Raw genomic sequence first — 54,111 nt, 5'->3', positions numbered from 1 at the left:
TGCGTTTGGAAGCGCCGATGTGACGGCGCATCAGGAGTTCCGCCAGTTCGCCGTCACGGTCGGCGATGGCATCGAGAATCCGGTGGTGTTCGGCGAAGGCCTGGCGCGGCCGGTTGGGCGTGGCCGAGAACTGGATGCGGTACATGCGCACCAACTGGTACAGCTCGCCGCAGAGCATCTGCACCAGGGTACGGTTGCCGCTGCCCTGGATGATCCGGTAGTGGAAGTCGAAGTCGCCTTCCTGCTGGTAGTAGCCAACGCCTGCCTGGAACGCGGCGTCACGCTCGTGGGTATCGAGCACCCGGCGCAGTTCGTCGATCTCGGCTACGCTCATGCGTTCGGCAGCCAGGCGGCAAGCCATGCCTTCCAGGGACTCGCGGATCTCGTACAGCTCGATCAGTTCGGCATGGCTCAACGACACCACCCGTGCCCCGACGTGAGGCACCCGCACCAGCAGGCGCTGGCCTTCCAGGCGGTGGATGGCCTCGCGCAGCGGGCCGCGGCTGATGCCGTAGGTCCGCGCCAGCTCCGGCTCGGAGATTTTGCTGCCCGGAGCGATCTCGCCCTTGACGATGGCCGCCTGGATACGCCGGAAGACGTTTTCCGACAGGGTTTCCGAGTCGTCCTGGCTGACGCCGGGTGCTTGGGCTGTGTCCAGCATGATTGTCGACACCTTGAAAATCCAATGCGCTGAAATTAGCCAAATCAGCCTGAACAGTCAAAGACAAAATCAACATTGTCGACAATCGTCTAAGAACGAACTTCAACACCGCGTTTGGTGTCTGAGTCCGGCCGCTGGCGTCCACTTGCCAGCGTGATAGAATGCCGCCCGCCTCTTTGGGGTATGGATAGTGTGTCTGTCATCTGTTTGTGGCAGACCAGCGAGGAGCTTGCGCAGAACTGCCAGTGGCCTTGACCCGAACACCCACAGCATTGCGCCAGGATCTATGAGACTTTCGCCCCTTCTATTGTTGCTCAGCCTCTGCTTGCTGCCGGCCCTGGGCCAGGCCGCAGGCAAGACCGTCTACGGCCTGAACGAATACGCCAGGCTCACCGACATCGACCTGGAAGTCGCCGCCAAACTCGACACCGGCGCCAAGACCGCCTCCCTCAGTGCCCGTGACATCAAGCGCTTCAAGCGCAACGGCGAGTCCTGGGTGCGCTTCTACCTGGCCATCGACGCCGCCCATTCGCACCCGATCGAACGCCCGCTGGCCCGCGTCAGCAAGATCAAACGCCGCGCCGGTGACTACAATCCGGACGAAGGCAAGGCCTACACCGCCCGCCCGGTCATCAGCCTGAACATTTGCATGGGCACCGCCCTGCGCAGCATCGAAGTGAACCTGACCGACCGCAGCGCCTTCCAGTACCCGCTGCTGATCGGCTCCGAAGCGCTCAAACACTTCGATGCACTGGTCGATCCAAGCCTAAAATACGCTGCCGGCAAACCCGCCTGCGCCACTGACGCTCATACCGCAGAGTAATTCCGATGCGCTCTCTTACCCTTCATCTGAAAGTCCTGATCACCGTGCTGGTGCTACTGGGCGTCCTGATCACGGCCTATCAGATCTTCTTCCTGGGCATCCCGGTGACCGAGGACGAAACCGACGACCTGTGGAACATCGACGCCAAGGTCGAGTTCGTTGCCAGCCCGAAGGACCCGGTCAAGGTCCAGATGTACGTGCCACCGCTGAGCCATGACTACGTCAGCCTCAACGAGAGCTTCATCTCCAACAACTACGGCGTGAGCGTCAACCGCGTCGACGGCAACCGCAAGGTGACCTGGTCGGCCCGTCGCGCCAGCGGCAACCAGACGCTCTACTACCGCCTGGTGCTGACCAAGCGCTACAGCAGTGAAAAGCCCAAGATCAAGGGCCCGACCTTCCGCGACAGCCTGCCGGTCGAAGGCCCCGAGAAGATCGCCGCCGAAGCGTTGATGGCACCGATCCGCCAGCATTCGGCCGACGTCGAGACCTTCGTCAGCGAAACCATCAAGCGTGTCAACAATCTCAACGACGACAACGTCAAGCTGCTGCTGGCCGGCGACACGTCGGTGCAGAAGAAGGCCAAGATCATCGACCTGCTGCTGTCCATCGCCCATGTGCCGCTGGAACGGGTGCAGACCATCCGCCTGGTGGCCGACCAGCCGCAGACTCCGGAACTGTGGCTGCGCAGCTTCAACGGCAACGAGTGGCTGTACTTCAACCCGGACACCGGCGAGCAGGGCCTGCCGAGCGACCGCCTGCTGTGGTGGACCGGTGACGACAACCTGATCACCGTCGACGGCGGCAAGAAGGTAAACGTCAGCTTCAGCATGAACAACAGCGAGATGAACGCCATCCGCCTGGCCAAGCTGACCGACGAGAACACCGACGCCGACTTCCTCGAATACTCGCTCTACGGCCTGCCGCTGCAGACCCAGCAGACCTTCATGATCATGGTCATGATCCCGATCGGCGTGCTGGTGATCCTGATCCTGCGCAACCTGGTCGGCCTGCAGACCCTCGGCACCTTCACCCCGGTGCTGATCGCCCTGGCCTTCCGCGAAACGCAACTGGGCTTCGGCATCATGCTGTTCACGGTGATCACCGCCCTGGGCCTGTCGCTGCGCTCCTACCTCGAACACCTCAAGCTGCAGATGCTGCCGCGCCTGTCGGTGGTGCTGACCTTCGTCGTGGTGCTGATCGCCGCCATCAGCCTGTTCAGCCACAAGCTGGGCCTGGAACGCGGCCTGTCGGTGGCGCTGTTCCCGATGGTGATCCTGACCATGACCATCGAACGCCTGTCCATCACCTGGGAAGAGCGCGGCGGCGGCCACGCCATGAAAGTCGCCATCGGCACGCTGTTCGCCGCGTCCGTGGCGCACCTGCTGATGACCGTGCCGGAACTGGTGTACTTCGTTTTCACCTTCCCGGCGGTACTGCTGATCCTGGTGGGCTTCATGCTGGCGATGGGTCGCTACCGCGGCTACCGCCTGACGGAGCTGGTTCGCTTCAAGGCTTTCGTGAAGGCTGACGCCTGATGTTCGGACTCTGGAAAACCTGGAAGGCCCTGGAAGCCCGGGGCATCATGGGTATCAACCGGCGCAATGCGGACTACGTCCTCAAGTACAACAAGCGCCACCTGTACCCGATCGTCGACGACAAGATCATCACCAAGGAGCGGGCGCTGCAGGCCGGCATCCACGTGCCGGAAATGTACGGGATCATCTCCACCGAAAAGGAGATCGAAAAACTCGACGAGATCATCGGCGGGCGCAGCGACTTCGTCATCAAGCCGGCGCAAGGCGCCGGCGGTGACGGCATCCTGGTGATCGCCGATCGCTTCGAGAACCGCTACCGCACCGTCTCGGGCAAGATCATCAGCCACGAGGAAATCGAGCACCAGATTTCCAGCATCCTCACGGGCCTGTACTCCCTCGGCGGGCACCGCGACCGTGCGCTGATCGAGTACCGGGTGACCCCGGACCAGATCTTCAAGAGCATCAGCTACGAAGGCGTGCCGGACATCCGCATCATCGTGCTCATGGGCTACCCGGTGATGGCCATGCTGCGCCTGCCGACCCGGCAGTCCGGCGGCAAGGCCAACCTGCACCAGGGCGCCATCGGCGTCGGTGTGGACCTCGCCACCGGCGTGACCCTGCGCGGCACCTGGCTGAACAACATCATCAGCAAGCACCCGGACACCACCAACGCGGTGGATGGCGTGCAACTGCCGAACTGGGACGGCTTCATGAAGCTGGCTGCCGGCTGCTACGAGTTGTGCGGCCTGGGCTACATCGGTGTCGACATGGTGCTGGACCAGGACAAGGGGCCGCTGATCCTCGAGCTCAACGCCCGTCCTGGCCTGAATATCCAGATCGCCAACGACTGCGGCCTGACCCAGCGCACCCATGCCATCGAAGCACACCTGGAAGAGCTTGCGAAAAACGGCGTCCAGGAAACGGCGGAAGAGCGTGTGCGCTTCGCGCAGAACCTGTTTGGCCACGTGCCCGCCAAGTGACGATACCCCGCCCCGGTGCTCAGGTACCGGGGCGGTTGTTTTCATCTCACTGATCCTCTAGGAGCATTTCCTGCAGAGGAATACAATGCTTCCCCCGCCTCGAAAGCCTTTCACGCGCATGCCAACCTGCACACTGCATTCCCTGCCCTATCAGGCTGACCCCGCCCGTTATTTCGAACGTGTACGCCACGCCCCTGGCGCGGTGCTGCTCGACAGCGCCCGCCCCGTCGCCGAACGCGGCCGCTTCGACGTGCTCAGCGCCTGGCCGCTGCGCACGCTGAGGGTGGAAGCAGGAGAAACCGGCGAGGACTACCTGCAACGGCTGCGCGACAGCCTCGCCGACCTCGGTCCGGCGCAATTGCCAAACGGCGTGGAACTGCCTTTTGCCGGCGGCGTGATCGGCTACCTGAGCTACGACTTCGGTCGTCGCCTGGAGCAGCTGCCGGAGCAGGCCCGGGACGACCTCGGCCTGCCGGACGCCACCCTTGGCCTGTACGCCTGGGCCCTGATCAGCGATCACCAGCTGCGCACCAGCCAGTTGCTGTTCCACCCCGCGCTGGCGGCAGACGAGCAACAACGGCTGATTGAGCTGTTCAGCCGGGCGCCGCAGCAAACACACAGCGCCCGCTTCCACCTGGATGCGCCGATGCGCGGCGATATCAGCGCCGATCAGTACCGCCAGGCCTTCGAACGGGTCCAGCACTACATCCAGGCTGGCGACTGCTACCAGATCAACCTGACCCAGCGCTTCCGTGCGCCGTGCCAGGGCGATCCGTGGTCTGCCTATCAAGCGCTGCGCGCCGCCTGCCCGACACCCTTCTCCGGCTTCCAGGCACTGGAAGACGGCAGCACCCTGCTCAGCTTCTCGCCCGAGCGCTTCATCCGTGTCAGTGGTGACCAGGTGGAAACCCGCCCGATCAAGGGCACTCGCCCACGCAGTGCCGATCCGGCGCAGGACCGGGCCAACGGCGAGGAATTGCTGGCCAGCACCAAGGACCGCGCCGAGAACCTGATGATCGTCGACCTGTTGCGCAACGACCTCGGTCGCACCTGCGAAATCGGCTCAGTGCGGGTGCCGGAACTGTTCAACCTGGAGAGCTACCCCAACGTCCACCACATGGTCAGCGCCGTCACCGGCCGACTGGCGGCCGGCAAGGATGCGCTGGACCTGATCGCCGGCAGCTTCCCCGGCGGCTCCATCACCGGCGCGCCGAAAATCCGCGCGATGCAGATCATCGACGAGCTGGAACCCAGCCGTCGGGCGCTGTACTGCGGGTCGTTGCTGTATGTGGACGTACGGGGCGAGATGGACAGCTCCATCGCCATCCGCAGCCTGCTGGTGAAGGATGGCCAGGTGTGCTGCTGGGGCGGTGGCGCGGTGGTGGCGGATTCGGACTGGGAAGCGGAGTACCAGGAGTCGATTACCAAGGTACGGGTGTTGCTGGAAACACTTCAGGGCCTGTGAGCACCTCATCGCTGGCAAGCCAGCGATGAGGCCCTCACAGCCCCTGTGAAACTTACAGGCTCAACGCCCGGTTCGACGCCTTGATGAACTCTTTCTTCAGCGCTTCGAAATCATGCACCGCCGGGAACTGCGGGAATTCGCGGATCACGTTTTCCGGAGCATGGAACAGGATGCCGGCATCGGCCTCGCCGAGCATGGTGGTGTCGTTGTACGAGTCGCCCGCAGCGATCACCCGGTAGTACAGGCTCTTGAAGGCGAGCACCGACTGGCGCTTGGGATCCTTCTGGCGCAACTGGTAGCTCACCACCCGGTCGTTTTCGTCGGTGATCAGGCGGTGGCACAGCAGGGTCGGAAAGCCCAGCTGGCGCATCAGCGGCTGGGAGAACTCGTAGAAGGTGTCGGACAGGATCACCACCTGGAAGCGCTCGCGCAGCCAGTTGACGAAATCGATGGCGCCGTCCAGCGGCTTGAGGGTGGCGATCACTTCCTGGATATCCGCGAGCTTCAGGCCGTGCTCGTCGAGAATCCGCAGGCGCTGCTTCATCAGTACGTCATAGTCCGGAATGTCGCGGGTGGTGGCCCGCAGCGATTCGATTCCGGTTTTTTCCGCGAAGGCGATCCAGATTTCCGGGACCAGTACACCTTCCAGGTCGAGACAGGCAATTTCCACAACACACTCCTCGAACAACGCCAAAAAATGGAGCTGCACTCTAGCAACGCTGGCACGGCATTGCGACCCGTCCAGTCCGGCATTTTTTGGTAACATCTGCCTCACTACGAGCGCCAAGCGCCATTCAATGACCGGAAGCCGCCTGATGAGCCAACCCTTCGACGTCGCCGCCCTCGCCGCGACCTACGCCAACAAGTCTCCACGGGACATCCTCAAGCTCGCCTTCGAGCACTTCGGTGACGACTTGTGGATTTCCTTCAGCGGCGCCGAAGACGTCGTGCTGGTGGACATGGCCTGGAGGCTGAACAAGAACGTCAAGGTGTTCAGCCTCGATACCGGCCGCCTGCACCCTGAGACTTACCGTTTCATCGACCGCGTGCGTGAAGAGTACAAGCTGCCGATCGAGATCCTCTCGCCGGATCGCGACAAACTCGACCCGTTCGTCAAGGAAAAGGGCCTGTTCAGCTTCTATAAGGACGGCCACGGCGAATGCTGCGGCGTGCGCAAGATCGAACCGCTGCGGCGCAAGCTGGCCACGGTGAATGCCTGGGCCACTGGCCAGCGTCGCGACCAAAGCCCCGGCACCCGTAGCCAGGTGGCCGTACTGGAAATCGACGGCGCCTTCTCCACTCCGGAGCGCCCGCTGTACAAATTCAACCCGCTGGCCCAGATGACCAGCGAGGAAGTCTGGGGCTACATCCGCATGATGGAAATCCCCTACAACAGCCTGCACGAGCGTGGCTTTATCAGCATCGGCTGCGAGCCTTGCACCCGCCCGGTACTGCCAAACCAGCACGAGCGCGAAGGCCGCTGGTGGTGGGAAGAAGCCACCCACAAGGAATGCGGGCTGCACGCGGGCAACATCATCTCCAAAGCCTGACTTTTTCTCAGCTGCAAGTTTCAAGCTGCAAGCTTCAAGTGACAAGCTGCAAGTAGAAGCGGTCCGTATCAGGGCCGCTTTTTCCTTCCGGCGTTCCCCAGTCCAAAAAAGAAAGCGGCCCGCATGCGGACCGCTTTTCTCTTGCAGCTTACAGCTTGAAGCTTGTAGCTGCCCTCAATGCACAGGCAGCTCGACACCTTCGAACAGCTCTTCCAGTTCCTGCTTGTTGTGGCACTGGATCGCCTTGGCCATCACTTCGCGGGTCAGGTGCGGGGCGAACTTCTCGATGAAGTCGCACATGAAGCCACGCAGGAAGGTGCCGCGACGGAAACCGATCTTGGTGATGCTCGATTCGAACAGCTCGCTGGCGTCCAGAACCACCAGGTCGCTGTCCAGCTTCGGATCCACTGCCATCTTCGCGACGATGCCGACACCAAGCCCCAGACGCACGTAAGTCTTGATGACGTCGGCGTCGGCAGCGGTGAATACTACTTTCGGGGTCAGGCCGCGGTGGCTGAAGGCTTCGTCCAGCTTGGAACGGCCAGTGAAACCGAACACGTAGGTGACGATCGGGTACTCGGCCAGCACTTCCAGGGTCAGCTTGGGCAGCTTGGTCAGCGGGTGACCTTGCGGCACCACCACGCAGCGGTTCCAGCGATAGCACGGCATCATCACCAGGTCACCGAACAGCTCCAGCGCCTCGGTGGCGATGGCGAAATCGACGGTGCCGTCGGCAGCCATCTCGGCGATCTGCATCGGTGACCCCTGATGCATGTGCAGGGCCACTTCCGGGTACTGCTTGATGAACGAACTGATTACCGGCGGCAGCGCATAACGCGCCTGGGTGTGAGTGGTCGCGATCGACAGGGTGCCCTTCTTCTCGTTGGAGAATTCCTGGGCGATCTGTTTGATGCTTTCGACCTTGCGCAGGATTTCGCCTGCGGTATTGATGATGCGTTCACCTGCAGGTGTGACGCGGGTCAGGTGCTTGCCGCTACGGGCAAAGACTTCCACGCCCAGCTCGTCTTCCAACAGGCGAATCTGCTTGCTGATCCCCGGTTGGGAGGTGTACAGGCTCTGCGCTGTCGCGGAAACGTTGAGGTCGTGGTGCGCCACTTCCCAGATGTAGCGCAATTGTTGAAGCTTCATAGGTATCCCTCAGATGCTGGGCGTCACCGGCAACAGCGACGAGTTATAACTATATTAGTGGTCAGGAGAATAAATCTAGAACAATTTCACCAGTTTTCTTACAAGCCAAAAGGAAACTTCCTCAAGACTTCCTGCGCCCGAGGTGCTGTGCGAGGGGCACCATGTACACCGGGACCGGTGAGAGCTGAAGAATACGCACGGCCGTGCGGCCAATAGGGATCTCCACGCCGGCGCCGCTGCTGTGGCTGCCGACGATAAGCAGGTCGACGTTCAGGCGCTGGGCCTGGTCCAGAATCACTTCGGCCGGATCGCCCTGGCGCACGCGTACCGTGCGAATCACTGCCAGATCTTCCTGGTCCCCCAATTCATCACGAAAGTTTTCCAGTACCCGCTGCTCGATATTGGACAGGACGGTGCTGACGCCCTGGCTGTGCAACTGGTCCAGCGTCTGCTCGTCGAGATAGCTTTGCAGCAACGACTCGGCGAATTGCCCCATCGGCTCCACGGCATGGATCACGTAGAGCTCAGCGTTGAAGGTCCGCGCCAGGGCGAGCGCGTGTTGCATGACATAGGGCGCGTACACACCGAGGTCCGTGGCATACAGCATCGAACGGATCATTTAGCTTCCTCCACTGCCGAAACGGCAGAGCAAGCTTCAGCTTAGCAGCGCCCCGTTGATGCGCAGCCCCCGTCCAGCGGGGCTCAGCCGGGTGTCCGCTCGTTGCTGATGCCATGCGGAACATGGCCGGTGGCCACCACCCGACTGGCACGATCGCAGTGGCCCGCCTGGTCATCGAAGAACACGTCTGCGGCAAAGGCTTCGAGAAACGCCGACTTGTCCAGCCCGCCGAGGAACAGCGACTCGTCGAGGCGGATATCCCATTCGCGCAGGGTGCGAATCACCCGCTCGTGGGCCGGAGCCGAGCGCGCCGTGACCAATGCCGTGCGGATCGGGCAGGCACCGCTGGGAAACTCCTGTTGCACCTGATTCAGCGCCGCCAGGAACGGCTTGAAGGGACCGCCCCGCAGCGGCTCACGCGCGGCCTGGCGCTCGCTGGCCTGGAACGCCGCCAGCCCGCCGGCCTGGTAGACCCGCTCGGACTCGTCGGAGAACAGCACCGCGTCGCCGTCGAAGGCGATGCGCAGCTCCTCGGTCGACTCGCGCCGCGCACCGCCGGAAAGGATGGTTGCAGCAGCGAAGCCGGCCTCCAGGGCACTGCGCACATCGTCGGCGTCGGTGGAGAGAAACAGATGGCAGCCGAACGCGGCCAGGTAAGGATAGGGACTGCGTCCACCGGCAAACGCCGCACGGGAAATGCCCAGGCCGTAGTGCTCGATGGAATTGAAAACACGCAGGCCGGTGTCGGCGCTGTTGCGCGAGACCAGCACCACCTCCACACGCTGCTGGCCAAGGGCGGCGTTGAGACCCAGAAGCTTTTCCACCAGCAGAAACGCATCGCCTGGCGCGAGATGTTCGTCTTCGTGCTCGATCTGGTACTGACGATAGGCTTCGACCCCTTCGGCGAGGAACAACCGATGACTTTCACTGAGGTCGAACAGGGCGCGGGAGGAAATCGCCACGACCAGTTTGTCGCCAAGGCCTTTGCTCATGGGTGATCCACTCCTGATGACGGGCAGTCTGACCGCCCCATTATGCATTTCATCCGCCGTCCGGCCACTCGCCAGCCACTTTAGTCGTAAAAACCCGCGCGCAAAGGCCCGAAGGGTGCAGGAATAAGGCTGATGCCCATTGTCGAGGCAAGGGTTTACGCGCTAAGGTTCCGCTCCCCGCTGAGCTCAATCATGCTGCTCCGCCGCACGGGGATCGCTGGCGGCCGGCATCCGTGACCTGACGAGTAACACGATGGCTGATTTACCGATCGACGACCTAAACGTTGCCTCCAACGAGACACTGATCACGCCCGATCAGCTCAAGAAGGAGATTCCACTCAGCGCCACCGCGCTTCAGACCGTGACCGCGGGCCGTGAAGTGGTGCGCAATATCCTCGACGGCAAGGATCATCGCCTGTTCGTCGTGGTCGGCCCCTGCTCCATCCACGATGTCAAAGCCGCCCACGAGTATGCCGAGCGCCTCAAAGTGCTCGCTGCGGAAGTCTCCGACACCCTCTATCTGGTCATGCGTGTCTACTTCGAGAAGCCACGTACCACCGTCGGCTGGAAAGGCCTGATCAACGACCCGTACCTGGACGACTCCTTCAAGATCCAGGACGGCCTGCACATCGGTCGCCAACTGTTGCTCGACCTCGCGGAAATGGGCCTGCCCACCGCCACCGAAGCCCTCGACCCGATTTCCCCGCAGTACCTGCAGGACCTGATCAGCTGGTCGGCCATCGGCGCCCGCACCACCGAATCCCAGACTCACCGCGAAATGGCCTCCGGCCTGTCCTCTGCGGTCGGTTTCAAGAACGGCACCGACGGCGGCCTGACGGTTGCCATCAACGCCCTGCAATCGGTATCCAGCCCGCACCGCTTCCTCGGCATCAACCAGGAAGGCGGCGTGTCCATCGTCACCACCAAGGGCAACGCCTACGGTCACGTGGTGCTGCGCGGCGGCAACGGCAAGCCGAACTATGACTCGGTCAGCGTCGCCCTGTGCGAACAGGCGCTGAACAAGGCCAAGATCAAGCCGAACATCATGGTCGACTGCAGCCACGCCAACTCCAACAAAGACCCGGCCCTGCAGCCGCTGGTCATGGAGAACGTCGCCAACCAGATCCTCGAAGGCAACCAGTCGATCATCGGCCTGATGGTCGAAAGCCACCTGAACTGGGGCTGCCAGGCGATTCCGAAGAACCTGGACGAGTTGCAGTATGGCGTCTCCATCACCGACGCCTGCATCGACTGGGAAGCGACCGCCAACACCCTGCGCAGCATGCGCAACAAGCTCAAGGACGTGCTGCCCAACCGCCGCGCCTGAGCCTGCTGGAAACGAAAACGCCGGGCAATGCCCGGCGTTTTCATGTCTGGTCGATATGAAGCGACAATCGATGGCGCTTCATGCCCTGGACAGTCAGACCTTGGAAGAATGTTTCTGATGGCGCTCCATGTAGCGTTCGACATAGGAGCACGAAGGAATGACCGTGTAGCCACGCTCTTCAGCGTACGCCAGCGCTTTTTCGGTCAAGGCCGCAGCGATGCCTCGGCCGCGCAGGGCGTTGGGCACGAAAGTGCGATAGATATCCAGAGTCTGCTTACCCAGGTCCATGTACGTCAGGTAAGCACGATGACCGTCCACATTGGTCTCGAACTGATGACCAGCCTGGTCATGGTGGATGGACAACGCCTCGCTCATCACTACTCCTCGCGGGTCTTGTAATAAAGACCCTACCTTAACCGATGTTTGTCCGGCGAAGGAACCTCTACGCCACCCCGTGCCCCGTTGGACAGCGAGAAAAGCCTGATCGTTCTCGGGTAACTGAGCACGTACAAATAGTAGGCGTCCATCCCATGGATGCTCAAGACGCCGGTCGGAAAATTTGCACACTCCAGGCCCTTGGACGGCGGTGCGGGCGCGTGCCAGGAACTGTAGCCGGATGATTTAGTGCTTATGACGCTGGCAGACAATTAAAGTCACCATTAGTTCAAGAAAAAACACTTTCACAAGAACACGTTACAGTCCCAACACGCAGCAAATGCACGGTTTGCGCGGGCAGAGCCCGTCAAGATGCGAAGCGCCGCAATTTTTTTCCAATTCTTGCGCTCAGTCAGTTTACTTACTACAAGTAATGGGTACTATGTACGCCGGCCAGTTTCTCTTTGTTGAGAGATGGCTATTTAATAGAAAGTCCTTGAAGGGGAACACGATGAACAACGTTCTGAAATTCTCTGCTCTGGCTCTGGCCGCAGTTCTGGCTACCGGTTGCAGCAGCGTATCCAAAGAAACCGAAGCTCGTCTGACTGCTACCGAAGACGCAGCAGCTCGCGCTCAAGCTCGTGCAGACGAAGCTTACCGCAAAGCTGACGACGCTCTGGCTGCCGCTCAGAAAGCTCAGCAAACTGCTGACGAAGCTAACGAGCGCGCTCTGCGTATGCTGGAAAAAGCCAGCCGCAAGTAACAATCCTTCGGGGTTGTTATTTGAAAGCCGACCCACTTGTGGGTCGGCTTTTTTGTTGCCCCTAGTTCAGCGGCAAGGCATAAGCTGCAAGCTGCAAGCTGCAAGCTGCAAGCTGCAAGAAAAAGCGATACGCGCAAACCTCACCCTCTTCTATCGCCCCGGATCTCAATTCAAAGCAAAAAAAGCAGCCCTGCACGGACTGCTTCTTCTTGTAGCTTGTAGCTTGTAGCTTGTAGCTTGCAGCTTGCAGCTTGCAGCTTGCAGCTTGCAGCTTACTGCTGCTGGTAAGGCGCGCTGGAAACCATCGAGCTATCGCCAGCGGCAGCGTCCGGCACGGCGATTTCCACCGGCATGCCATCTTCCGCGGCAACCACGTCGCGCACCATGTCCCAGTTCATGCGCACATTGTTGGCCAGGTCCTCGCGCTTGAGCAGCGCGTTGATCACGGCCGTGTGCTTGTCGACCACCGATGGGTCGCCCTTGTCGTCCAGCGGAGTGTGTGCCTCGAGGTAGACCTTGCCACCACTGATACCGAACTTGTAAGGCTCGTTGATGATCCGCACCGGCGTACCGACGGGGGCCATCTTCGCCAGTTCCAGCACGTTGTTGTTGAACATGCGGAAGCAGCCGTGGCTGGTGCGCATGCCGATACCAAACTTCTTGTTGGAACCGTGGATCAGGTAGCCCGGAACGCCCAGGGTGAACTTGAACGGCCCCAGCGGGTTGTCCGGGCCGGCAGGCACCACGTTGGGCAACGGGTCGCCATCGGCAGCGTGTTCGGCCTTGATCGACGCTGGCGGGGTCCAGGTCGGATTCGGCGTCTTGGCCGTCACCTTGGTCTGGGCGATCGGCGAGCCCCAGCCTTCACGACCGATACCCAGCGGATAGGTGTGGACCACGTTCTCCCCTTTCGGGAAGTAGTACATGCGGTACTCGGCCAGGTTGATGACGATGCCTTCGCGCGGGCCCGGCGGCAGGATGAAACGGGTCGGCAGGATGATCTCGGTACCGGCACCCGGCAGCCACGGATCGACGCCCGGGTTGGCGGCGACCATCTCCAGGTAGCCCAGGTCGCCGGCGGTACCGATATCGGCGAAGGTGTCCTCGTACTTGGCCTTGATCACCTGAACCTGGCCAATGATGTCTTCGCCGGGCGGCGGCAACGGGAACTCCAGTGCGGCAACGGGACCTGCCGCCAGCAGGGCGGCCAGGGACAGGCAACGGGTGACGGCGGGGAAGCGCGGCAACATCCGGGAAATCCTTCGCAATTCGGGGGTGAAGGCGGCAATTGTACACCTCTGTCGAAACAATCGGGAGGCATGGCCGCTCGAAGGTGACAGAGTGGAAAAGCGGCCTAAAGTTCCGGCCAGACGGGGCGCGTGCCGCGGCGCTGGGCGTCGAGGATCGCCCGGCACAGCGGGCACAGGCGGCGATCGCGGTAGACGGTAGTGGGCACCCCGGACCAGCGCGGTTGCGCCGGCAGCAGCGTGCCGCACAGGGTGCGGTCCGCAGAGCCGCCCAACTCCAGTTGACGGGCGACCAGATGCACGCGGACTTCCTGACAGGCGAACAGGTCGAGCTGTTCGTCAGGCTCGATCAATTGATAGGCATACAGGGACCAGGCGGGACGCGGCATCGGGGGCTCCAAATCGGGGGCGCAACATTAGCCGAAAGCCGGTCCCGATAAAAGCGTCAAAGCAGCGGTTTTATTGCCGGCCAGGCATTTTCCAGCAACTGGCCCTGCCCGCCCTGGGCCGGATGGATACCGTCGGCTTGCATCAGTTCAGGATGACCGCCGACACCTTCGAGGAAGAAAGGCACCAATGGAACGTCTTTCTCCTTGGCCAGGTCGGAATAGACCTGAGCGAACGCCTTGGTGTAACGGGCGCCATAGTTGGGCGGCAGTTGCATGCCGAGCAACAGCACCTTGGCCCCGGCGGCCCGGGACTTGTCGATCATCGATGCAAGATTTTGTTGCAATTGCGTAGGAAGTTGCCCACGCAGGCCATCGTTGCCACCCAGCTCCAGCACCACCAGGCTCGGCTTGTGCTCTGCAAGCAGCGCCGGCAGCCGCGCCTGGCCGCCCGCGCTGGTGTCGCCACTGATGGAGGCATTGACCACCTTGTCGCTGAAACCCTCGTTTTTGAGCCGCTGCTCAAGCAAGGCGACCCAACCCTGGCGGGTATCCAGGCCGAAAGCGGCGCTGATACTATCGCCGACGATCAACACCGTACCCGCCGTTGCGCTCTGCGCCATGCACAGCAAGGCCAGGCCAGCACTCAATAACCACACTCGCATCGGATTCTCCATGGGCCCCAGCATTCTCACTGCGCGGAACCTTAGCAAAGTGGTCCCCAGCGCGGAAGGCAACCTCACCATCCTCCACGAACTCTCCCTGGAACTCGGCGAAGGCGACAGCCTGGCGATCGTCGGCGCATCCGGGTCGGGCAAGTCCACCCTCCTCGGCCTCCTCGCCGGGCTCGACCAGCCCAGCGGCGGGTCGGTGACCCTCGCTGGCCACGACCTTGGCCCGCTGGACGAAGACCAGCGAGCCAGGGTGCGCGCCGAGCATGTCGGCTTCGTGTTCCAGTCCTTCCAGTTGCTCGACAGCCTCAATGCCCTGGAAAACGTCATGCTGCCACTGGAGCTGGACGGCCGCCGCGATGCCCGCGAGCACGCCCGTACGCTGCTGGAACGGGTCGGCCTGGGCAAGCGCCTGAGCCACTCGCCACGCCAGCTCTCCGGGGGCGAGCAGCAGCGGGTGGCGATCGCCCGCGCCTTCGCCGCCGAGCCTGACGTGCTGTTCGCCGACGAACCTACCGGCAACCTCGACAGCCACACCGGCGAGCGCATCAGCGACCTGCTGTTCGAGCTGAACAAGGAGCGCGGCACCACCCTGGTGCTGGTGACCCACGATGAACGCCTGGCGCGCCGCTGCCGTCGGCAGATCCGCCTGGATGCCGGCCATCTGGTCAGCCCGATGGAGCCCTAGATGGCACACCTGTCCTTTCTGCGCCTGTTCAACCTCGCCCTGCGCCAGTTGCTGCGCGATGCCCGTGCCGGGGAACTGCGGGTGCTGTTCTTCGGCCTGCTGATCGCCGTCGCGGCCAGCACCGCCATCGGCTACTTCGGTGCCCGCCTCAACGGCGCCATGCTGCTACGTGCCACCGAGTTCCTGGGTGCCGACCTGGTGCTGCAAGGCAGCTCGCCCGCCAGCGCCGAACAGGTGGACAAGGGCAACGCCCTGGGCCTGGACCATGCCCGCGTGGTGGAATTCTCCAGCGTGATCGCCACCGACAACGGCATCCAGTTGTCCAGCGTCAAGGCTGCCGACGCGGCCTATCCGCTGCGCGGCGAACTGCGCAGCGCTGCCGAGCCCTACGGCGCGGAAAACACCGGCGGTGGCCCGGCACCCGGCGAGGCCTGGGCCGAGCCGCGCCTGCTGGCAGCGCTGGACCTGAAGATCGGCGACAGCATCGACGTCGGCATGAAAACCCTGCGACTGAGCCGCGTGCTGACCTACGAGCCGGACCGCGCCGGCAACTTCTACAGCCTGACGCCACGGGTGATGATCAACCTCGCCGACCTCGACGCCACCGGCGTGGTCCAGCCCGGCAGCCGGGTGAGCTACCGCGAGCTGTGGCGCGGTGACAACCTGGTGCTGGCCGACTACCGCCAGTTCCTCGACGGCACGCTGGCGCCGAACCAGCGCATCCGCGATGCCCGCGACGGCAACCAGCAAGTGGGCGGCGCCCTGGGCAAGGCCGAGCGCTACCTGAACATGGCCAGCCTGGTGGCGGTGCTGCTGGCCGGCGTGGCAGTGGCACTGTCGGCCAGCCGCTTTGCCGTGCGCCGCTTCGACGCCAGCGCTCTGCTGCGCTGCCTCGGCCTGTCGCGCAAGCAGGCGCTGAGCCTGTTCTGCCTGCAACTGGCGATCCTTGGCAGCGTTGCTGCCCTCGCCGGCGCCCTGCTGGGCTGGCTCGCGCAATTGGGACTGTTCGCCCTGCTCGACGGCCTGCTGCCCGCGGAAATTCCCGACGGCGGCGTGGCCCCGGCGCTAGCTGGGGTCGCCACCGGCCTGGTGGCGCTGGCCGGCTTTGCCCTCCCGCCGCTGGCCGCGCTGGGCCGGGTACCGCCATTGCGGGTCCTGCGCCGCGACCTGCTGCCGGTGCCGCCAAGCAGTTGGCTGGTGTACGGCGCCGCGATCCTCGCCCTCGGCCTGATCATGTGGCGCCTGAGCCTCGATCTGCTGCTGACCTTCGCCCTGCTCGGCGGCGGCCTGATTGCCGCGTTGCTGCTGGGCGGTCTGCTGTTGCTCGGCCTGCGCAGCCTGCGGCGCCTGCTGGCGGGCGCCCCGCTGGCCTGGCGCCTGGGCCTGGGTCAGTTGCTGCGCCATCCGCTGGCAGCAGCCGGGCAGTCGCTTGCCTTCGGCCTGATCCTGCTGGCCATGGGCTTGATCACTTTGTTGCGCATCGAGTTGCTGGACACCTGGCACAACCAGTTGCCCGAAGACGCGCCCAACTACTTCGTGCTCAACATCCTGCCGGACGACAAGGCCGGATTCAGCCAGCAACTGGACAGCTTTTCCAGCCATGCCGCGCCGCTCTACCCGGTGATCCCCGGCCGCCTGACCAAAATCAACGAGGAGCCGGTGCAGCAACTGGTGAGCAAGGAATCCACCGGCGACCGTGCCGTGCAGCGCGACCTGAGCCTGACCTGGGCCGCCGACCTGCCGGACGGCAACGCCCTGAGTGCCGGCCAGTGGTGGCAAGGCCAGCCGGTGGCCGATGCAGTACCCGGGGTCTCGGTGGAGGCAGAACTGGCGGAAAGCCTCAAGCTCAAGCTCGGCGACCAGCTGACCTTCGTCATCGGCGGCGAAGAACGCCAGGCGCAGGTCACCAGCCTGCGCACCGTGAACTGGGACAGCTTCCAGCCGAACTTCTACATGATCTTCCAGCCCGGCACCCTGCAGGGACTGCCGACCACCTACCTGACCAGCTTCTACCTGGCGCCGGGCAACGACGCACAGATCATCGCCCTGTCCCGGGCCTTCCCGGCCACCACCATTCTGCCGGTGGACGCCTTGCTGGACCAACTGCGCAGCATCCTTGCCCAGGTCACCCTGGCGGTGCAGTACGTGTTGCTGTTCGTCCTCGCGGCGGGACTGGCGGTGCTGTTTGCCGGGCTGCAGGCAACCCTCGACGAACGCATCCGCCAGGGCGCCCTGCTGCGTGCCCTGGGCGCCGGGCGGGTGTTGCTGGTCAAGGCGCGGCGCATCGAGTTCGGTCTGCTCGGCGCGGCCAGCGGCCTGCTCGCGGCGATCGGTTGCGAGCTGATCACCTGGGTGCTCTACCGCTACGCCTTCGACCTGCACTGGGCACCGCATCCCTGGCTGCTCCTGCTGCCGCTGGCCGGCGCGGTGCTGGTAGGTGGCGCCGGCGTGGTCGGTACCCGTCGCGCCCTCAACGCCAGCCCGCTGACGGTATTGCGCGAAGGCTGAAGACCCTGCCCGTCATGTCGGCAGCCTGTACCGCTGCCGGCACGGCGAGTAATCTCTGCCCCCTGAAGCATTGCCCGCCGAGGAGAAGGCATTGGCTACCAACATCATCACCCGCGCCGGTCACGAAGCCCTGAAAGCCGAGCTGGACCACCTCTGGCGCGTCTACCGTCCCGAGATCACCCAGAAAGTCACCTGGGCCGCCTCCCTCGGCGATCGCAGCGAAAACGCCGACTACCAGTACAACAAGAAGCTGCTGCGCGAGATCGACCGCCGCGTGCGCTACCTGCGCAAGCGCCTGGAAGACGTGAAGGTGGTGGATTACCGCGCCGAACAGGAAGGCAAGGTGTTTTTCGGCGCCTGGGTGGAAATCGAGAACGACGACGGCGAGCAGATGAAATTCCGCATCGTCGGCTACGACGAAATCTACGGTCGCAACGACTACATCTCGGTGGACTCCCCCATGGCCCGTGCCCTGCTGAAGAAGGAAGAAGGCGACGAGGTGGTGGTACAGACGCCGGGGGGCGAGGCGGTCTGGTATGTCAACAGCATCCGCTATCAGCAGTAGCCCCACCGAATAACAGCCCACCGAAGAACCTGCGGCCTGCCGGCGCTGTGGCCGGCAGGCATGCCTCAGAGACTGAAGGTCAGGCTGAGGCTGAGGTTGCGGGGATCCCCCGGCATGTTCCACGCCGCGTTGTACCCCCGCTCGTAATACTTGCGGTCGAACAGGTTGTTCAGGTTCAGGCCCAGGGTGAGCTGCTCGCTGGCCTTGTAATGGGCCAGCAGGTCAACGGTGCTGTAGGACGGCAAGCGGAAATGACTGCCCGCCTGGCCGGAGCGCTCGCCGACATAATTGGCCGAGGCGCCGAAGTCCGAGCCCCGTAATGCGCCGTCCTGGAACGCGTACACCGCCATCAGGCTGCCGCTGTGCTGCGGGATACCCAGCAGATCGCTGCCCTTGGGCAACGCCGCATCGCCCTTGGTCACTTCGGCGTCGATGTAGGCGTAGGCACCGATCACCCGCACGGCGTCACTGAGCTGGCCGCTGAACTGCAGGTCCAGGCCCTGGCTGCGGGCCTTGCCGGCGGCAATGCTTTCACCGAAGGCGTCGGTGGTGATGACGTTTTCCTTGTCGATCCGGAACAGCGCCACCGTCGCGCCCAGACGGCTGTCGAACAGGTCGAGCTTGAGCCCGCTCTCGTAGCCGATACCCTTCTCCGGTTTGTACACCTGGCCCCGGGTGCCCATGCTGTTGGGCTTGAACGAGGTGGACGCATTGGCGAACACGCCGACCTCGGGGGTGAGCTGGTACAGCAGCCCGATTCGCGGTGTGGCAACGTCTTTTTCCTGGCGATTGCTGACACCGGTAGCGCGGTTCTGCGCGGTCTGTTCGATCCGTTCGAACCGCACGCCCACCAGCCCGCGCAGGCGTTCGGTGAAGGTGATCTGGTCCTGCAGGTTCAGCGCCTGGCTCTCGGTGCGCTCGAAGAAATCGTTGGGGTTGACCAGCGCCGGCTTGGGCTGGCCGTAGACCGGATTGAAGATGTCCAGCCCATAGCCGAAGCCGGTGACGCTCTGCGGGTACTTCTGGCTGTTGCGGTAATTCTCGTACTCCAGGCCGATCAGGCTCTGGTGCTGCCAGCCGAGCAGGTCGAAGTGGCCGTGCAGCTCGGCCTGGGTGATGGTGTCGTTCCATTCGAAATCCCGCTCGCGGTAGAAGCGGCTGATCTGGCTGCCCACCACCCGCGACGGCTCCGAGCTGTTCCCGCGCAGGGTCCCCTGGGTGTAGTGATTGGCCAGGCGCACTTTCCAGTTGTCGTTGAGGTAGTGCTCCAACGCCACATCGAGGGTCTGGTTGTGGTTGCGGATATGACCGTCGTTGGGCTCGCCAATGAAGGTGGAACGCGAGACAGGGCCCAGTTCGTTGTTCACCGCCGGAATGCCACGGTCGAACACCGATTCGGTGCGGGAGAATTCGCTGTCGAGGGAGAGCAGCGTATCGGGGCTCAGTTGCCAGCTCAGCGACGGGCTGACGATCTGCCGGCGGCCATCGACGTGGTCGCGGAAACTGCCGTTGTCTTCCACGGCCATGTTCACCCGTGACAGCAGGCTGCCGTCGTCGGTCAGCGGCGTGTTCACGTCCAGGCTGGTGCGGTAGCGGTCCCAGCTGCCAGCGCTGGCCTTGAAAGTAGTGAAAGCATCGGCCTGGGGCTTCTTGCTGACGATATTCACCAGCCCGCCCGGATCGCCACGACCGTAGAGACTGGCAGCAGGCCCCTTGAGCACTTCGATGCGCTCGATGGCCGAGGTGTCTGGTGCACTGTAGCTGCCGCGGTTGATGGCAAAGCCGTTCTTGTACAGCTCGCCGGTGGTGAAGCCGCGCACGCTGTAGTTGAGGAAGGTCAGGCCGCCGAAGTTGTTCTGCCGCGAGACGCCACCGGCAAAATCCAGGGCGCGGTCGATGCGGGTGCTGTTGAGGTCGTCCAGCACCTGTGCCGGGACCACGCTGATGGCTTGTGGCGTGTCGCGGATATCGGTGTCGGTCTTGGTCGCAGTGGCCGAACGGGTGGCGCGATAGCCCTGTACCGGACCATCGGCGCGCTCTTCGAGACGGCGTTCGGTGACGCTGACGGTGTCGAGGGTGACGGTGTCCTGCGCCGTGACGGGCAGGCTCAACAGACCGGCGGACAGGCCGAGGTACAACCTTCCAATGGGGTAGTTCATGGGGGCTCCCGAATTATTGATGTAATAACATAACAATTCAGAGGCAAAATGACACCCTCGGGTTTGTGAGGGATTGGGATTTGAAGGGTCTCATCGCCGGCAGGCCGGCGATGAGACCTCAAGCTCTAACCGCGAATCACAGCCTTGAGAACGGTCTTGAAGGTCTCGATCTGCTCTTCGCTGAACTGGCCGAACACCTTGTCCTGCTGCTCGCAGGCGATGGTCCACAGTGCTTCGGTCTGGTCGATGCCGCTCACGGTCAGGCGCACATTGCCGCCCTCTTCGCTGCCACTGACCAGGCCCTTGCGGGTCAGGTTGGCCACGGCTTCATCGATCTCCCGCGCCGGCATCGCCACTTCCCGTTGCAGGTCGGCGAGGCTCAGGCCGGCATCGTTCTCCAGCACCATCAACATTCGTGCTTCGCTGGTGCGCAGGCCACTGGACAGTTGCCGCGGCTGGTAGCTGCTCTGGTAGGCACGCAGGGCCTGGGTCATCAGGTAGTACAAGTTATGGCTCAGGCGGCCCTGGAAGTTGCTGCTCGGCGGCTGGCCTTCTTCACGCTTGGTCATACGCGTGTGCGGTAGCACCATGGAATAGGCGCCCTGGTGATAGAGCAATGGAGAACGCCCGCAGTCCTCGAAGCGCACCACCTTGCCGATCATGATCCAGTGATCGCCACCGTCGAGGATCTGGTACTTCTCGCACTGGAAGTTGGCCGAGCAGTCCAACAGGATCGGCGCCCCGCCCGCGCCCGCCTCGTGAGGAATGCCGGCGAAGCGGTCATCCCGTGGCTTGGCGAAGTTGTTGGACAGATCGATCTGGTCGGCAGCCAGAATGTTGACCGCGAAATGGCTGGCCGCCTCGAACGTCGCAAGGCTCGTGGAGCGCTTGTCGAGGCTCCACAGGATCAGCGCCGGGTCGAGGGACACCGAGTTGAAGCTGTTGGCGGTGACGCCGACCTTGTTGCCCGCGCCATCGTCGGCGGTGACCACGGTAACGCCGGTGGCGAAGTTGCCCAGGGCGCGGCGGAAGGCGCGGCTGTCGAAGGCCGCAACGGTTTCATTGGACATGCAAGACTCCCCGGCTGCCCGCAAGGGCAACCGTGATTTGTTTTTATGAGAGAGAGAGAACGGATCGAGCGTCAGACCATGCTCGGGTCGGGCTCCAGGCCCATCAACTCACGACCCAGAATCTGCGCGCAGACGTCGTAGTCGGTGTAGGCATGGGCGCCGGTCATGTGCGAATCACGCCACAGACGCTGCAGCTCGTTGCTCTCGAACCAGGCGGTGCCGCCGGCGGCCTCGTACAGACGGTCCACGGCCTGGATGCACATTTTCACCGCGTAGGCCTGGTTGGTGCGCCAGAAAGCCAGGGTCTCGCGGCTCGGGTATTCCTTGCGGGCGCCGTGGTCGGCGTGGTCCTGCCAGGTTTTTTCGAGGAAGGCGCGGGCCGCGGCGACCTGATGGGTCGATTCGGCCAGGCGCATCAGCGCCGGGGTCGCAGCACCGACGCTGACACCGGTGTAGGCACGCACGCGGTTCCTGGTCTTCTCGCGGAAGGCTTCCAGCATGCGCTCGGCGATGCCCAGGCTGATGGTGGCGAAACCGACGGCGAAGTACGGACGGTACGGGGTGTAGAAAATCTTGCTGTCCGGGTACAGCCCGAAGCCTGCGGACTTGCCTTCCATCATGTCCTTGGCTTTCTGGATGCGGTGCTCCGGAACGAAGGCCTTGTCGATGATCAGGGTCTTGGTGCCGCTGCCTTTCATGCCGGCGGCGTACCAGTCGTCACGGATTTCGTAGTCGCTGCGTGGCAGCACGGCGAAGCAGTAGTCCTGGGTGCCTTCGGCATTGGCCCGGCGGCAGCCGACGATGGCCCACTCGGCGTGGTCGCAGCCACTGCTCCAGCCCATTTCGCCGCTGAACAACAGGCCACCGTCGACTTCTTCGACACGACCGAACGGCGCGATGCTGCTGCTGGCGGTGTGGTCCGGGTTCACACCCCAGATTTCTTCCTGCAGCTTGGCCGGGAACATGGCCAGCTGGTGGTTATGGGTGCACAGCAGGCTCATGGCCCAGGCGGTGCTGGCACAGGCGCCAGCCAGCAGCGCGATGCAATCGGTGAATTCCGGCAGGGAGATCTCCATGCCGCCGTAGGCTTTTGGCAAGAAGGCGCGGTGCAGGCCGATCCCCTTGAGCAGGGCGATGTTCTCGGCGGGGACCATGCGGTCTTTCTCGGCACGCGGGGCGTTGGCGGCGATGGTCGGCAGTACCGACTTGAGGTCTTCGAGCAGCGGGTTTGGCTTTTTCATGGGAGGCCCTGCTTATTATTGGATGTCCAGCTAGCCAGTGGGCTGCACAGGCTGCGGCGGATTCGGGGCCAGTATGGGAGGCGGCAGACAGACTGAAAATGCACCTTCCAGAGACAAAATTGTACTTTTCATGGCGTAGCCAACCCCATTGTCGGAATGCCGTGCCAGACGCTGGCAGACCCGGTCATGTCGCGCTGGCAGGCTCAGTCAAGTCACCCGCGCACGCCTGGGCTAGGGTGCGGCTTTGCCTATCTGCACAGGTACACCTGCCATGACCACCTCTCTCCTGCCTGCCGTCCAGGCCTTCTTCCAGCGCAACCACGGCCTGTTCATCGACGGCCGCGCGCAACCCGCCAACAGCGGCCGCCACCTGGACGTGATCGACCCGGCCAGCGGCGAAGTCATCAGCCGTGTCGGCGAGGCCAGCAGCAGCGACATCGAAGCCGCCGTCTCTTCCTCCCGCCAGGGCTTCGCCCAATGGTCCCAGGCCGCGCCGGCGGTGCGTGGCAGCGTGCTGTTGAAGCTGGCCGACCTGATCGAACAGCACTGCGAAGAACTGGCCCAGATCGAAACCTGTCAGTCGGGCAAGCTGATCCAGATTTCCCGCCACTTCGAAGTCACCCAGGCCGCGCACTTCCTGCGCTACTACGCCGGCTGGGCAACCAAGATCAACGGCCAGACCATCACCCCGTCGCTGCCGTCGTTCAACGGCGAGCGCTACAGCGCCTTCACCCTGCGCGAGCCGGTGGGCGTGGTGGTCGGCATCGTGCCGTGGAATTTCTCCACCATGATCGCCATCTGGAAGCTGGCCTCGGCGCTGGTCACCGGTTGCAGCGTGATCATCAAGCCAAGCGAATTCACCCCGCTGACCATCCTGCGCATTGCTGAACTGGCGATCGATGCCGGCCTGCCGGCGGGCGTGCTCAACGTGGTCACCGGCGCAGGCGGCGTCGGCAAGGCGCTGATCGAACACCCGCACACCGACAAGGTGTCCTTCACCGGCTCCGTGCCCACCGGCCTCGCCGTGGGCCAGACCGCCATGGCTGCCAACCTGACGCGCGCCACCCTGGAACTGGGCGGCAAGAACGCGGCAGGCTTCCTGCCGGACGTGGATGTGGAAACTGCGGTCAACGGCATCATCGAGGCCGGCTTCCTGCATTCCGGACAAATCTGCGCTGCCGCCGAGCGCTTCTACGTGCATCGCTCGCAGATCGACGCCATCACCACCCGCTTGAGCGAGCGCCTGAGCCAGTTGAAGATTGGCTCGCCACTGGACGAAGGCAGCGAATTCGGCCCGGTCACCAACAAGCAGCATCAACTCAAGCTCGGCCAACTGTTCGCCAAGGCCCGCGAAGAAGGAAGTCGGATCATCCATGGCGGCAAGCTGATCGATGGCCCGGGCTGCTATGTCGAGCCGACGGTGATCCTCGCCAACTCGGCGAAAGACAGCCTGATGACCGAAGAAACCTTCGGCCCGGTGGCGACCTTCCTCGCCTACGACGACGAAGAGGAACTGGTCGCACTGATGAACGACAGCCCCTACGGTCTCAGCGCCAGCCTGTGGACCAACGACCTGGGCAAGGCCATGCGCCTGATCCCACAGGTCAAGGCCGGCACCTTGTGGGTGAACATGCACACCCTGCTGGACCCTGCGGTCCCGTTCGGCGGGATCAAGGCGTCGGGGGTGGGTCGCGAGTTCGGTGATGCCTTCATCGAGGACTACACCGAGCTCAAATCGGTGATGATTCGCTACTGATCAAGACCACCCCGTTATGCCTGTGTGGGAGCAAGCTTGCTCCCACCGTGTTCTGTAGAATGGCCTGCTCGCCCTCAAACTGGTGCCCCATGGACATCGAGCTGGCCCGGACCTTCCTCGAAATCGTGCGCAGCGGCAGCCTCGTCGCTGCCGCCGAACGCCTGCACGTCACCCAGACCGCCATCAGCGCTCGGGTACAGAAACTCGAACAGCAACTGGACTGCCAGCTCTTTATCCGCAGCCGCAACGGCGCCAGCCTGACCAGCAACGGCGAGGCCTTCGTGCCGTATGCCCACCAGCTCATGAACACCTGGGAAGCCGCCCGTCGCGACCTGCCGCTGCCCGACGGCCGCCTGCCGGCGCTGCGCATCGGCGGCGAGATGAGCCTGTGCAACCCGCTGCTGCTGGACTGGGTGCGGGCGTTGCGCGAGCACCTGCCTGGCCACGCCATCCGCAGCGAAGTCGGCGAAAGCGAAACCCTGCTGCGCAAGCTGGAGATGGGCACGCTGGACGCAGCGCTGGTGTACCAGCCGGTCTACGGGCCGGGGCTGCAGGTCGAGCAATTGATGGAAGAGAAGCTGATCTGCATCCGCCTCAAGCGTCAGCCCGAGCCCTACGTGTACATCGACTGGGGCGAAGCCTTCCGCCGCCAGCACGACGACGCCCTGCCCGACTGCACCCGCCCGGCACTGAGTTTCAACCTCGGGCCGCTGGCACTGCAGTACATCCTCGAACACGGAGGCAGCGGCTATTTCCGCACCCGCGTGGTAGAGAGCTACCTTGAACGCGGCGTGCTGGAGCGGGTGCCGCAGGCGCCGGAATTCACCTACCCGACCTTCCTGGTCTACCCCCGCGAGCGGGATTCGCAGGTGCTGCGCCAGGCCTTCGAACGGCTGCGACAGGTGGTCAACGGCGACAGCGATTGGTCCCAGCGCTGGGACCCGCTGATCTGAACCTCAGGCCGCCTCGGCCAGCCGCTCCTGAGCCAGAAGATGCTGGCTCAGGGCCGCGATCAGATCGGTCTGGGTAACCACGCCGACCACCTTGCCGTCCTTGAGTACCGGCAGGCAATGCAGGCCCTGGTCGCACAGCAGCGGGATCAGTTCCACCGCCTGACGCTCACTGTCCACGGTAATCACCGGCTCGCTCATGATCTGCGCCAGGCGCACCGGCTTGCGCCGGCCAAACAGCGCACGCCAGCTGAAGCGCGTGGCGGCCATGGCCGGTCCGACCAGGTCGCCGAGGCTGACGATGCCCACCAGCTTGCCGCCCTTGTCGAGCACCGGCAGGTTTTTCAGGTGGTGGCTGGCAAGCTGTTTCCAGGCCTGCTCGAGGGTGGTGTCGGGCGTGGAAAACTGCACGTCGCGAGACATCACATGGGCTGCAGTGATACCGCCAAGGCTGCGCTGCACCGCATGGCGCTGGGTGGCGCGGATGATCCGCTCCAGATCACTGCGGGTCACATCGACGAACTGGCCGATATCCTCCAGCGCCTGGTCGAGGTCAGCCGAACTGACACCGACCCGCTCGCTCGCCGGCTGGTCGGTTGTCGCATGGGCAGCTTTTTTGCGCGGAACGCCGATCTTCGGATAGAGCACACCGGTGATACGGTTGTAGCCCACCGCCACCGCCAGCACGATCAGCGCATTGAGCATCACCGGCTCGATCACCTTGACGCCCATGGCCGCCAGCGACGGGTCGGCCAGCGCCAGGCTCACCGCCAGCGCCGCACCCGGCGGATGCAGGCAGCGCAGCAGGCACATCACCAGGATCACCAGCAACAGCGCCGCGCAGGCCACCATCAACCCCGGCCCGAACCAGTGATGCAGGCTGATCCCGACCGCCGCCGCACACACGTAGCTGCCGAGAAACGGCCAGGGCTGCGACAGCGCGCCGGAATGCACGGCGAACAGCAGCACCGTCGAGGCCGCCAGCGGCGCCATCAGGTGCAGCGTGGCCGGAGTGCCGAACAGGTAACTGCACGCACCACCGGCGGTGACCAGCGCCAGCAGCGCACCGAGGGCGGCGCGGAACCATTCCTGGGGAGGGATATGCAAAGCGGCGGGGATGAAGCGATCGAACCAGTGACTCAGACCACGACTAGACATGGGACGGACCAGGCACCTGTTTTGAAGAAAAGAAGCCCGCCCAACATCGAGCGGACTTTGTATCGCGAGGGGGCAATACGCAAAGGGCTCCTTCCGTGGAGATGGAAAGAATGGGCGCAAGTCTGCAGAAAACTGACCACTAGCTCAAATTCAAAAAAGTGCTGTTTCAGTGCAATTTTTTTGCAGTGTCATATTATGGCGCACACTTCAGAGCACCTTGACCGCTCGCCCGATGAACTGGATGGGGCCGGTGGGCTTGCCGGTGGCCGAGCCGGTGGCGCTTTCCAGCGTCAGCTCGAACAACTGGTTGTTCTCCAGCGGCGGCAAGGCGTCGAGCGGGACTTCCACCGCCTGGCCGGGCTTGATCAGGCCCAGCGACACCGGGCCGTTCCAGCCATCGGCCTTGGTCCAGAACTCAAGCGCCTTGTCCGCAGGCACCTCAGCCATGCCCAGCGGAATCAACTGCACGCGCCGCGAATCGCTGGCCTGCACCACCCAGCCGGGGGATTTGTCCTGGGGCGCCACCAGGACCACCAGGTAGGTCGGCGTCGCCACCGGCGGCTCGCGAATGAGCAACGCCGCCAGCAACACACTGGCTGCCAACCCCGCAGCAGAGGCCCAGCGCCAGGGCGCGGGATGTTGCCACCAGCGCCCGACTGGCGGCGGCGCCACGGGAGCAGGCTGCTCGCCGAGGCTGCGGTCGATTCGCTGCCACAGGTAGGGCGATGGCGCCTGCGCCAGAGCCAGCGACTGCATCGACTGCAAACGGTGCTCCCAGGCATCCACCGCTTCGCGCAGCGGCACGTCATGTGGCAAGCGGCGGGCAACCGCCTCACGCTCGGCGCTGGGCAAGGTGCCCAGCACGTATTCGCTGGCGAGCGCATCGACATCGTCGGGATTGTGGTCAAGGTCGTCAGTGGTCATCCCATGCACTCGCGCAAGGCAGCCAGGCTGCGTTTGACCCAGGCCTTCACCGTACCCAGCGGCGCACCGAGCTTGCGGGCGATCTCGGCATGGGAAAAGCCATCGACATAGGCATGAATCAGGCAACTGCGGCGCACGGGTTCCAGTGCTTCCAGGCAGCTGCCCATGCGTCCGCTGCGCAGAGGTGCGTCCACGTCGCTGGGGGTGTCGTGCGGCTCGATCTCTTCGCCCAGTTCTACCTCGCGCTCGTGGCGACGAAGGAAGTCGAGCGCCAGGTGCCGGGTGATGCTGAACATCCAGCCACGGGCACTGCCCCGCGCCGGGTCGAAGGTGGCAGCGCGGGTCCAGATACGGATGAACGCGTCGTGGACCACATCCTCGGCCAGTGCCGTGTCCTTCAGCAGACGGCGGGCGACTCCAAGCAGCCGCGCGCCCTCCTCTTCGTACAGGCGTTGCAGCGCCTGGCGATCGCCGCGAGCGCAGGCCGCCAGGTGGGCTTCATGGTCGAACGAAAAGGGAGACAGGGTCACGGGGCTCGTCATCGGCTGGTCTGATCGCTTGCAGCGTAGACCAGCCTGGCCCTGGCCATGGCGACTCAGCGGGCGGTCCAGAAAATATAGTCCGCCTGGTACTTCACCGTTTCCCGCTTGCCCTTGTCGGCGGTGGTGCAGGTGGTGGCCGGTGCAACGCCGCCCTTGAGCGCCACGCGCTGGATATAGGTCACGCCGCTCATGGCGCCCTGGCCCTCGGCGGGGTTGGCCTTGACCAGTTGATACGGCAGGTTGCCGGCACTCGACGGTGCCACCGCCACTTGCGTGCCGGTGACCTTGGAACCGTCCTTGGCCTGCCAGGTGGCCGGCGGGCCGAAGTAGTCGCCGATCGCCTTGCCGCTGCGGTCGTTGAGCACCGCCTTGGGCCCGACGAAGGTCCATTCGGTCTGGCCGGGCATATCGGCCTTGTCGCGGCATTCATAGGTGATTTCGCCGATGCCGACGGTTTCCAGGGCGACCTTGTGCCCGTCGGGGACCTTGATGCTGTCGGGCAGGGCCATGGCGGCGTGGGCGGTGGCGCCCAGCAGGAAGCTCGACGCGGCCAGGGCGGTGGCGGCCAGTTGGAAGCAGGATTTGACGTTCATGGGGCACGACTCCAGTCGGGAATGATCGGTCAGGCAGCGGAGGCTGCTATCGGAACTACCCGCCAGGGAGGCGATTGGATGCACGGTGATGAAATTTTTTCGCTGGTGCTGGTTTTGGTGCTGCTTGAGCGAGATTATCCAGTCGATTTGGCGACGCTGCCGGCCCCTTCCGCCTTTACGGCGGCCCCCTTTGTTCTTGGACAAAGGGGGGCAAAACCGCTGGCTCCCACATACGGCCCTACGCTGCGCTCCGGGTCCCCTCGCTCCGGTGTCCTCCAGGGGCCGCGCGGCCACGATTTGCTGCGCAAATCTAAGACTCGCGCTCTTCGGCTACGCCGAAGGGTGCTAACGCACCAGCCCCTTCCGAACACCTCCACTCGGCCTTCTGAAGTCGCAGGTTACGGGCGGCGTTCTCGCGGACGGATCTTCGAAATTCAGATCTGATTTTGATAGGCGACCCAAAGAGCCAGAGCTTTTGCTCTTCATGCGCGTCAGTCCAGACGCCGCCAATTGCGACTTCAGCCGGCCGAGTGGAGGTGCCTGTAGGAGCCGGGTGCGTAAGCACCCTTCGGCGATAGCCGAAGACGCGAGATGTAGATTTGCGGAGCAAATCGTAGGCCGCGCTGGCCCCGAAAGGTGCCGGAGGGAGGGGACCCGGAGCGAAGCGTAGGGCCGAATGTTGGGAGCCAGCGGTTTTGCCTACTTTTTCCAAGAAAAAAGTAGGCCGCCGTAAGGGCGGAACAGGCCGGCAACGTCGCCGAAAATAACGGATAAGTTCCCAAAGCCCGCACCAAAACCGACAACTAAACGCTTAAAGCCCCAACTCCTCCGGAGTCAGCATATCCGACTCAAAAACGATCCAGCCGTACTCCAGCTCGGCATGCCCGTTGAGAATCTCGCCGTAGTAAGTGAGGCCGTTGTCCAGGGTCACGCAGATATGCGTCGGGTTCTCCGGAGCCGCCAGGGTGCCGTTGAAATGCACCTTCTTCGAATTGTCCGACACCGTTTCGAACCAGACCTGCACGCCGGTGTTCTCGACAGCTTCGACATCATCCCGCTGTTCGGCGCTGATGGTGATGGTGGCGGTGTATTTCTGCATGCGGGAGGCGCTCCAAAGGGCCAGGATCTGAGGCCGCCTAGGATAAGCCAGGACGCCGGCAAAAGCCCGCGCCGCGAGGCCCCGGCCATCACGAAAGCGAGCATGTCGTCGCCTGCGCTGGTATCGTGCCGGGCTGAATGACCGATTGCCGCAAGGAGATGACCGTTGAGTGCCGAAGCCAAACTGACCGGCGACCTGTTCGAAGTCGACAAACGCCTGAGCCTGAAGCCCGTGGTGGACTTCAACACCTACCTGAGCAACGCCTTCGGCGACGGCAAATGCGTCTGCGCCCGTTGCAAGGAAAGCGCGAACGATGAAAGCGCCTACGCCTTCGCCCACAGTTTCGAATTCAATGGCATTCCGGTGCACCGGCGCTTTGCCACTACCACCGCCGCCGATGTGCTGGGCGTGCTGAAAAAGGCCTGGCTGTCGTACCACAAGGAAGAGCTGCCCGGCGGTGCGCTGGATCTGGAAAACCTCAAGACCTTCGTCGACGCCCCGCTGCAGGTACGGCTCAAACCGTTGCTGCTGGCCAGTGGTTTGGTCAGGCAGCAGGAAGACGGCAGCCTGCAGTTGCTGGCCGACGGCGACTTCATCTGAAACGAACGGGGACCGCAGCGCGGTCCCCGTTCAGTCGATCAGGCCACGACCCGATAACACGGCACGTACGCCGCGCCACCCGGCAGCTTCATCCGATGCTGCTCGACGAACGCCTGCAGCAAGCGGTCCAGCGGCTGCATGATTGCCGGATCGCCATGGATCTCGTACGGCCCATGTTCCTCGATCAGGCGAATGCCCTTGTCCTTGACGTTGCCGGCGACGATGCCGGAAAACGCCCGCCGCAGGTTAGCCGCCAGTTCATGCGGCGGCAGGTCACGGCGCAGTTGCAGGCTGGCCATGTTGGCGTGGGTCGGGTCGAACGGACGCTGGAAGCCCTCCTCGATCTTCAGCAGCCAGTTGAAATGGAAGGCATCGTTGCGCTCTCGACGGAACTGCTTGACCGTCTTCAGCGCCTCGGTCATTTCCCGGGCCACCTGGGCCGGGTCGTCGATGATGATCTGGTACAGGCCCTGCGCCGCCTCGCCGAGGGTCGCACCGACGAAGGCGTGCAACTGCTGCAGGTACGGCTCGGCGCTGCGCGGCCCGGTGAGGATGACCGGGAACGGCAGTTCGCGGTTGTCCGGGTGCATCAGGATGCCCAGCAGGTAGAGGAATTCCTCGGCGGTTCCGGCGCCGCCAGGGAAGATGATGATGCCGTGGCCGACACGGACGAAGGCTTCCAGGCGCTTCTCGATGTCCGGCAGGATCACCAGTTCGTTGACGATCGGGTTCGGCGCCTCGGCAGCGATGATGCCCGGCTCGGTCAGGCCGAGGTAGCGACCGCTGCTCATGCGCTGCTTGGCATGGGCAATGGTGGCGCCCTTCATCGGCCCCTTCATCACGCCAGGGCCGCAGCCGGTGCAGATGTCCAGCTTGCGCAGGCCCAGCTCGTGGCCGACCTTCTTGGTGTACTGGTATTCCTCGCTGCTGATCGAGTGTCCGCCCCAGCACACCACCAGCTTGGGCTCGACGCCCGAGCGCAACGTGCGTGCGTTGCGCAACAACTGGAACACGTAGTCGGTGATGCCCTGGGAGCTGTCCAGGTCGATCTTCAGGCGGTCCAGCTCACTTTCGGTGTAGACGATGTCGCGCAAGGCGCTGAAGAGCATTTCGCGGGTGCTGGCGATCATCTCGCCATCGACGAAGGCATCCGCCGGGGCATTGAGCAGCTCCAGGCGCACGCCGCGGTCCTGCTGGTGAATACGGACCTCGAAGTCCTTGTAGGCGTCGAGGATGGTCTTGGCATTGTCGACATGGGCGCCGGTGTTGAGGATGGCCAGGGCGCACTGGCGGAACAGGGTGTAGATACTGCCAGAGCCGGCCTGGCTCAATTGTTGGACTTCACGTTGGGATAGCGTCTCCAGGCTGCCTTTGGGGGCGACCGAAGCATTGATTACCTGTCTTTGGGCCATGCTGGATTCCATGCTGTTCGGTGCCTGCGAACGTCTGTGGCACCGCTGTTGTGAACACCGCACGCGGCGGTCTCGCACCTGTTTGTAACAGGTGCCCGGGCGTCAAGGCAAACGGCCCGGGTTCACTGAGTATGGACGCTTCCGACAACAGAGCGAGGCTTCTTCGCTCAGGGGTCAGGCGGTCTGGCTCACGGCTTGTGCGCGGGCGCGCCGGGCGATGGCGGCGTAGCAGAGCAGGCAGCCGAAGCCGGCGGCAGCGAGGGTCAGGCACATCGGCTCGGGCGTGCCGTCGGCCAGGGCGCTGACCACCGCACTGAACGCCGCACCCAGGGCGAACTGACAAGCCACCGCCAGCCCCGCCGCCGCCCCGGCCTGACGGGGATACAGCGCCAGCAGGCTGGCCACGCAGTTGGCGCCCAGCAACCCGGTGACACTGACATAGACCACCACACCCACGACGATCACCGCCAACCCGCCCCAGTCGGTCAGGCCTGCTGTCAGCAACCACAGCGCGGCGACGCCGGCAAGGCCCGCTCCCACCGCGAGCATGCGCAACGGCCCCACGCGGCTCACCCAGCGGGCGTTGATCAGGGTCATGACGATGATCCCGGCGACGTTCAGACCGAACAGCCAGGCGTAGCCCGTGGGCGACACGCCGAAGTACTCCATGTAGACGAACGGCGAGGCCGTGATGAAGGCGAACATCCCGCCAAAGGCCAGGCCCATGCACAGGATGTACGCCAGCGCCAGTGGCTGCCGGGCGATCTGCCAGTACGCCGCGAATACCTTCGCCAGGGATTCGCCGCGCTGGTCGGGGGCGTGGGTCTCGCTGATCTTCCAGACCGAGGCGACCAGGCACAGGGCGCCGAACACCAGCAGCCCGAAGAACACCGTGCGCCAGCCACGCACCTCCATCAGCACGCTGCCCAGCAGCGGCGCCACCAGGGTCGCGAGCATGGTCACCAGGTGCATCAGCGACAGCACCTTCGCTGCTTCACCGAGGGCGAACAGGTCACGCACGATGGCCCGTGCCAGCACAGACGCCGCCGCACCACCGAGGGCCTGAAAGAAACGCCAGGCCACCAGTTGCTCCACCGAGCCGGCAAACATGCAGCCCACTGTCGCCACCAGGTACAGCGCCATGCCGCCCAGCAGGAGCGGACGACGGCCGTAGCGGTCCGAGAGCGGCCCATACACCAGCATGCCCAGGCACAGGCCGGCGAGGAACAGGCTGATGGTCAGTTGCACGCTGGCGGCATCGGCGTGCAGGTCGCTGGCGATCAGCGGCAGGCTCGGCAGGTAGGTGTCGATGGACAGTGGCGCGAAGGCCACCAGCGCGGCGAGCAGGACGATCAGGCGTCCCGGGTTGGAAGGTTGGCTCATCGGCACTCCGGAATCAGGGAGAAAGCAGTCATAACGTTAATATATTAATTTTGTTTGAGCAGTCAGCAAAAGGACTTTATTCAACAAAAGATAATATGTTAACTATAGCTCTGGCCCGCGACCCAGGGCCGGTTGTCTCTCAAGAACGAAACACCAGAACAAAAACAAAAGGTATGAAGTCCATGTCTCTTCCCCGTCGCCTCACTGCGGCCAGCGCCGGCCTGTGCGCCGCGTTCGCCCCGTACCTCGCCCACGCCGATTTCATCAAGGACAGCAAAGCCAGCCTGGAAGCCCGCAATTTCTATTTCAGCCGCGATTTCCGCCAGAGCAACGCGCCGCAGAGCCAGGCGCGGGAATGGGCGCAGGGTTTCATCCTGCGCATGGAATCGGGCTTCACCGAAGGCACCGTCGGCTTCGGTGTCGATGCCCTCGGCGAGCTGGGCGTGAAGCTCGACTCCAGCCGTGACCGCCGGGGCACCGGCCTGCTGCCGTACGGCGCCAGCCAGGAACCGGTGGATGACTTCAGCGAGCTGGGCCTGACCGCCAAGGCGCGCATCAGCAAGACCACCCTCAAGCTCGGCACCTTGCAACCGATGTTGCCGGTGGCAGCGATCAACGATGTACGCCTGCTGCCTTCGACCTACAGCGGCGGCCTGGTCACCTCCCAGGACATCGACGGCCTGACCTTCAACATCGGCCGCCTGGAAAAGCAGAACCTGCGCGATTCCTCCAGCAACGACGAGATGAGCTACGCCGGTGTCGAGAGCAGCTACCTGGATCTTGCCGGCGGCACCTACGCCCTGACACCGCGCCTCGCCGTGAGCTACTACTACGCGCAAATGCAGGACATCTACCGCCAGCACTACGCCGGCCTGGTGCATGACCTGCCGCTGGCCGACGGCATCAGCCTGCGCAGCGACCTGCGCTACTTCGACACCCGCGAAACCGGCCACGACGCCCTGCGTTCGGCGAGCCGGGTGGATGGCGGCAAGATCGACAACCGCTTCTTCAACGGCATGCTGACCCTGGGTGTCGGCGCACATAAACTCGGCCTGGGCTACCAGAATCTCTCCGGCGACGGCGACTTCGCCTATCCGGGGCTGGACCCGTACTCGGTCAACCTGGTGACGGTGAACGTCTTCACCAAGGCCGAGACCGACGCCTGGCAAGCCCGCTACGACTACAACTTCGCCGCCTTCGGCCTACCGGGGCTGAGCTTCATGACCCGCTACGTCAACGGCAGGAACATCGAGACCGCGACCGTCAGCGGCGGCAAGGAATGGGAACGCGATACCGACATCGCCTACGTGGTGCAGAGCGGTCCGTTGAAGAACTTCAGCGTGCGCCTGCGCAACGCCACCTTCCGTTCCAGCGGCGGGCTGACCAGCGATATCGACGAAAACCGCCTTATCCTCGGCTATACCGTGGCGCTGTGGTGAGGGAAGAAAAACCGTAAATACGGGGTTTTTCATCGAGATTTGCATTAGGCCGGTGCACAATACCCGGCCAACTCGGCCTCACCGCATGAGATCTGCGTAACTCGCGGCCAAGCACCGATCAAGGTGGGAGCGGCTTCAGCCGCGATTGGGCGCGCAGCGGCCATAAAACCTGTACTCGCGACCTCCAGAACAGTCGCGGACTCAGGTTCTACGACGGCTACGCCGCCGATCGCGGCTCAAGCCGCTCCCACCGGAGCGCGACTGACCGCTCCTCAGCGTGCGAGCAGCGAAATGTGCAGATCCCCCTGCGGCGATAGGGCCTGCAAGGACACCACAAAACCAGCCCGGATTGCTTATGACTACCGCCCAGGTCTCCCCTGCGCCGCACACCGCCTTCGACATCCGCCCCCTGCTGTTCGCCCACACCGCCTGCACCATCGCCATGATGGCCTTCGTCTCGCTGATCGGCCCGATCGCCCGCGTCCTTGACCTCGCGCCCTGGCAAGCTGGCGCGGCGATGACCGTATCCGGCGTGATCTGGATGCTCCTCGCTCGTCCCTGGGGCCGCGCCAGCGACCGCTATGGCCGGCGCCGCATCCTGCTGCTCGGCGCCGGCGGCTTCACCCTCGCTTACTGGGCGCTGTGCCTGTTCATCGATGGCGCCCTGCGCTGGCTGCCGCCGGCATCGATCGCCTTCGCCGGGATGGTCATCGGTCGCGGCGCCATCGGTGCCTTCTACGCCGCGCTGCCGGTCGGCAGCAATGCCCTGATCGCCGACAACGTCGAACCGCAACACCGCGCCCGCACCATGGCCTCCCTCGGTGCCGCCAACGCCGTGGGCCTGGTGCTCGGCCCGGCCATCGCCGCCCTGCTCGCCCGCCACAGCCTGAGCCTGCCGATGTACGCCATGGCCATCCTGCCGCTGGCGGCGCTGCTGGTGCTGCGCAGCAAGCTCAAGCGCCAGGAACTGCACCTGGCCCAGGCGCCGCGCACCGTGCGCCTGAGCGACCCGCGCCTGCGCCGGCCGCTGGTGGTGGCCTTCGTCGCCATGCTCTGTGTGTCTCTGGCGCAGATCACCGTAGGGTTCTTCGCCCTCGACCGCCTCGGACTGGAACCTGGCGACGCCGCCCAGGCTGCCGGCATCGCCCTGACCATGGTCGGCGTGGCACTGATCTGCTCGCAGTTGCTGGTGCGCAAGCTGCAATGGCCACCGCTGCGGATGATCCGCGTCGGCGCCAGCGTCTCGGCCCTGGGCTTCGTCGCCAGCGCCTTCGCCAGCAGCAGCCTGCTGCTGTCGCTCGGCTTCTTCGTCTGCGCCGCAGGCATGGGCTGGGTGTTCCCGGCCTTCGCGGCACTGGCGGCCAACGCGGTGGACGCCTCCGAGCAAGGTGCCACCGCGGGTTCGGTCGGCGCGATGCAAGGGCTGGGCGTAGTGGTCGGGCCGCTGGCCGGCACGCTGATCTACAGCCTCGACCCCCGTTTGCCCTATCTGGTAGCCGGCGCGTTGCTGCTGATCGTCGGACTGTGGTCGAGCACGCGAAGCAAAGCCTGACGCGGGCTCCACACACTCGGGCACAGCCTGCCCGAGTGTGTTTTAATGCCTCGCCCAAAAATTCTTTACACACAAGGCGGCTATGGACACGGGGACACGACTCAGACTGGTGCGTGAACGCAACAAACTTTCCCAACGGGAACTGGCCCGGCGCAGTGGCCTGACCAACTCGACCATCTCGCAGATCGAGCAGAATCGCGTCAGCCCCTCGGTGAGTTCCCTGAAAAAGCTGCTCGAAGGCATCCCCATGTCCCTGGCGGAGTTCTTCAGCTTCGACGAGCCGCCTCGGGAAGAGCGCTTTGTCTTCCGTGCCAACGAACAGCCTGACCTCGGCAGCTCGGGCCTGCGCCTGCTGCTGGTCGGCGCCAGTGTCGAAGGCCGGCAGATGCGCATGCTGCGCGAGCTGTACGCTCCCGGCGCCGACTCTGGCGAAGAGCTGATCGTCCACGCCGAAGGCGAGGAATGCGGCCTGGTGACCCGTGGCACCATCGAGCTGCGCGTGGATGGCCAGGTGAGCATCCTCAACTCCGGCGACGGCTACTACTTCCCCACCACCCTGCCCCACAGCTTCAAGAACATCGGCCAGGACGAGGCCGAGATCATCAGCGCCAACACCCCGGCGAACTTCTGATTGCCCGACCAAGGCCCCGCGGACAGTGTCCGCGGGGCCTTGGTGCATTCACATCCAGCCCAGCCAATGCCACCAGGTGGCGGCGAACACCAGCATCAGCAGATAGCCGGCCAGGGTCACGGCAATGCCGACCCGGGCGAACTGCCGGGCGTTGAAGGTCTCGGTGCCCAGGCACACCATGTTCTGCGGCGCGTTGATCGGCAGGATGAAGCCGTAGCTGACCACGAAGCCCAGGGCCATGGTCATGCCCAGCCGGCTGAAGTCGCCCGGCAGGGTCTGCAGCACCGCGATGAGGATCGGCAGCAGCGCCGAGGTCAGCGCCGTGGCGCTGGCAAAGCCCAGGTGAATGACGATCAGGAAGGCGCCAAGGATCGCGAATACGCCCAGCGTGCCCAGTTGATCGAGCCCGGTATGGGCCACCACCTGCGCCCCCAGCCACTGCCCGGCATGGGTGCTGAGCAGCGTGCTGCCCAGGCTGATACCGACCCCGAAGACGATCACCGTGCCCCAGGGAATCCGCGCCTGCACGTCTTTCCAGGTCATCACCCCGAAGCGCGGCAGCAACAGCAGCACCAGGCCGGCGTAGGTGGTGGACGTGGTATCGAACGCATGCAGCTTGCCTTCGGTGGCCCAGGCCAGCAGCAGCGCCAGCGACACCCCGAGCAGACGCTTCTGCGCCCCGGTCATCGGCCCCAGCGCCGCCAGTTGCTCGGCCACCGCCGCCTTGCCACCGGGAATGCTGTCGGTTTCCGGCGGCAGCATTTTCAACACCACCACGATCAGCAGCAACGACATCAGCACCGCCCAGGGCGCACCGGCGATCAGCCAGTCGATCCACGACACCCGGGCGCCGAGCATCTTGTCCATGAAACCGACCGTCAGCAGGTTCTGCGCCGCGGCGGTCTGGATGCCGATGTTCCAGATACTGGTGCCCTGGGCGACGATGATCATGATCCCGGCTGCGATGTTGGAGCGTTTGTCGACGCCGAACGCGGCGATCACCCCCATCATGATCGGCACCACGCAGGCACTGCGCGCGGTGGCACTGGGCACTACCAGGCTGAGCAGAATGGTGACCACCACCGCGCCCAGCAAGATGCGCCGGGTACTCACGCCGATGCGGTCGAGGGTCACCAGGGCGATGCGCCGGTCCAGGCCGGTGTGGGTCATCGCCGCCGCGAGGAACAGTGCACCCACTACCAGCGCCAGCGCGGTATTGGAAAAGCCGGTCAAGGCCATGCCCACGGCGGCCGAGGAGCCGTAGGTCTGGCCCGGGTCAGCCAGGGTCGGCGCGGTGCCGAGGAGAAACGCCAGCAGCGCGGTAATCATGATGGCACTGGCTTCATAGGACACCGCCTCGGTGATCCACACCACCACGGCAAAAGCGAGGATCGCCAGCACCCGCTGCCCCGCCACCGGCAGATCGGCCGGTAGCGGCAGCAACAGCACCACTACCAGCGCTGCGATACCGATCAACAAACCCAGGGGCAGCAACGGCCTGGTACTACGGGTGGAAGCAGAAACATCGGGCTGACTCATGGTTACCTCACTGGCTATAGTCCTCGGCAAGGGCTCTGGCTCGCGCGTTTGCCGTGCACTCCGATAGTCCTCCCGGCAGCTTTGGAGAAAACTGACCCCGATCAATCCTTCCGCCATTGACCGCCGGCCTGCGCACCGGGCTTTGTAGGACAACCAAACACAGCACTACAAAAAGCGACCAACCAGTCGGAAAAGGATTTTGTAGTGCTAAGAAAAATTTACTACAAAACCTGTTGACGCCATTCGTCGCCCTCTGCATGATGAGGCCATCTCCCCGATCGGGAGGGCTGGCAAGGGTGTTCCAGACGGTTCGAGCGATTTTTCGAATACGTCCGTGGAGTGGGACTGTCCAAAAGGCAGAGTGAAGAAAGCCCCTGTTGCGATTGCTGCTGTAGCAGCCTTGGTAGTGCGCTACACGATTGTGGCGCCAGACAGAAAACATCACCACTGAAGGGTTATGGGGGCTTTAATGATGAACTTGAACGAAAAACCGACCATCCAGGAATTGGCCAAACTGTTCGCAGCGCGCAAAGACAGCCTCGACAGTCACATTCTCTGGGTTTGCGATGCCGGCGAAGTGCATATCGACAGCCTGGCGCCCTGCACTGCAGAAAGCGAATTCGAACAGCGCAAGCCGAACATGCGCGCCCGCCTGAAGATGTACCGCCGCGGCCAGGGCTACGTCGGCAAGAAGGCCGCTGCCGATACCGAATTTGTCGGTAGCGTGCTGGAAACCCTGCAACAGGCGTGGCCAGCACTGCGTGAAGCTGAGGGTGTACGCGTCATCGATCGCCTCTGCTGATTTTCGCAACGCGACATTGAGCCCGGCCCGAAAGGCCGGGCTTTTTCATGTCCGGGATCAATCGCCGGGGCAGTTCGTCCGCTAGAATGCGGTTTTTCTCCGGAGTACCTCATCCATGACCCGCCCTGCATTCGGCACAGACGATGCCTCGTACCAGGCCGCCGGCGGCCTCGACGGCCTGCGCCGACTGGTGGACGACTTCTACGACATCATGGACAGCGACCCCGCCGCCCTTGACGTGCGCCGCATGCACGGTGAAGACCTGAGCCTGTCGCGAGACAAGTTGACCTGCTTCCTCAGTGGCTGGCTTGGTGGTCCGCGTTTGTTCGCCGAGCGGTATGGCCCGATTGCCCTGCCGTCCTTTCATGCCCAGTGGCCGATGGACGAGCGCCATGCGGGGATCTGGCTTGACTGCATGGCCCAGGCCATCGACCGCCAACCCTTCTCGCCCGAGTTTGCCGAGTATCTGTTGATCCAGTTACGGGTGCCGTCGGGGCGGATTGTTCAGGCGAGCCGGGCGCGGCATGGGGGTTGAGGCTTCAGGATTTGGGCCTGGAATTGATGTTGGTGCTGGTGCTGATTTAGCGTGATTATCCGTTATTTTCGGCGACGTTGATGGCCCGTTCCGCCCTTACGGCGGCTTACTTTTGTCTTGTCAAAAGTAAGCAAAACCGCTGGCTCCCACATACGGCCCTACGCTTCGCTCCGGGTCCCCTCGCTCCGGTGTCCTCCAGGGGCCGCGCGGCCTACGACTTGCTTCGCCAAGTCTACGACTCGCGCTCTTCGGCTTCGCCGAAGGGGGCTGCGCCCCCGCCCCTTCCGAACACCTCCACTCGGCCTCCTGAAGTCGCAAGTTACGGGCGGCGCTCTCGCGGACGGATCTTCGAGATTCGAATCTGCTTTTGATAGGCGTCCCAAAGAGCCGGAGCTTTTGCTCTGGCTTTTGCTTTTCATGCGCGCCAGCCCAGACGCCGCCAATTGCGACTTCAGCCGGCCGAGTGGAGGTGCCTGTAGGGGCCGGGTGCGTAAGCACCCTTCGGCGATAGCCGAAGACGCGAGATGAAGATTTGCGAAGCAAATCGTAGGCCGCGCTGGCCCCGAAAGGTGCCGGAAGGAGGGGACCCGGAGCGAAGCGTAGGGCCGGATGTTGGGAGCGGGCGGTTTTGCTTACTTTTGACAAGACAAAAGTAAGCCGCCGTAAGGGCGGAACGGGCCGGCAACGTCGCCGAAAACAACGGATATGCCCAAAAAAACCAGCACAAACACAACCCGAAACCAAAAAAGCCGGCGAGCAACCCGCCCAGCCGGCCTTCCACCACCACACCACTCAAGCCCGGCGCAAAAGCTCCAGCGGCTCCTCCGGTTGCAGCCCGGCGACCATCGCCCGGGCCCGATCGACACCCCATACCAGCGCCCGACTCATGCTTTCACTGGGCCTGGACGGATAGTACTCCTCCATCAGCGCCTTGCCATGCCGGGCATAGACCCCGAGAAAAAGCTGCGTCGCACCGGTGCGCGACAACCGTGTCTGAACATCGATACTGGTGCCATCACTGAACACTTCGTCATGGCTGCGGCTGTGCAGTTGGGCATCTGCCCATTTCCAGTAGGTCTCTTCCCTGATACGCATCGTTATCCTCCATTGGATGTACCGCGCTAGTAAGGCACAGATCGCAATCCCTCTCCAGCGCCGCCGGGCGGCGCCATGCGCGGGATCAAGCAAAGCGGCATGAAATGGCAGATTTCGCGTACTACTGCTCGTTTTTTCAAGCCAGCTGCGGCTGGCGATTCAACGTTTGGGCAAGGCGGCCGGCAGGAACCGACGACTCTCGCTGCGCGCTGGAACGCGACCCTTGTAGTTGCCATGGGCATCGTCCAGGGTCATGTGGACGAAGCCGAGGCGGAAGGCGGATTGACCGCAACGCACCACGCTGTTGACGGGAAACTCGTCGCCGAGGTCTTCGAGAAATTGATCCTTCATATCTGCTCCCCTCTGAATGCGACCCCTACCGGCTGCCCAGCCGGGCAACCTGAAAATAGCGGTCTCCAATGATTGAGAGACTAGCCGGACATTTGTGGACTGCCTGGTCACGATCGAAAAACCCCGACCAGTGGCACCCTTGCGCCGAAGACCTGGATTGGCTTTACGCCCGGGCCGGTAGCAAACGCTCCTTCAACCGCGGCCCGAACACGTTGATCAGCAACCCCAGCATCACCAGCAGACCACCCCAGCACTGGATCGCGCTCAGACGCTCATCCAGCAGCAACGCCGACGAACTCAGCCCCACCACCGGAACCAGAAGCGAAAACGGTGCCACCTTGCCTGCCGGATAGCGGGACAGGAGCCGACTCCACAGACCGTAGCCGAGGATTGTTGCAATCAGTGCGAGGTAAACCAGTGCCAAAATCGAGTGCAGGCCAATGTTGCGCAGCGACGATTCGATCAGTTGCGGACCTTCCAGGTACCAGGACATCGCGAAGAACGGCAGCGGCGGAATCAGCGCGCCCCAGATCACCAGCGCCACCAGGTCGATCTTGCCGAAGCGCCGGGTGATGATGTTGCCCATGGCCCAGCAGGCGCCGCCGCAGAGGGTCAGGATCAGTGCGAACAGGGGCACGTGACCGCCGTTCTCACTGCCGATCAGCGCAAGCCCTCCAGCCGCCACCAGCAGCCCCAGCACACTGGCCGCACGCAAACGCTCGCCGAGGAACACCGCGGCAAAGATCATGGTGAAGAACGCCTGCGACTGCAGCACCAGCGACGCCAGCCCCGGCGGCATGCCGTTACCCATGGCCTCGAAGAGGAAGGCGAACTGTCCGAAGGAAATGGTCAGGCCATACGCGATGAGCCAGCGCCACGGCAACTGCGGCCGGCGAATGAAGAATACGGCCGGAATGGCCACCAGCGCGAAGCGCAGCGCACCCAGCAGCATCGGCGGCAGGCCGTCCAGGCCAACCTTGATCACGACAAAGTTCACGCCCCAGGCGACGATCACAACCAGCGCCAACAGCAAATCCTTGAGTGGCATCTTTCCCCCAGCCTATTTCGCAATATTTGGAAACATCATACCGACATCGCGAGGCCGAGGCGAAAATGCACCAGTGCGCAGCAGATCAGGCGTGCACGCTCCATTGCACGGCATCGGCGGCGATCGGCGAATCGTCGATCGCCTGGATCAGGCCGCAGTCGATCGCCTCCCGAGGCGTGACGATCCGCGGATGCGACATGAGGTAGCGTGGAATATCCAGCACCTGTTCCGCCCCCTCGGTGCGCTCGCTCACGATGTCGGCGTACAGCTGCAAGTCGTAATCCAGGCTCATGGCGTACTCGGCCATGCGCGCATGGTCCACCGAACCGTGCAGCGTCCAGTGGAAGGGGTGAAACAGGAACTTGCTGTGGGCACAGGCCGTGCGGTGTTCGCCGGCAAGAAACAGGATATTGCCCATGGATTCGACGGTACCCAGGTTATGGGTATCCACCCGCACCGGCAGCGAACGCAGGAAGTTGTAGAGACTGAAGCCGTAGCTGCACTCCCCGCCCATGGTGGCGATATTCAATTGCAGGCGCTCGGCGCCCTGGTGCAGGGCCTTGGAACAGGCGGTGATGAGGTTGCCGCAGGTGGACGCGTTGATCGGTCCGGTGAAGTGAATGATATGACTGGTCATGATCACCTCGTGCTGTCGGATGGATTTGCCGCGAGCGACGGTACGCCCCGGCGTCTTCCGTGGCTCAGGCGTCGTCGTCGCGCCCGGACGTGCCCGGTGTCTTGCCCTCGGCGAGTTCACCGAGGTGCTGGTAGCGCTTGCGCAGCTCGTGCAGTTGTTTCTCATCCAGGTCGTCGAGGCCGAGCAGCGCGTTGTGGGCGCGTTTGGTGGCGCGCAACAGCTCGTCGATCTTGATGTGCAGCTCGTCGGTGTCGCGGTTCTGGGTGTTCTGGATCAGGAACACCATCAGGAAGGTGACGATGGTGGTCGACGTATTGATCACCAGTTGCCAGGTGTCGCTGAAATGGAAGAGCGGTCCACTGATGCCCCAGGCCAGGACCAGACCGAAGGCAATGAAGAAGGTCCCCGGATGCCCGGTCCAGTTGGCCAGTTTCTGGGCGAAACGCGAGAATTTCATGGGCCTTTTCCCTCACACGCCGCATGCGCGGACCGACATTCGGTGGAGGCGCTGGCGCGGGCAAAGTTCAACTTGCCGGCAACCGCCGTTCACCACTCGTCCCTCACGCTGAACCCTGCCGCGCAGCACCCGGTCGCACCCCATAAGGACCCTCACGAAGGACGACCCGGTGAGCAAGATCCATATCGGCATCTCCGGCTGGCGCTACGCGCCGTGGCGCAAGCAGTTCTACCCCGAAGGGCTGACCCAGTCCAAAGAACTGGCGTTTGCCTCGCGAGCGGTGTCGAGCATCGAAATCAACGGCTCGTTCTATGCCCTGCAAACCCCGCAACGCTACGCCCAGTGGCGTGACGACACGCCCGACGGTTTCGTGTTCTCGGTCAAGGCGCCGCGCTACATCACCCATGTACGCAGGCTCAAGGATATCGAAGAACCTCTGGCCAATTTCTTTGCCTCCGGCCCGTTGCAACTGGGCGACAAGCTCGGCCCGATCCTCTGGCAGTTCCCGCCCAGCCTGAAATTCGATCCGCAGCGCTTCACCGACTTTCTCCAGCGCCTGCCCCATGACCGAGCCGCCGCCGTCCAGTGCGCCCGCCACTGCGCCGCACGCCTGCACAAGGACGGCGCCTTCGACAGCCTGGGCAACGGCCCGCTGCGCCATGCGGTGGAAATTCGTCACGACAGCTTTCGCGATCCGGCCTTCGTCGAGCTGCTGCGCCAGCACCGCGTCGCGCTGGTGGTGGCCGACACCGCCGGCAAGTGGCCGTACCTCGAAGACCTCACCGCCGACTTTCTCTACCTGCGCCTGCACGGCGACGCCGAACTCTATGCCAGCGGCTATACCGACAGCGCCCTGCAGCGCTGGGCACAGCGGATCCGCACCTGGACCCGCGGCCAGCAGCCAGGCGACGCGCAACTGGCCGGCGAGCGCAAGGCGGCAGTCAGCGGCACCAAGGACCTGTATTGCTATTTCGACAACGATCTGAAGGTCCGCGCGCCGTTCGACGCACGAAGCCTGATGAAGCGCCTGAAGCTCGACCAGCATCTGCAGACCGAGCCCGGCATAGCTCCGCCAACGCCGTTATGAAACCGCCACAGGAGACGATCATGCGAACTTCCCCCCTGCTGTTGCTGCTCGGCAGTCTGGCCAGCGGCAGCGTGCTGGCCGATGCCTGCCAGGTCACCACGCGCTCGTCCAGCGAGGCGGTTCCGGCCGTGGACCGCCAGACCTGCTACACCCTGCAAGGCATGCCCGCCGAGGCCATCGACTGGTCATGCAGCAACGAGAGCAAGGAAATGCTCAACAGTGAAAAGCATCGCGTCGCCCGCTGTCCCGACCGCCAGGTCGGCCAGTGCAGCGCCCCGCTTACCCAGGAAAGCCTGGCCAACCCTCGCGCCACCAGCAATGACCCTGACGCGGCCCGCCCGGCCATCCCCAACGACGCCAGGGTGGTGACCTATTACTACAGCGCCGAACACCTCGCTCAGGCCCGCATCGACTGCGAAAGCGCGGGCGGACGCTGGGGCCAGCCCTGATCCATCAACCAGAGGACATTCCCATGCCACGTGGAAGCAAAGCCAAGTACACCGAAGAACAGAAGCGCAAGGCCGAACATATCGAGGAGAGTTATGAAGCCAAGGGCGTGTCCAGGGACGAAGCCGAAGCACGGGCCTGGGCCACGGTGAACAAGCAATCCGGGGGCGGCGAAAAAGCCGGCGGATCGGGACAGCAAAAGAGCGAGGCCAGCAAGCACAAGGCCCGGCAATCTTCCGCGCGTCGGGCGGTGGCGACCCGCCACGGTGTCCCCCGTCCGGATCGCAAGCTGGAAGACATGAGCAAGGCAGAACTGATGGACCAAGCCCGTCGGCAGAACATCGCGGGGCGCTCGACCATGCGCAAGGCAGAGCTGGTGAAGGCACTTGCCAGGTAGGCGTCCGCCACCATGACGCCGCGCTGTTGCGCAGCGAACTGGCCACTGTGGGAGCTTGCTCACTCCCACAGCCCCAGCCAAATCAACTCATCATGCTCCGCTCAAGGAGAGCGGGCGCAAGCAGGTGGAGAAACCCACGCTGCGGTGAGGCCATCAAGGCGAGATCGGATCACTCGCCGGGAAGGTCTCTTCCAGGGCGTTATCCACATTCGACTCCTCGGGCTGTTTCGCCTTGTCGTCGCCGCAATGGCACTCGCTCATCCGGCAAGGCTCACCGCCGGCATGGCCGTCAGCACAGGCCTCGCAACAGTAAGCCTCGCCCCCGCGACTCACGGCATTGGCGTCCACTTCGCAGGTGCAGCCGGGACAGGCGCAATGGTTATCGGACATGGTCATTTCTCCTCGTCGGCGGACGCTTCGTCATCACCCTCGGCGGGTGAAACACGGTCGGTCCAGGGTTTGCCATCCAGCGGCGCCGAACGCGCCAGTTCGGCCTCGTCAAGGCCGATGCCACCGCCAATTTCGCTTTCATCGACCCGGCGCAACTGCCGGTCCGCCGGCCCATCGCCACCGCGATCGGACGGGTCGCGGGCGCCCGTCTGGTCGTAGAGGGTGTCGGGGCTCAGGTCGTCGTAGGTGACGTTGTCTTCGTGCTGGCTCTCGGTCAGCGCCTCGCCACCGCTCATGCCGCTGCGCTCGACCCGCTGTGGCGGGTATTCCTCGGCCACTTCCCGGGCGGGACGGGCGTCGCCGGCGCGCCCCTGGCGCTCGTCGTGCCGGTCGCTGAAATCCAGCTCGCGCATCTCGCCCATGCGGTCCTGGATGTCGTCGATTTCCTGAACCTGATGGGGGGTGGTTTCCGCAGGTTTATTGCTTTTCTCGATCATGGCTGCCTCGTCGTCAGGTGGGCTCTACCTGAGTCGACTCCGCCACAGCCGCAATGATTCAGACTTTCGGCCATCCGGTCGCAACACCCCGGCGCAAAGGGATTGAACTCCTGTTACCGGCGCCCTCTCCCACTTGATAGGACGCCAGCCTCGCCCATCGACCGGAGCCCGCCATGGCCAAGCCACTGCAGGAGTACCAGCGCAAACGCGACTTTGCCGCCACGCCCGAGCCCAGCGGCGGCAAGCGTGCCGGGCGGCAGGCCCACGGCTTGCGGTTCTGCATCCAGAAACATGACGCCAGTCACCTGCACTACGACTTCCGCCTGGAACTGGATGGCACGCTGAAGAGCTGGGCCATTCCCAAGGGGCCGTCCCTGGACCCTGGCGTCAAGCGCCTGGCCGTTCATGTCGAGGACCACCCGCTGGACTACGCCGATTTCGAAGGCCATATACCCGAAGGGCACTACGGTGCCGGTGACGTGATCGTCTGGGACCGCGGCATGTGGATTCCCGAGGGCGACCCGCACAAGGACTATGCCCGTGGTCGCCTGCACTTCCAGTTGCAGGGCGAAAAACTCGGGGGGCGCTGGGCGCTGTTCCGCACCCATCTGGCGGGCAGAAAGGAACAATGGTTGCTGGTCAAATCCGCCGACAGCCAGGCCCGCGAAGCGAGCGAATACGACGTGCTCGAAGCCGAGCCGGACAGCGTGCTGAGCGACCGCAGCCTGCCCGTCAAACCCCGCGCCCCGGCCAAACGGAAACCGGCCCCTGGAAAAGCAGTGAAACGTCCGTTGCCGGAAACGCTGAAACCGCAACTGGCCACGTTGGTCGACTCGCCACCGGAAGGCGACTGGCTCTACGAAATCAAGTTCGACGGCTACCGCATCCTGGCTCGCATCGACGAGGGCGAAGTCCGGCTGTTCACCCGCAACGGTCATGACTGGACCGCGAAGATGCCCCGCCAGGTGGCCGCGCTGAAAAAACTCAAGCTGCGCTCCGCCTGGCTCGACGGCGAGATGGTGGTACCCGACGAACAGGGTGTGGCGGACTTCCAGGCCCTGCAGAATGCGTTCGATACCGAGCATGACGAGCAGATCACCTATTACCTGTTCGACCTGCTGCACCTGAACGGCGAAGACCTGCGTCAGACACCGGTGCAGGAACGCCGCGCCAGCCTGGAAAAGCTGTTGGAAAAGGCACCCGACGTGCTGCGCTACTCCGCCGCCTTCGAACAACCGGTGGCATCGCTGCTGGAAAGCGCCTGTCAGCTCAACCTCGAAGGGCTGATCGGCAAGCGCCTGGACAGCCGTTACGTGGAGCGTCGCAGCAGCGACTGGATCAAGCTCAAGTGCAAGCAGCGCCAGGAATTCGTGGTCATCGGCTACACCGATCCGAAAGGCAGCCGCAGTGCCTTCGGCGCCTTGTTGCTGGGGCTGCATGCAGACGGCGAACTGCGCTATGCCGGCAAGGTCGGCACCGGCTTCAGCACCGCCACGCTGAACAGCCTGCTGGAGCGCCTGCAATCCCTGGAAACCGATCGCACCCCGCTGAAACATCCCCCCACCGGTGCCGAAGTCCGCGGCGTGCATTGGCTGAAGCCCACGTTGCTGGCGGAGGTGAGCTTCGCCCAGATGACCCGCGACGGCATCGTCCGCCACTCGGTATTCCACGGCCTGCGCGATGACAAGCCGGCCAGTGCCATCAACCTGGAGCGCGCCATGCCCGCCAAGAAAGCCGCCGCCAAAGCCGGCGGCCACCTGCACCTGACCCATCCCGAACGCGTCATCGATCCTGCCAGCGGCACCACCAAGCTGAACGTCGCCGAGTATTACGCCCAGGCTTCTGCGCTGATCCTGCCTCACCTCAAGGACCGCCCCGTGGCGCTGGTGCGGGCGCCGGACGGCCTGGGCGGCGAACTGTTCTTCCAGAAGAACGCCGCCAGCCTCGACCTGCCGGGGGTGAAGACCTGGGACAAGGCACAGGCCGGCCAGGCGGCGATGGTTATCAACCGCCAGGACACCCTGCTCGGCGCCGTGCAGATGAACATGCTCGAGCTGCACACCTGGAATGCCACCGACACGCAGTTCGAGCGCCCCGACCGCTTTGTTCTCGACCTCGACCCCGATCCGGCGTTGCCCTGGAAAGCCATGGTCGAGGCCACCAGCCTGACCCTCACCCTGCTCGATGAACTGGGACTGCGCTGCTTCCTCAAGACCAGCGGCGGCAAAGGCATCCATGTGGTGGTGCCGTTGCAACGACGGGCCGGCTGGGACGAGGTAAAGGACTTCAGCCACGCCATCGTCACCCATATGGCCGGGCTGTTCCCCGATCGACTGTCGGCGGTGTCCGGGCCGAAGAATCGCGTGGGGCGGATCTTTATCGATTATCTGCGCAACGGCAAAGGCGCGACCACGGTCTGCGCCTGGTCGCTGCGGGCGCGGGAAGGATTGCCGGTATCAGTGCCGATCTGGCGCGAGGAACTGGCCGAACTCAAAGGCGCCAATCAGTGGACCCTGGCCAACATCCACGAACGCCTCGAGGTCGGCAACGACCCGTGGAAAGACTACGCCAGCACGCGTCAATCCATCAGCGCCAGCCTGCGCAAGCGACTGGGCGGTAAATGATGGTGTGGATCGACCTGCTGCAATGGCCGGCGATGCTGGCAACCCTGCTTGCGGCCTGGTGGATCGCCTCGCAGCGGCGCTACCGGCGCTGCATCGGTTTCTGCTGTTTCATCACCAGTAACCTGCTGTGGGGCATCTGGGGTTGGCACACCCAGGCATGGGCGCTGATCGTGCTGCAGGCTTGCCTGTTCCTGATGAACCTGCGCGGCTTGCGCAAGAACACCGTACCCGCCGCCACGAGCGCCAAGGAGACGACCTCATGAGCATCATTCAGGATTTCGACCTGGGCAGCCTGGACACCTTGCTGCGCAGCTTCACCGAGCGTCCGCAGGCGCTGCATCTGGACACTAGTCTCCCGGTCCTGATGCAGTCGCTGCAACAGGACCACCTCGATCTGCTGCCGCTGCCCGGCCAGGGCCATACCCTGCAACGCTGGCAGACCCTGGCCCGTGTCGCCGGTTGCGACCTGAGCCTGGCCAAACTCTACGAGGGCCACACCGATGCCCTGGCCATTCTTGCCGAATGCGGTGCCAGCCACCGGGTCGGACAGGGCATCTGGGGTGTATGGGCCGCCGAACCGCCGGATGCGCGCACCCGCATCATCGGCCGGGAGGGCGAGCAAGTGCTGCTGGAAGGCCGCAAGGCCTGGTGTTCCGGCGCGCTGCAGATCGACAACGCGCTGGTCACCGCCTGGGACGGCGAAACGCCACAACTGGTGGCCATCGAACTGTCTCACCCGAGCCAGCGGATCATCGCCGACGGCTGGCAGGCGGTGGGCATGGCCACCACCACCAGCGTAGTACTCGAGTTCGACCGTTCCCCGGCCTTTGCCGTCGGCACGCCGGGGCAATACCTGTCGCGCCCCGGCTTCTGGCAGGGCGGCGGCGGGATCGCTGCCTGCTGGTACGGAGCTGCCGAAGCGCTGGCCGACTACCTGCGCGAGCATTGTCGCAGGCCGCGTTCCGACCCGCATGCCGAGGCGCACCTGGGCGCCGTCGACGCTGCCCTCTGTGGGGCCCGCGCCAGTCTGCGCGAGTGTGCGGCCTGGATCGATGACCATCCCGGCGGCACTGCCGAGTTGCCGGTACGGCGCACGCGCGCTCAGGTGGAGCACGCCGTCAAGCAGGTGATCGAGCATGTCGGCCGGGCCCTCGGTGCCACGCCCTATTGCCACAACAGCCACTTCGCCCGGCTCAGTGCCGACCTGCCGGTGTTCCTGCGCCAGAGTCACGCCGAGCGCGACCTCGCCGCCCTGGGCCAGCAACTGGCACAGGGACCCGCCGGAGCCTGGCAGCTATGAGCCGCGAATTGTTCAAAGGCCCCGCCACGGCGCCCGCCGACTGGCAACATTCAGCGCATCTGTCCCGTGCGACCTGGATCACCCCCGCGCAACTCTGCCCGCCTGGCCGGCGGCTGGTGGTGGTGGCGCCGCACCCCGACGACGAGATTCTCGCCTGTGGCGGCCTGCTGGCCAGTTTGCGGGGACGAGAACGGGACCTGCTGCTGATCTCGGTGACCGATGGCGAGGGTAGCCATCCGGGGTCGCAGCAGTGGACCGAACATCGCCTGCGCCGCCAGCGCCCGCAAGAGAGCCGTCACGCCCTGCAACGCCTCGGCCTCGATCTGCAACTGCTGGACTGGCGCCGCCTGGGCCTGAAGGACACCGCCGTGGCACGGGATGAAGCCTATCTGGTCAACCACCTGACCCAGTTGCTCAAGCCCGGCGATCAGTTGCTGTGTACCTGGCGCGGCGACGGCCATGCCGACCACGAGGCGGTCGGCCGCGCCTGCGCCCAGGCAGCGCAAGCGCGGGACGTACAACTGCTGGAAGTGCCCGTCTGGGCCTGGTACTGGGCGCAGCCGGAAGACAGCCGGCTGCCCTGGGAACGCGCCTGCAAGCTGCAACTGGATGCCGACGCCCTGCAGCGCAAGCAGCACGCCATTGCCGCCCACACCAGCCAGATGGAAACCGACGACGATCGCCCTCCGGTGCTGCCGGCGGCGACCCTGGAGTGCCTGATGCAACCGTTCGAGCTGGTGTTCCGATGAGTATCGATGCGCAGTATTTCGCCGGGCTGTTCGCTGCCAGCGACGACCCCTGGGCTTTTCGCAGCCGCTGGTACGAGAAGCGCAAGCGCGAGCTGATCCTTGCCAGCCTGCCGCGGCAATTCTACGAACGCATCTTCGAGCCCGCCTGCGCCAACGGCGAACTCAGCGCAGCGCTGGCCGAGCGCGGCACCGAACTGCTTTGCCAGGACCTGGACCCCACGGCGGTGACACTGGCCCGCGAACGCGTGGCCCATCTGCCCAATACCCGGGTCGAACCAGGACGGCTGCCGGGAGACTGGCCAGGCGGGCGTTTCGACCTGATCGTGCTCGGCGAAATCGGCTACTACCTCGAGCCTCCCCAGTGGCTGCAAGTGATCGAACAATCGGTGGCCAGCCTGACGCCGGACGGTGCACTGCTGGCCTGCCACTGGCTGCACCCGATCGACGGCTGCCCGCAACAGGGCCACCAGGTGCATGCACTGCTGGAACAGCGTCTGCCGTTGTATCGCATGCTGCGCCATGAGGAAGCGGACTTCCTGCTGGAGTACTGGAGTTGCCAACCCACCGCGATCGACCTCGACGAGACCTGCCCATGATTGCCGTGATCATTCCCGCCCATGACGAGGCGCAGGCCTTGCCCCGTTGCCTGGCGGCGGTCAAACGGGCCGCGCGCACCGCCGAAGACGCCGGACATCAGGTGGCGATTCTGGTGGTGCTGGACCACTGTCGCGATGACAGTGCACGGATTGCCGCCGAGCAGGGCGTGGAAACGCTGGTGGTGGACGTGCGCAACGTTGGCCAGGCCCGCCGCGCAGGCGCCGCGCTGATGCTCGAGCGCGGCGCCGCCTGGCTGGCCTGCACTGACGCCGACAGTTGCGTGCCGGCAGACTGGTTGCTGTGCCAGCTGGATTTCGCTGCCGATGCGGTATGCGGCACTGTGCATGTGGAACAGTGGCAGCCGGGGCAGGATGCGGCGTTCCAGGCGCTGTACCTGAGTCGCTACGAAGCGCGCGAGGGGCATCGGCATATCCATGGCGCCAACCTGGGTATCTGCGCGCAAGCCTACCAGCGCGTCGGCGGCTTCCCGCCGCTGGCTTTGAACGAAGATGTAGAGCTGGTCAACGCCCTGGTGGCCAGCGGCGCACATATCGTCTGGACCGCACGCAACAGCGTCAGCACCAGCAGCCGGCTGGACAGCCGGGCGCGAGGAGGATTCGGGGATTATCTGCGGTCGCTGGGGAGTTGATCGTCCGGCACCCCGCCCTCGAGTCCCTCAAGACGCCTTGCGCCCGGTTTTCCTGGCTGCCGGCTTTTTCTTCTCCGGTGCAGCAGCCTTCACCGACTTGCCGCCCAGGCTCCGCTTCAACAATTCGGTCAGGTCGATGATATCCGCGCCCTTGCCGGCGCCGGCCTCGTCGGCCTGCTCCACCACACTGATCTTGCCTTTGCTGGCCTTCTCTTCCACCAGGTCCATGATGGTCTGGCGGAACACGTTCTGGTACTCGTCCGGCGTCCAGGTGCCGCTCATGTCTTCGACCAGTCGTTTCGCCATCTGCAACTCGCTCTTGTTGACCTTGGCCGCCGTGACACTGGTGTCCAGCTCGAGGCTGTCGATACCCCGCACCTCGTCCGGCCAGCGCAGGGTGATCAGCACCAGCGCGTCCTCCAGCGGCCGCAACATCGCCAGGTGCTGCTGGGTGTGCAATACCACGGTCGCCAGGGCGACCTTGCCCGTGCTTTCCAGGGTCTCGCGCAAGAGTGCGTAGACCTTGCCACCCCGCTTGTCCGGCGCCAGGTAGTACGGCGTATCGAACTGCTGCAAGGGGATTTCTTCAGCGGCCACGAAAGAAAAGATATCGATGGTCTGGGTCGCTTCGGGGCGGGCCTTGCGGATCTCCTCCTCGCTGATCACCACATAGCGGCCCTTCTCGTATTCCACCGCCTTGACGATATCTTCCTTGCTGACCTCCTTGCCGGTGACCTTGTTGATCCGCTTGTAGCCCACCGGGTCCATGCTGCGCTGGTCCAGCCAGTCGAAATCGACCCGCTGGCTGCGGGTCGCCGAGGCCAGCGCCACCGGGATGTGCACCAGGCCGAAACTAATCGCGCCCTTCCAGATTGCTCGTGCCATGGCAAGCTCCTATCGAGGGGGCATTTCCAGCCGGTGATAGCGCAGTGCACCACAGCGCTCGCAGCACTGGCAGTCCATTTCATCGACATCGTGGGTCCGCACCGCGCGCCACAGGCACCCGCGCAACAAGCAGATAAAGGTCATTGGTCACCTCCTGGTGTCCCGGCACCCGGGCTCTTGAAATAGTGACTGACCAGGAGGAAAAAAGGTTTAGCCCAAGTTCGCCAATGGTGAATCAGTTGTCGCTGTCCTTGTTCGGTGCCAGTTGCGAAGCCGGACTCTGCGCCGGCTGCTGCATCTGCAGCGACGGCTTGCTGGGGTCGGAGTCCTTGCCGGGATGATTGGAGTTGTCAAAGCAGCCGCCCAGCAGCAGGCCGGTCAGCAGAATAACGAATGCACCTTTCATGGCAGTGCTCTCCACAAAAACAAACGGCGCACCGAAGCACGAAGCCACGATGCGCCAGACGGACGGGGCACGTTTCATGCCCCGCCAGATGCGGCGGTATCAACGACCGCCTTTGCGGCCAGTGTCGGAAGAGCCTGGCGTTTTTTGCTTGTCCTGATGCATGCCGCCCGATTGCTGGCCGCCTTTACGGCCTGCTTCGGAAGCCTTCTCCCGATCGTTGGCAAAGTTGCCCTGGTTGCCACCCTGCTTGGTGCCTTGCTGGCCGGTGCGGTTTTCGTTGTTAGCCATGATCTTTCACCTCATAGAACCCGAAGGGTGCACGACTGATGCCGTACATGAGTTCAGAGCGTGCACTGCGCGAGGGATTCGGTTTTTTTTGGTGCAGCCGGACGGGTGGCGGCAAAAGACCGCGAGCGTTTCTTTGGTGCGCCAGGGGATGGGGCGAGGGGAAAAAAGCGGGACAGAGCACCTGCCCCGCAAATGGAATCACATGTTGCCGTGGTCGTGGTGCATGGCGTGACCGCCACCAGCGTTGAGGGCACGGACCGGCGCCTGTACCTCGATCGACTGCTTGCTGCCGTCGGCATCCTCGACCACCAGGGTCAGCGGCACCTGGTCACCTTCCTTCAACTGCCGGTTCAGGCCCATCAGCATGACGTGATAGCCGTTGTCATCCAGCACCACCGCCTTGCCGGCGGGCAGCGCGAGGGCATCCACCGGGCCCATGGTCATCACGTCGCCGTTCATCTTCATTTCGTGGACCTGCACGGTCTTCGCCACCGGCGAGCGCACCTCCACCAGCG

59 protein-coding genes (2 of these 59 running past the window's edge) are annotated in these 54,111 nt (G+C 64.0%); 27 read left to right on the top strand and 32 right to left on the bottom strand.

Features of this window, described 5'->3' with window-relative positions; all coding sequences use genetic code 11:
• On the bottom strand, window positions 1-661 hold the 5' portion of the coding sequence (locus AC05QJ_RS12320; protein ID WP_476747117.1) for a GntR family transcriptional regulator. The gene continues 50 nt to the left of window position 1, outside the view; the window shows 661 of its 711 coding nt (coding positions 1-661); the start codon lies at window positions 659-661; its stop codon lies beyond the left edge, outside the window.
• A gap of 286 nt (window positions 662-947) precedes the next feature.
• Here AC05QJ_RS12320 and rloA point away from each other — a divergent pair, with 286 nt between their 5' ends.
• From rloA to pabB, 4 genes are all read left to right on the top strand, one after another.
• Window positions 948-1,484 (top strand): retropepsin-like aspartic peptidase RloA, encoded by a 537-nt coding sequence (gene rloA / locus AC05QJ_RS12315; RefSeq protein WP_476747116.1) that lies wholly within the window; start codon window positions 948-950, stop codon window positions 1,482-1,484.
• Window positions 1,485-1,489: 5 nt separating this feature from the next.
• The gene (gene rloB / locus AC05QJ_RS12310) at window positions 1,490-3,022 is read left to right on the top strand and encodes an osmotic stress tolerance membrane protein RloB (RefSeq protein ID WP_476747115.1); all 1,533 of its coding nucleotides are present in this window, start codon (window positions 1,490-1,492) and stop codon (window positions 3,020-3,022) included.
• On the top strand, window positions 3,022-4,002 hold the full coding sequence (locus AC05QJ_RS12305) for an alpha-L-glutamate ligase-like protein (protein WP_476747114.1): 981 nt from the start codon (window positions 3,022-3,024) through the stop codon (window positions 4,000-4,002). Before rloB ends, AC05QJ_RS12305 begins: the two co-directional genes overlap by 1 nt.
• A gap of 118 nt (window positions 4,003-4,120) precedes the next feature.
• The gene (pabB, locus tag AC05QJ_RS12300) at window positions 4,121-5,467 is read left to right on the top strand and encodes an aminodeoxychorismate synthase component I (protein ID WP_476747113.1); all 1,347 of its coding nucleotides are present in this window, start codon (window positions 4,121-4,123) and stop codon (window positions 5,465-5,467) included.
• Between the two features lie 52 nt (window positions 5,468-5,519).
• On the opposite strand, the gene thrH is transcribed toward pabB, so the two are convergent.
• Window positions 5,520-6,137, bottom strand: coding sequence for a bifunctional phosphoserine phosphatase/homoserine phosphotransferase ThrH (thrH, locus tag AC05QJ_RS12295; RefSeq protein ID WP_476747112.1), 618 nt, complete (start codon window positions 6,135-6,137; stop codon window positions 5,520-5,522).
• A gap of 145 nt (window positions 6,138-6,282) precedes the next feature.
• Here thrH and AC05QJ_RS12290 point away from each other — a divergent pair, with 145 nt between their 5' ends.
• The gene (locus AC05QJ_RS12290) at window positions 6,283-7,017 is read left to right on the top strand and encodes a phosphoadenylyl-sulfate reductase (RefSeq protein ID WP_476747111.1); all 735 of its coding nucleotides are present in this window, start codon (window positions 6,283-6,285) and stop codon (window positions 7,015-7,017) included.
• 174 nt (window positions 7,018-7,191) lie between these two features.
• Here AC05QJ_RS12290 and cysB read toward each other — a convergent pair whose 3' ends face one another.
• The 3 genes from cysB to AC05QJ_RS12275 form a co-directional block, all read right to left on the bottom strand.
• Window positions 7,192-8,166, bottom strand: coding sequence for an HTH-type transcriptional regulator CysB (cysB, locus tag AC05QJ_RS12285; protein WP_009394496.1), 975 nt, complete (start codon window positions 8,164-8,166; stop codon window positions 7,192-7,194).
• Between the two features lie 121 nt (window positions 8,167-8,287).
• The gene (locus AC05QJ_RS12280; protein ID WP_476747110.1) at window positions 8,288-8,785 is read right to left on the bottom strand and encodes a universal stress protein; all 498 of its coding nucleotides are present in this window, start codon (window positions 8,783-8,785) and stop codon (window positions 8,288-8,290) included.
• 83 nt (window positions 8,786-8,868) lie between these two features.
• Entirely contained in the window at window positions 8,869-9,777 is a 909-nt protein-coding gene (locus tag AC05QJ_RS12275) for a 5'-nucleotidase (protein ID WP_476747109.1), read from the bottom strand.
• 253 nt (window positions 9,778-10,030) lie between these two features.
• On the opposite strand from AC05QJ_RS12275, the gene AC05QJ_RS12270 reads away from it, so the two are divergent.
• Window positions 10,031-11,104 (top strand): 3-deoxy-7-phosphoheptulonate synthase, encoded by a 1,074-nt coding sequence (locus AC05QJ_RS12270; protein ID WP_476747108.1) that lies wholly within the window; start codon window positions 10,031-10,033, stop codon window positions 11,102-11,104.
• A 93-nt stretch (window positions 11,105-11,197) separates the two neighbouring features.
• On the opposite strand, the gene AC05QJ_RS12265 is transcribed toward AC05QJ_RS12270, so the two are convergent.
• Entirely contained in the window at window positions 11,198-11,479 is a 282-nt protein-coding gene (locus AC05QJ_RS12265; protein WP_476747107.1) for a GNAT family N-acetyltransferase, read from the bottom strand.
• A 511-nt stretch (window positions 11,480-11,990) separates the two neighbouring features.
• Between AC05QJ_RS12265 and oprI the strand changes: the two genes are divergently transcribed.
• Window positions 11,991-12,242 (top strand): outer membrane lipoprotei OprI, encoded by a 252-nt coding sequence (gene oprI / locus AC05QJ_RS12260; protein ID WP_037058464.1) that lies wholly within the window; start codon window positions 11,991-11,993, stop codon window positions 12,240-12,242.
• 272 nt (window positions 12,243-12,514) lie between these two features.
• Here the strand turns inward: oprI and AC05QJ_RS12255 are convergent, their stop codons facing one another.
• The 3 genes from AC05QJ_RS12255 to AC05QJ_RS12245 all read right to left on the bottom strand — a co-directional run bounded on the left by AC05QJ_RS12255 (window position 12,515) and on the right by AC05QJ_RS12245 (window position 14,540).
• Entirely contained in the window at window positions 12,515-13,492 is a 978-nt protein-coding gene (locus AC05QJ_RS12255; RefSeq protein WP_476747106.1) for a L,D-transpeptidase family protein, read from the bottom strand.
• Window positions 13,493-13,596: 104 nt separating this feature from the next.
• The gene (locus tag AC05QJ_RS12250) at window positions 13,597-13,878 is read right to left on the bottom strand and encodes a hypothetical protein (protein WP_476747105.1); all 282 of its coding nucleotides are present in this window, start codon (window positions 13,876-13,878) and stop codon (window positions 13,597-13,599) included.
• 56 nt (window positions 13,879-13,934) lie between these two features.
• Complete coding sequence (locus AC05QJ_RS12245; protein WP_476747104.1) at window positions 13,935-14,540, bottom strand: arylesterase; 606 nt, start codon at window positions 14,538-14,540, stop codon at window positions 13,935-13,937.
• A gap of 10 nt (window positions 14,541-14,550) precedes the next feature.
• Between AC05QJ_RS12245 and AC05QJ_RS12240 the strand changes: the two genes are divergently transcribed.
• The 3 genes from AC05QJ_RS12240 to greB all read left to right on the top strand — a co-directional run bounded on the left by AC05QJ_RS12240 (window position 14,551) and on the right by greB (window position 18,307).
• Window positions 14,551-15,234, top strand: a complete 684-nt coding sequence (locus AC05QJ_RS12240) for an ABC transporter ATP-binding protein (protein WP_476747103.1) — start codon at window positions 14,551-14,553, stop codon at window positions 15,232-15,234.
• A complete protein-coding gene (locus tag AC05QJ_RS12235; protein ID WP_476747102.1) occupies window positions 15,235-17,742 on the top strand; it encodes an ABC transporter permease in 2,508 nt (835 codons plus the stop codon).
• 91 nt (window positions 17,743-17,833) lie between these two features.
• The gene (greB, locus tag AC05QJ_RS12230) at window positions 17,834-18,307 is read left to right on the top strand and encodes a transcription elongation factor GreB (protein ID WP_476747101.1); all 474 of its coding nucleotides are present in this window, start codon (window positions 17,834-17,836) and stop codon (window positions 18,305-18,307) included.
• Window positions 18,308-18,372: 65 nt separating this feature from the next.
• On the opposite strand, the gene AC05QJ_RS12225 is transcribed toward greB, so the two are convergent.
• From AC05QJ_RS12225 to AC05QJ_RS12215, 3 genes are all read right to left on the bottom strand, one after another.
• Window positions 18,373-20,466, bottom strand: coding sequence for a TonB-dependent siderophore receptor (locus AC05QJ_RS12225; protein ID WP_476747100.1), 2,094 nt, complete (start codon window positions 20,464-20,466; stop codon window positions 18,373-18,375).
• 125 nt (window positions 20,467-20,591) lie between these two features.
• Entirely contained in the window at window positions 20,592-21,536 is a 945-nt protein-coding gene (locus AC05QJ_RS12220) for a p-hydroxyphenylacetate 3-hydroxylase reductase component (protein WP_476747099.1), read from the bottom strand.
• 71 nt (window positions 21,537-21,607) lie between these two features.
• Window positions 21,608-22,777, bottom strand: coding sequence for a p-hydroxyphenylacetate 3-hydroxylase oxygenase component (locus AC05QJ_RS12215; RefSeq protein ID WP_476747098.1), 1,170 nt, complete (start codon window positions 22,775-22,777; stop codon window positions 21,608-21,610).
• A 271-nt stretch (window positions 22,778-23,048) separates the two neighbouring features.
• Between AC05QJ_RS12215 and AC05QJ_RS12210 the strand changes: the two genes are divergently transcribed.
• Together AC05QJ_RS12210 and AC05QJ_RS12205 are read left to right on the top strand one after the other, a co-directional pair.
• Window positions 23,049-24,533 (top strand): aldehyde dehydrogenase family protein, encoded by a 1,485-nt coding sequence (locus tag AC05QJ_RS12210; RefSeq protein WP_476747097.1) that lies wholly within the window; start codon window positions 23,049-23,051, stop codon window positions 24,531-24,533.
• An 89-nt stretch (window positions 24,534-24,622) separates the two neighbouring features.
• The gene (locus AC05QJ_RS12205; RefSeq protein ID WP_476747096.1) at window positions 24,623-25,486 is read left to right on the top strand and encodes a LysR family transcriptional regulator; all 864 of its coding nucleotides are present in this window, start codon (window positions 24,623-24,625) and stop codon (window positions 25,484-25,486) included.
• Between the two features lie 3 nt (window positions 25,487-25,489).
• Here the strand turns inward: AC05QJ_RS12205 and AC05QJ_RS12200 are convergent, their stop codons facing one another.
• The 5 genes from AC05QJ_RS12200 to AC05QJ_RS12180 all read right to left on the bottom strand — a co-directional run bounded on the left by AC05QJ_RS12200 (window position 25,490) and on the right by AC05QJ_RS12180 (window position 29,799).
• Window positions 25,490-26,641: an HPP family protein gene (locus AC05QJ_RS12200; protein ID WP_476747095.1), complete on the bottom strand. Its 1,152-nt coding sequence runs from the start codon at window positions 26,639-26,641 to the stop codon at window positions 25,490-25,492.
• Window positions 26,642-26,848: 207 nt separating this feature from the next.
• The gene (locus tag AC05QJ_RS12195) at window positions 26,849-27,565 is read right to left on the bottom strand and encodes an anti-sigma factor (RefSeq protein ID WP_476747094.1); all 717 of its coding nucleotides are present in this window, start codon (window positions 27,563-27,565) and stop codon (window positions 26,849-26,851) included.
• Window positions 27,562-28,107: a sigma-70 family RNA polymerase sigma factor gene (locus AC05QJ_RS12190; RefSeq protein WP_476747093.1), complete on the bottom strand. Its 546-nt coding sequence runs from the start codon at window positions 28,105-28,107 to the stop codon at window positions 27,562-27,564. Before AC05QJ_RS12190 ends, AC05QJ_RS12195 begins: the two co-directional genes overlap by 4 nt.
• Window positions 28,108-28,160: 53 nt before the next feature.
• Window positions 28,161-28,700 (bottom strand): DUF3455 domain-containing protein, encoded by a 540-nt coding sequence (locus tag AC05QJ_RS12185; RefSeq protein ID WP_476747092.1) that lies wholly within the window; start codon window positions 28,698-28,700, stop codon window positions 28,161-28,163.
• 811 nt (window positions 28,701-29,511) lie between these two features.
• Window positions 29,512-29,799 carry a hypothetical protein gene (locus tag AC05QJ_RS12180; protein ID WP_476747091.1) on the bottom strand — a complete coding sequence of 96 codons (288 nt, stop codon included), beginning with the start codon at window positions 29,797-29,799 and terminating at the stop codon, window positions 29,512-29,514.
• Window positions 29,800-29,964: 165 nt separating this feature from the next.
• On the opposite strand from AC05QJ_RS12180, the gene AC05QJ_RS12175 reads away from it, so the two are divergent.
• Window positions 29,965-30,399, top strand: coding sequence for a hypothetical protein (locus tag AC05QJ_RS12175; protein WP_476747090.1), 435 nt, complete (start codon window positions 29,965-29,967; stop codon window positions 30,397-30,399).
• A 38-nt stretch (window positions 30,400-30,437) separates the two neighbouring features.
• Here AC05QJ_RS12175 and ppnN read toward each other — a convergent pair whose 3' ends face one another.
• Both ppnN and AC05QJ_RS12165 read right to left on the bottom strand, forming a co-directional pair.
• On the bottom strand, window positions 30,438-31,811 hold the full coding sequence (gene ppnN / locus AC05QJ_RS12170; RefSeq protein WP_476747089.1) for a nucleotide 5'-monophosphate nucleosidase PpnN: 1,374 nt from the start codon (window positions 31,809-31,811) through the stop codon (window positions 30,438-30,440).
• A 174-nt stretch (window positions 31,812-31,985) separates the two neighbouring features.
• Window positions 31,986-33,194: a Bcr/CflA family multidrug efflux MFS transporter gene (locus tag AC05QJ_RS12165; protein WP_476747088.1), complete on the bottom strand. Its 1,209-nt coding sequence runs from the start codon at window positions 33,192-33,194 to the stop codon at window positions 31,986-31,988.
• A 182-nt stretch (window positions 33,195-33,376) separates the two neighbouring features.
• Here AC05QJ_RS12165 and AC05QJ_RS12160 point away from each other — a divergent pair, with 182 nt between their 5' ends.
• The 3 genes from AC05QJ_RS12160 (at window position 33,377) to AC05QJ_RS12150 (ending at window position 36,816) form a co-directional block, all read left to right on the top strand.
• The gene (locus AC05QJ_RS12160) at window positions 33,377-34,633 is read left to right on the top strand and encodes an OprD family porin (RefSeq protein WP_476747087.1); all 1,257 of its coding nucleotides are present in this window, start codon (window positions 33,377-33,379) and stop codon (window positions 34,631-34,633) included.
• A gap of 355 nt (window positions 34,634-34,988) precedes the next feature.
• Window positions 34,989-36,185 (top strand): MFS transporter, encoded by a 1,197-nt coding sequence (locus AC05QJ_RS12155; protein WP_476747086.1) that lies wholly within the window; start codon window positions 34,989-34,991, stop codon window positions 36,183-36,185.
• 82 nt (window positions 36,186-36,267) lie between these two features.
• Window positions 36,268-36,816, top strand: coding sequence for a cupin domain-containing protein (locus AC05QJ_RS12150; RefSeq protein WP_476747085.1), 549 nt, complete (start codon window positions 36,268-36,270; stop codon window positions 36,814-36,816).
• 48 nt (window positions 36,817-36,864) lie between these two features.
• Here AC05QJ_RS12150 and AC05QJ_RS12145 read toward each other — a convergent pair whose 3' ends face one another.
• A complete protein-coding gene (locus AC05QJ_RS12145) occupies window positions 36,865-38,355 on the bottom strand; it encodes a DASS family sodium-coupled anion symporter (protein ID WP_476747084.1) in 1,491 nt (496 codons plus the stop codon).
• A gap of 469 nt (window positions 38,356-38,824) precedes the next feature.
• Between AC05QJ_RS12145 and AC05QJ_RS12140 the strand changes: the two genes are divergently transcribed.
• Window positions 38,825-39,157: a hypothetical protein gene (locus tag AC05QJ_RS12140; RefSeq protein WP_476747083.1), complete on the top strand. Its 333-nt coding sequence runs from the start codon at window positions 38,825-38,827 to the stop codon at window positions 39,155-39,157.
• Window positions 39,158-39,272: 115 nt separating this feature from the next.
• The gene (locus AC05QJ_RS12135) at window positions 39,273-39,692 is read left to right on the top strand and encodes a group II truncated hemoglobin (RefSeq protein ID WP_476747082.1); all 420 of its coding nucleotides are present in this window, start codon (window positions 39,273-39,275) and stop codon (window positions 39,690-39,692) included.
• Window positions 39,693-40,484: 792 nt separating this feature from the next.
• Here AC05QJ_RS12135 and AC05QJ_RS12130 read toward each other — a convergent pair.
• From AC05QJ_RS12130 to AC05QJ_RS12110, 5 genes are all read right to left on the bottom strand, one after another.
• Window positions 40,485-40,787 (bottom strand): hypothetical protein, encoded by a 303-nt coding sequence (locus AC05QJ_RS12130; protein WP_476747081.1) that lies wholly within the window; start codon window positions 40,785-40,787, stop codon window positions 40,485-40,487.
• Between the two features lie 159 nt (window positions 40,788-40,946).
• Window positions 40,947-41,138, bottom strand: coding sequence for a hypothetical protein (locus AC05QJ_RS12125; RefSeq protein ID WP_476747080.1), 192 nt, complete (start codon window positions 41,136-41,138; stop codon window positions 40,947-40,949).
• A 163-nt stretch (window positions 41,139-41,301) separates the two neighbouring features.
• Window positions 41,302-42,186, bottom strand: coding sequence for an EamA family transporter (locus AC05QJ_RS12120; protein WP_476747079.1), 885 nt, complete (start codon window positions 42,184-42,186; stop codon window positions 41,302-41,304).
• 85 nt (window positions 42,187-42,271) lie between these two features.
• The gene (locus AC05QJ_RS12115) at window positions 42,272-42,823 is read right to left on the bottom strand and encodes an ATP-dependent Clp protease proteolytic subunit (protein ID WP_476747078.1); all 552 of its coding nucleotides are present in this window, start codon (window positions 42,821-42,823) and stop codon (window positions 42,272-42,274) included.
• 64 nt (window positions 42,824-42,887) lie between these two features.
• On the bottom strand, window positions 42,888-43,280 hold the full coding sequence (locus AC05QJ_RS12110) for a low affinity iron permease family protein (RefSeq protein WP_476747077.1): 393 nt from the start codon (window positions 43,278-43,280) through the stop codon (window positions 42,888-42,890).
• Between the two features lie 169 nt (window positions 43,281-43,449).
• Between AC05QJ_RS12110 and AC05QJ_RS12105 the strand changes: the two genes are divergently transcribed.
• From AC05QJ_RS12105 to AC05QJ_RS12095, 3 genes are read left to right on the top strand one after another with little or no spacing between them, the layout of a single operon-like run.
• Complete coding sequence (locus AC05QJ_RS12105) at window positions 43,450-44,367, top strand: DUF72 domain-containing protein (protein WP_476747076.1); 918 nt, start codon at window positions 43,450-43,452, stop codon at window positions 44,365-44,367.
• A gap of 20 nt (window positions 44,368-44,387) precedes the next feature.
• A complete protein-coding gene (locus AC05QJ_RS12100; RefSeq protein WP_476747075.1) occupies window positions 44,388-44,816 on the top strand; it encodes a hypothetical protein in 429 nt (142 codons plus the stop codon).
• Window positions 44,817-44,839: 23 nt separating this feature from the next.
• Window positions 44,840-45,211, top strand: coding sequence for a Rho termination factor N-terminal domain-containing protein (locus AC05QJ_RS12095; RefSeq protein ID WP_476747074.1), 372 nt, complete (start codon window positions 44,840-44,842; stop codon window positions 45,209-45,211).
• 153 nt (window positions 45,212-45,364) lie between these two features.
• On the opposite strand, the gene AC05QJ_RS12090 is transcribed toward AC05QJ_RS12095, so the two are convergent.
• Both AC05QJ_RS12090 and AC05QJ_RS12085 read right to left on the bottom strand, forming a co-directional pair.
• Window positions 45,365-45,601: a metallothionein gene (locus tag AC05QJ_RS12090; protein WP_476747073.1), complete on the bottom strand. Its 237-nt coding sequence runs from the start codon at window positions 45,599-45,601 to the stop codon at window positions 45,365-45,367.
• A 2-nt stretch (window positions 45,602-45,603) separates the two neighbouring features.
• Window positions 45,604-46,098, bottom strand: a complete 495-nt coding sequence (locus AC05QJ_RS12085; protein WP_476747072.1) for a phosphotransferase system, HPr-related protein — start codon at window positions 46,096-46,098, stop codon at window positions 45,604-45,606.
• Window positions 46,099-46,271: 173 nt separating this feature from the next.
• On the opposite strand from AC05QJ_RS12085, the gene ligD reads away from it, so the two are divergent.
• From ligD to AC05QJ_RS12055, 6 genes are read left to right on the top strand one after another with little or no spacing between them, the layout of a single operon-like run.
• Window positions 46,272-48,722: a DNA ligase D gene (gene ligD / locus AC05QJ_RS12080; protein ID WP_476747071.1), complete on the top strand. Its 2,451-nt coding sequence runs from the start codon at window positions 46,272-46,274 to the stop codon at window positions 48,720-48,722.
• A complete protein-coding gene (locus AC05QJ_RS12075; RefSeq protein ID WP_476747070.1) occupies window positions 48,719-48,985 on the top strand; it encodes a hypothetical protein in 267 nt (88 codons plus the stop codon). Before ligD ends, AC05QJ_RS12075 begins: the two co-directional genes overlap by 4 nt.
• The gene (locus AC05QJ_RS12070) at window positions 48,982-50,022 is read left to right on the top strand and encodes an acyl-CoA dehydrogenase family protein (RefSeq protein WP_476747069.1); all 1,041 of its coding nucleotides are present in this window, start codon (window positions 48,982-48,984) and stop codon (window positions 50,020-50,022) included. The genes AC05QJ_RS12075 and AC05QJ_RS12070 overlap by 4 nt, the downstream gene beginning before the upstream one ends.
• Window positions 50,019-50,771 (top strand): PIG-L deacetylase family protein, encoded by a 753-nt coding sequence (locus AC05QJ_RS12065; RefSeq protein ID WP_476747068.1) that lies wholly within the window; start codon window positions 50,019-50,021, stop codon window positions 50,769-50,771. The genes AC05QJ_RS12070 and AC05QJ_RS12065 overlap by 4 nt, the downstream gene beginning before the upstream one ends.
• Entirely contained in the window at window positions 50,768-51,367 is a 600-nt protein-coding gene (locus AC05QJ_RS12060; RefSeq protein ID WP_476747067.1) for a class I SAM-dependent methyltransferase, read from the top strand. The genes AC05QJ_RS12065 and AC05QJ_RS12060 overlap by 4 nt, the downstream gene beginning before the upstream one ends.
• A complete protein-coding gene (locus AC05QJ_RS12055) occupies window positions 51,364-52,017 on the top strand; it encodes a glycosyltransferase family 2 protein (protein WP_476747066.1) in 654 nt (217 codons plus the stop codon). Before AC05QJ_RS12060 ends, AC05QJ_RS12055 begins: the two co-directional genes overlap by 4 nt.
• Before the next feature lie 27 nt (window positions 52,018-52,044).
• Here the strand turns inward: AC05QJ_RS12055 and ku are convergent, their stop codons facing one another.
• The 5 genes from ku to AC05QJ_RS12030 form a co-directional block, all read right to left on the bottom strand.
• Window positions 52,045-52,902, bottom strand: coding sequence for a non-homologous end joining protein Ku (gene ku, locus AC05QJ_RS12050; protein ID WP_476747065.1), 858 nt, complete (start codon window positions 52,900-52,902; stop codon window positions 52,045-52,047).
• 9 nt (window positions 52,903-52,911) lie between these two features.
• Complete coding sequence (locus AC05QJ_RS12045) at window positions 52,912-53,046, bottom strand: PSPA7_2676 family Cys-rich small protein (RefSeq protein ID WP_476747064.1); 135 nt, start codon at window positions 53,044-53,046, stop codon at window positions 52,912-52,914.
• 91 nt (window positions 53,047-53,137) lie between these two features.
• The gene (locus tag AC05QJ_RS12040) at window positions 53,138-53,308 is read right to left on the bottom strand and encodes a hypothetical protein (RefSeq protein WP_476747063.1); all 171 of its coding nucleotides are present in this window, start codon (window positions 53,306-53,308) and stop codon (window positions 53,138-53,140) included.
• Window positions 53,309-53,407: 99 nt separating this feature from the next.
• The gene (locus AC05QJ_RS12035) at window positions 53,408-53,596 is read right to left on the bottom strand and encodes a con-10 family general stress protein (RefSeq protein WP_476747062.1); all 189 of its coding nucleotides are present in this window, start codon (window positions 53,594-53,596) and stop codon (window positions 53,408-53,410) included.
• Window positions 53,597-53,794: 198 nt separating this feature from the next.
• On the bottom strand, window positions 53,795-54,111 hold the 3' portion of the coding sequence (locus AC05QJ_RS12030; RefSeq protein WP_476747061.1) for a copper chaperone PCu(A)C. 163 nt of this gene lie beyond the right edge of the window; 317 of the gene's 480 nt are visible here — the last part of the coding sequence; its start codon lies off the right edge, out of view; its stop codon occupies window positions 53,795-53,797.

The sequence above is a fragment of the Pseudomonas sp. TUM25319 genome (genome assembly GCF_056388475.1).
Note: the sequence above shows the minus strand (reverse complement) of the source record. Positions and strands in the feature narration are given on the sequence as shown.

Coding starts and splice junctions, on each gene's coding strand:
- rloA (WP_476747116.1), top strand. CDS start 948: ATGAGACTTTCGCCCCTTCTATTGTTGCTCAGCCTCTGCTTGCTGCCG.
- rloB (WP_476747115.1), top strand. CDS start 1,490: ATGCGCTCTCTTACCCTTCATCTGAAAGTCCTGATCACCGTGCTGGTG.
- AC05QJ_RS12305 (WP_476747114.1), top strand. CDS start 3,022: ATGTTCGGACTCTGGAAAACCTGGAAGGCCCTGGAAGCCCGGGGCATC.
- pabB (WP_476747113.1), top strand. CDS start 4,121: ATGCCAACCTGCACACTGCATTCCCTGCCCTATCAGGCTGACCCCGCC.
- AC05QJ_RS12290 (WP_476747111.1), top strand. CDS start 6,283: ATGAGCCAACCCTTCGACGTCGCCGCCCTCGCCGCGACCTACGCCAAC.
- cysB (WP_009394496.1), bottom strand. CDS start 8,166: ATGAAGCTTCAACAATTGCGCTACATCTGGGAAGTGGCGCACCACGAC.
- AC05QJ_RS12280 (WP_476747110.1), bottom strand. CDS start 8,785: ATGATCCGTTCGATGCTGTATGCCACGGACCTCGGTGTGTACGCGCCC.
- AC05QJ_RS12275 (WP_476747109.1), bottom strand. CDS start 9,777: ATGAGCAAAGGCCTTGGCGACAAACTGGTCGTGGCGATTTCCTCCCGC.
- AC05QJ_RS12270 (WP_476747108.1), top strand. CDS start 10,031: ATGGCTGATTTACCGATCGACGACCTAAACGTTGCCTCCAACGAGACA.
- AC05QJ_RS12265 (WP_476747107.1), bottom strand. CDS start 11,479: ATGAGCGAGGCGTTGTCCATCCACCATGACCAGGCTGGTCATCAGTTC.
- oprI (WP_037058464.1), top strand. CDS start 11,991: ATGAACAACGTTCTGAAATTCTCTGCTCTGGCTCTGGCCGCAGTTCTG.
- AC05QJ_RS12255 (WP_476747106.1), bottom strand. CDS start 13,492: ATGTTGCCGCGCTTCCCCGCCGTCACCCGTTGCCTGTCCCTGGCCGCC.
- AC05QJ_RS12250 (WP_476747105.1), bottom strand. CDS start 13,878: ATGCCGCGTCCCGCCTGGTCCCTGTATGCCTATCAATTGATCGAGCCT.
- AC05QJ_RS12245 (WP_476747104.1), bottom strand. CDS start 14,540: ATGCGAGTGTGGTTATTGAGTGCTGGCCTGGCCTTGCTGTGCATGGCG.
- AC05QJ_RS12240 (WP_476747103.1), top strand. CDS start 14,551: ATGGGCCCCAGCATTCTCACTGCGCGGAACCTTAGCAAAGTGGTCCCC.
- AC05QJ_RS12235 (WP_476747102.1), top strand. CDS start 15,235: ATGGCACACCTGTCCTTTCTGCGCCTGTTCAACCTCGCCCTGCGCCAG.
- AC05QJ_RS12225 (WP_476747100.1), bottom strand. CDS start 20,466: ATGAACTACCCCATTGGAAGGTTGTACCTCGGCCTGTCCGCCGGTCTG.
- AC05QJ_RS12220 (WP_476747099.1), bottom strand. CDS start 21,536: ATGTCCAATGAAACCGTTGCGGCCTTCGACAGCCGCGCCTTCCGCCGC.
- AC05QJ_RS12215 (WP_476747098.1), bottom strand. CDS start 22,777: ATGAAAAAGCCAAACCCGCTGCTCGAAGACCTCAAGTCGGTACTGCCG.
- AC05QJ_RS12210 (WP_476747097.1), top strand. CDS start 23,049: ATGACCACCTCTCTCCTGCCTGCCGTCCAGGCCTTCTTCCAGCGCAAC.
- AC05QJ_RS12205 (WP_476747096.1), top strand. CDS start 24,623: ATGGACATCGAGCTGGCCCGGACCTTCCTCGAAATCGTGCGCAGCGGC.
- AC05QJ_RS12200 (WP_476747095.1), bottom strand. CDS start 26,641: ATGTCTAGTCGTGGTCTGAGTCACTGGTTCGATCGCTTCATCCCCGCC.
- AC05QJ_RS12195 (WP_476747094.1), bottom strand. CDS start 27,565: ATGACCACTGACGACCTTGACCACAATCCCGACGATGTCGATGCGCTC.
- AC05QJ_RS12190 (WP_476747093.1), bottom strand. CDS start 28,107: ATGACGAGCCCCGTGACCCTGTCTCCCTTTTCGTTCGACCATGAAGCC.
- AC05QJ_RS12185 (WP_476747092.1), bottom strand. CDS start 28,700: ATGAACGTCAAATCCTGCTTCCAACTGGCCGCCACCGCCCTGGCCGCG.
- AC05QJ_RS12180 (WP_476747091.1), bottom strand. CDS start 29,799: ATGCAGAAATACACCGCCACCATCACCATCAGCGCCGAACAGCGGGAT.
- ppnN (WP_476747089.1), bottom strand. CDS start 31,811: ATGGCCCAAAGACAGGTAATCAATGCTTCGGTCGCCCCCAAAGGCAGC.
- AC05QJ_RS12165 (WP_476747088.1), bottom strand. CDS start 33,194: ATGAGCCAACCTTCCAACCCGGGACGCCTGATCGTCCTGCTCGCCGCG.
- AC05QJ_RS12160 (WP_476747087.1), top strand. CDS start 33,377: ATGTCTCTTCCCCGTCGCCTCACTGCGGCCAGCGCCGGCCTGTGCGCC.
- AC05QJ_RS12155 (WP_476747086.1), top strand. CDS start 34,989: ATGACTACCGCCCAGGTCTCCCCTGCGCCGCACACCGCCTTCGACATC.
- AC05QJ_RS12150 (WP_476747085.1), top strand. CDS start 36,268: ATGGACACGGGGACACGACTCAGACTGGTGCGTGAACGCAACAAACTT.
- AC05QJ_RS12145 (WP_476747084.1), bottom strand. CDS start 38,355: ATGAGTCAGCCCGATGTTTCTGCTTCCACCCGTAGTACCAGGCCGTTG.
- AC05QJ_RS12140 (WP_476747083.1), top strand. CDS start 38,825: ATGATGAACTTGAACGAAAAACCGACCATCCAGGAATTGGCCAAACTG.
- AC05QJ_RS12135 (WP_476747082.1), top strand. CDS start 39,273: ATGACCCGCCCTGCATTCGGCACAGACGATGCCTCGTACCAGGCCGCC.
- AC05QJ_RS12130 (WP_476747081.1), bottom strand. CDS start 40,787: ATGCGTATCAGGGAAGAGACCTACTGGAAATGGGCAGATGCCCAACTG.
- AC05QJ_RS12125 (WP_476747080.1), bottom strand. CDS start 41,138: ATGAAGGATCAATTTCTCGAAGACCTCGGCGACGAGTTTCCCGTCAAC.
- AC05QJ_RS12120 (WP_476747079.1), bottom strand. CDS start 42,186: ATGCCACTCAAGGATTTGCTGTTGGCGCTGGTTGTGATCGTCGCCTGG.
- AC05QJ_RS12115 (WP_476747078.1), bottom strand. CDS start 42,823: ATGACCAGTCATATCATTCACTTCACCGGACCGATCAACGCGTCCACC.
- AC05QJ_RS12110 (WP_476747077.1), bottom strand. CDS start 43,280: ATGAAATTCTCGCGTTTCGCCCAGAAACTGGCCAACTGGACCGGGCAT.
- AC05QJ_RS12100 (WP_476747075.1), top strand. CDS start 44,388: ATGCGAACTTCCCCCCTGCTGTTGCTGCTCGGCAGTCTGGCCAGCGGC.
- AC05QJ_RS12095 (WP_476747074.1), top strand. CDS start 44,840: ATGCCACGTGGAAGCAAAGCCAAGTACACCGAAGAACAGAAGCGCAAG.
- AC05QJ_RS12090 (WP_476747073.1), bottom strand. CDS start 45,601: ATGTCCGATAACCATTGCGCCTGTCCCGGCTGCACCTGCGAAGTGGAC.
- AC05QJ_RS12085 (WP_476747072.1), bottom strand. CDS start 46,098: ATGATCGAGAAAAGCAATAAACCTGCGGAAACCACCCCCCATCAGGTT.
- ligD (WP_476747071.1), top strand. CDS start 46,272: ATGGCCAAGCCACTGCAGGAGTACCAGCGCAAACGCGACTTTGCCGCC.
- AC05QJ_RS12075 (WP_476747070.1), top strand. CDS start 48,719: ATGATGGTGTGGATCGACCTGCTGCAATGGCCGGCGATGCTGGCAACC.
- AC05QJ_RS12070 (WP_476747069.1), top strand. CDS start 48,982: ATGAGCATCATTCAGGATTTCGACCTGGGCAGCCTGGACACCTTGCTG.
- AC05QJ_RS12065 (WP_476747068.1), top strand. CDS start 50,019: ATGAGCCGCGAATTGTTCAAAGGCCCCGCCACGGCGCCCGCCGACTGG.
- AC05QJ_RS12060 (WP_476747067.1), top strand. CDS start 50,768: ATGAGTATCGATGCGCAGTATTTCGCCGGGCTGTTCGCTGCCAGCGAC.
- AC05QJ_RS12055 (WP_476747066.1), top strand. CDS start 51,364: ATGATTGCCGTGATCATTCCCGCCCATGACGAGGCGCAGGCCTTGCCC.
- ku (WP_476747065.1), bottom strand. CDS start 52,902: ATGGCACGAGCAATCTGGAAGGGCGCGATTAGTTTCGGCCTGGTGCAC.
- AC05QJ_RS12045 (WP_476747064.1), bottom strand. CDS start 53,046: ATGACCTTTATCTGCTTGTTGCGCGGGTGCCTGTGGCGCGCGGTGCGG.
- AC05QJ_RS12040 (WP_476747063.1), bottom strand. CDS start 53,308: ATGAAAGGTGCATTCGTTATTCTGCTGACCGGCCTGCTGCTGGGCGGC.
- AC05QJ_RS12035 (WP_476747062.1), bottom strand. CDS start 53,596: ATGGCTAACAACGAAAACCGCACCGGCCAGCAAGGCACCAAGCAGGGT.